Annotated in this window: 46 protein-coding genes; 22 read left to right on the top strand and 24 right to left on the bottom strand. The window is 71.9% G+C overall.

Going from position 1 to position 42602, the window contains the following annotated elements; all coding sequences use genetic code 11:
- The 3 genes from ACZ592_RS39715 to ACZ592_RS39705 form a co-directional block, all read right to left on the bottom strand.
- On the bottom strand, window positions 1-110 hold a 110-nt coding region (locus ACZ592_RS39715), incomplete at its 3' end, for an SDR family NAD(P)-dependent oxidoreductase (protein WP_471586645.1).
- Window positions 111-145: 35 nt separating this feature from the next.
- A complete protein-coding gene (locus ACZ592_RS39710) occupies window positions 146-415 on the bottom strand; it encodes an acyl carrier protein (RefSeq protein WP_471586644.1) in 270 nt (89 codons plus the stop codon).
- Window positions 416-706: 291 nt separating this feature from the next.
- Window positions 707-1333 (bottom strand): hemerythrin domain-containing protein, encoded by a 627-nt coding sequence (locus tag ACZ592_RS39705; RefSeq protein WP_471586643.1) that lies wholly within the window; start codon window positions 1331-1333, stop codon window positions 707-709.
- Between the two features lie 268 nt (window positions 1334-1601).
- Here ACZ592_RS39705 and sigJ point away from each other — a divergent pair, with 268 nt between their 5' ends.
- On the top strand, window positions 1602-2648 hold the full coding sequence (gene sigJ, locus ACZ592_RS39700) for an RNA polymerase sigma factor SigJ (RefSeq protein ID WP_471586642.1): 1047 nt from the start codon (window positions 1602-1604) through the stop codon (window positions 2646-2648).
- A 10-nt stretch (window positions 2649-2658) separates the two neighbouring features.
- Here the strand turns inward: sigJ and ACZ592_RS39695 are convergent, their stop codons facing one another.
- The 12 genes from ACZ592_RS39695 to ACZ592_RS39640 all read right to left on the bottom strand — a co-directional run bounded on the left by ACZ592_RS39695 (window position 2659) and on the right by ACZ592_RS39640 (window position 15436).
- Window positions 2659-4017, bottom strand: coding sequence for a cation:proton antiporter (locus ACZ592_RS39695; protein ID WP_471586641.1), 1359 nt, complete (start codon window positions 4015-4017; stop codon window positions 2659-2661).
- A gap of 93 nt (window positions 4018-4110) precedes the next feature.
- Complete coding sequence (locus ACZ592_RS39690; protein WP_471586640.1) at window positions 4111-4554, bottom strand: nitroreductase/quinone reductase family protein; 444 nt, start codon at window positions 4552-4554, stop codon at window positions 4111-4113.
- A 53-nt stretch (window positions 4555-4607) separates the two neighbouring features.
- A complete protein-coding gene (locus ACZ592_RS39685) occupies window positions 4608-5162 on the bottom strand; it encodes a flavin reductase family protein (RefSeq protein ID WP_471586639.1) in 555 nt (184 codons plus the stop codon).
- A 48-nt stretch (window positions 5163-5210) separates the two neighbouring features.
- Complete coding sequence (locus ACZ592_RS39680; RefSeq protein WP_471586638.1) at window positions 5211-6722, bottom strand: FAD-binding oxidoreductase; 1512 nt, start codon at window positions 6720-6722, stop codon at window positions 5211-5213.
- A gap of 141 nt (window positions 6723-6863) precedes the next feature.
- Entirely contained in the window at window positions 6864-8501 is a 1638-nt protein-coding gene (locus tag ACZ592_RS39675) for an MFS transporter (protein WP_471586637.1), read from the bottom strand.
- Window positions 8502-8680: 179 nt separating this feature from the next.
- Window positions 8681-9046: an antibiotic biosynthesis monooxygenase family protein gene (locus tag ACZ592_RS39670; protein ID WP_471586636.1), complete on the bottom strand. Its 366-nt coding sequence runs from the start codon at window positions 9044-9046 to the stop codon at window positions 8681-8683.
- Window positions 9047-9079: 33 nt separating this feature from the next.
- Window positions 9080-9616, bottom strand: coding sequence for a nitroreductase family deazaflavin-dependent oxidoreductase (locus ACZ592_RS39665; protein WP_471586635.1), 537 nt, complete (start codon window positions 9614-9616; stop codon window positions 9080-9082).
- A 54-nt stretch (window positions 9617-9670) separates the two neighbouring features.
- The gene (locus ACZ592_RS39660) at window positions 9671-11365 is read right to left on the bottom strand and encodes an NAD(P)/FAD-dependent oxidoreductase (RefSeq protein ID WP_471586634.1); all 1695 of its coding nucleotides are present in this window, start codon (window positions 11363-11365) and stop codon (window positions 9671-9673) included.
- A 59-nt stretch (window positions 11366-11424) separates the two neighbouring features.
- Window positions 11425-12639, bottom strand: coding sequence for a ketosynthase chain-length factor (locus ACZ592_RS39655; protein ID WP_471586633.1), 1215 nt, complete (start codon window positions 12637-12639; stop codon window positions 11425-11427).
- Entirely contained in the window at window positions 12636-13892 is a 1257-nt protein-coding gene (locus tag ACZ592_RS39650) for a beta-ketoacyl-[acyl-carrier-protein] synthase family protein (protein ID WP_471586632.1), read from the bottom strand. The genes ACZ592_RS39655 and ACZ592_RS39650 overlap by 4 nt, the downstream gene beginning before the upstream one ends.
- 32 nt (window positions 13893-13924) lie before the next feature.
- Window positions 13925-14254, bottom strand: coding sequence for a TcmI family type II polyketide cyclase (locus ACZ592_RS39645; RefSeq protein WP_471586631.1), 330 nt, complete (start codon window positions 14252-14254; stop codon window positions 13925-13927).
- Between the two features lie 285 nt (window positions 14255-14539).
- Window positions 14540-15436, bottom strand: a complete 897-nt coding sequence (locus ACZ592_RS39640; RefSeq protein ID WP_471586630.1) for a helix-turn-helix transcriptional regulator — start codon at window positions 15434-15436, stop codon at window positions 14540-14542.
- A 604-nt stretch (window positions 15437-16040) separates the two neighbouring features.
- Between ACZ592_RS39640 and ACZ592_RS39635 the strand changes: the two genes are divergently transcribed.
- Together ACZ592_RS39635 and ACZ592_RS39630 are read left to right on the top strand one after the other, a co-directional pair.
- Window positions 16041-17321, top strand: a complete 1281-nt coding sequence (locus tag ACZ592_RS39635; RefSeq protein WP_471586629.1) for a KR domain-containing protein — start codon at window positions 16041-16043, stop codon at window positions 17319-17321.
- Window positions 17322-17625: 304 nt separating this feature from the next.
- Window positions 17626-18459, top strand: coding sequence for a response regulator transcription factor (locus ACZ592_RS39630; RefSeq protein WP_471586628.1), 834 nt, complete (start codon window positions 17626-17628; stop codon window positions 18457-18459).
- A gap of 176 nt (window positions 18460-18635) precedes the next feature.
- Here the strand turns inward: ACZ592_RS39630 and ACZ592_RS39625 are convergent, their stop codons facing one another.
- Window positions 18636-19040 carry a hypothetical protein gene (locus ACZ592_RS39625; RefSeq protein ID WP_471586627.1) on the bottom strand — a complete coding sequence of 135 codons (405 nt, stop codon included), beginning with the start codon at window positions 19038-19040 and terminating at the stop codon, window positions 18636-18638.
- Window positions 19041-19581: 541 nt separating this feature from the next.
- Here ACZ592_RS39625 and ACZ592_RS39620 point away from each other — a divergent pair.
- Both ACZ592_RS39620 and ACZ592_RS39615 read left to right on the top strand, forming a co-directional pair.
- Entirely contained in the window at window positions 19582-20190 is a 609-nt protein-coding gene (locus ACZ592_RS39620; RefSeq protein WP_471586626.1) for a peptidase inhibitor family I36 protein, read from the top strand.
- Between the two features lie 514 nt (window positions 20191-20704).
- Window positions 20705-20851, top strand: a complete 147-nt coding sequence (locus tag ACZ592_RS39615; RefSeq protein ID WP_471586625.1) for a hypothetical protein — start codon at window positions 20705-20707, stop codon at window positions 20849-20851.
- Window positions 20852-20872: 21 nt separating this feature from the next.
- On the opposite strand, the gene ACZ592_RS39610 is transcribed toward ACZ592_RS39615, so the two are convergent.
- Window positions 20873-21913 carry a GlxA family transcriptional regulator gene (locus ACZ592_RS39610; protein ID WP_471586624.1) on the bottom strand — a complete coding sequence of 347 codons (1041 nt, stop codon included), beginning with the start codon at window positions 21911-21913 and terminating at the stop codon, window positions 20873-20875.
- Between the two features lie 122 nt (window positions 21914-22035).
- Between ACZ592_RS39610 and ACZ592_RS39605 the strand changes: the two genes are divergently transcribed.
- The 4 genes from ACZ592_RS39605 (at window position 22036) to ACZ592_RS39590 (ending at window position 25502) form a co-directional block, all read left to right on the top strand.
- The gene (locus ACZ592_RS39605; protein ID WP_471586623.1) at window positions 22036-22620 is read left to right on the top strand and encodes an isochorismatase family protein; all 585 of its coding nucleotides are present in this window, start codon (window positions 22036-22038) and stop codon (window positions 22618-22620) included.
- Entirely contained in the window at window positions 22620-23342 is a 723-nt protein-coding gene (locus tag ACZ592_RS39600; protein ID WP_471586622.1) for a cysteine hydrolase family protein, read from the top strand. Before ACZ592_RS39605 ends, ACZ592_RS39600 begins: the two co-directional genes overlap by 1 nt.
- 265 nt (window positions 23343-23607) lie before the next feature.
- Complete coding sequence (locus tag ACZ592_RS39595; protein WP_471586621.1) at window positions 23608-24741, top strand: hypothetical protein; 1134 nt, start codon at window positions 23608-23610, stop codon at window positions 24739-24741.
- Between the two features lie 116 nt (window positions 24742-24857).
- Complete coding sequence (locus ACZ592_RS39590) at window positions 24858-25502, top strand: YdcF family protein (RefSeq protein WP_471586620.1); 645 nt, start codon at window positions 24858-24860, stop codon at window positions 25500-25502.
- A gap of 290 nt (window positions 25503-25792) precedes the next feature.
- On the opposite strand, the gene ACZ592_RS39585 is transcribed toward ACZ592_RS39590, so the two are convergent.
- Window positions 25793-26554, bottom strand: a complete 762-nt coding sequence (locus ACZ592_RS39585) for a DeoR/GlpR family DNA-binding transcription regulator (protein WP_471586619.1) — start codon at window positions 26552-26554, stop codon at window positions 25793-25795.
- 270 nt (window positions 26555-26824) lie between these two features.
- On the opposite strand from ACZ592_RS39585, the gene ACZ592_RS39580 reads away from it, so the two are divergent.
- The 11 genes from ACZ592_RS39580 to ACZ592_RS39530 all read left to right on the top strand — a co-directional run bounded on the left by ACZ592_RS39580 (window position 26825) and on the right by ACZ592_RS39530 (window position 37449).
- The gene (locus ACZ592_RS39580) at window positions 26825-27643 is read left to right on the top strand and encodes an endo alpha-1,4 polygalactosaminidase (RefSeq protein WP_471586618.1); all 819 of its coding nucleotides are present in this window, start codon (window positions 26825-26827) and stop codon (window positions 27641-27643) included.
- A 129-nt stretch (window positions 27644-27772) separates the two neighbouring features.
- Window positions 27773-29101 carry an ABC transporter substrate-binding protein gene (locus ACZ592_RS39575; RefSeq protein ID WP_471586617.1) on the top strand — a complete coding sequence of 443 codons (1329 nt, stop codon included), beginning with the start codon at window positions 27773-27775 and terminating at the stop codon, window positions 29099-29101.
- A gap of 9 nt (window positions 29102-29110) precedes the next feature.
- The gene (locus tag ACZ592_RS39570; protein WP_471586616.1) at window positions 29111-30058 is read left to right on the top strand and encodes a carbohydrate ABC transporter permease; all 948 of its coding nucleotides are present in this window, start codon (window positions 29111-29113) and stop codon (window positions 30056-30058) included.
- On the top strand, window positions 30058-30945 hold the full coding sequence (locus ACZ592_RS39565) for a carbohydrate ABC transporter permease (RefSeq protein WP_471586615.1): 888 nt from the start codon (window positions 30058-30060) through the stop codon (window positions 30943-30945). Before ACZ592_RS39570 ends, ACZ592_RS39565 begins: the two co-directional genes overlap by 1 nt.
- A gap of 34 nt (window positions 30946-30979) precedes the next feature.
- Entirely contained in the window at window positions 30980-31933 is a 954-nt protein-coding gene (locus ACZ592_RS39560; RefSeq protein ID WP_471586614.1) for a carbohydrate kinase family protein, read from the top strand.
- Window positions 31930-33243: an alpha-galactosidase gene (melA, locus tag ACZ592_RS39555; RefSeq protein WP_471586613.1), complete on the top strand. Its 1314-nt coding sequence runs from the start codon at window positions 31930-31932 to the stop codon at window positions 33241-33243. The genes ACZ592_RS39560 and melA overlap by 4 nt, the downstream gene beginning before the upstream one ends.
- Window positions 33244-33307: 64 nt before the next feature.
- Window positions 33308-34186, top strand: a complete 879-nt coding sequence (locus tag ACZ592_RS39550) for an SIS domain-containing protein (RefSeq protein ID WP_471586612.1) — start codon at window positions 33308-33310, stop codon at window positions 34184-34186.
- 135 nt (window positions 34187-34321) lie between these two features.
- Window positions 34322-35167: a class II fructose-bisphosphate aldolase gene (locus tag ACZ592_RS39545; protein ID WP_471586611.1), complete on the top strand. Its 846-nt coding sequence runs from the start codon at window positions 34322-34324 to the stop codon at window positions 35165-35167.
- A gap of 329 nt (window positions 35168-35496) precedes the next feature.
- Window positions 35497-35790, top strand: coding sequence for a hypothetical protein (locus tag ACZ592_RS39540; protein ID WP_471586610.1), 294 nt, complete (start codon window positions 35497-35499; stop codon window positions 35788-35790).
- 52 nt (window positions 35791-35842) lie between these two features.
- On the top strand, window positions 35843-36421 hold the full coding sequence (locus ACZ592_RS39535) for a DUF6245 family protein (RefSeq protein ID WP_471586609.1): 579 nt from the start codon (window positions 35843-35845) through the stop codon (window positions 36419-36421).
- A gap of 233 nt (window positions 36422-36654) precedes the next feature.
- On the top strand, window positions 36655-37449 hold the full coding sequence (locus ACZ592_RS39530) for a VOC family protein (RefSeq protein ID WP_471586608.1): 795 nt from the start codon (window positions 36655-36657) through the stop codon (window positions 37447-37449).
- A 163-nt stretch (window positions 37450-37612) separates the two neighbouring features.
- Here the strand turns inward: ACZ592_RS39530 and ACZ592_RS39525 are convergent, their stop codons facing one another.
- From ACZ592_RS39525 to ACZ592_RS39505, 5 genes are all read right to left on the bottom strand, one after another.
- The gene (locus tag ACZ592_RS39525; RefSeq protein WP_471586607.1) at window positions 37613-37933 is read right to left on the bottom strand and encodes a hypothetical protein; all 321 of its coding nucleotides are present in this window, start codon (window positions 37931-37933) and stop codon (window positions 37613-37615) included.
- A gap of 202 nt (window positions 37934-38135) precedes the next feature.
- On the bottom strand, window positions 38136-38810 hold the full coding sequence (locus ACZ592_RS39520; RefSeq protein ID WP_471586606.1) for a DUF4232 domain-containing protein: 675 nt from the start codon (window positions 38808-38810) through the stop codon (window positions 38136-38138).
- A 455-nt stretch (window positions 38811-39265) separates the two neighbouring features.
- On the bottom strand, window positions 39266-39658 hold the full coding sequence (locus ACZ592_RS39515; protein WP_471586605.1) for a YciI family protein: 393 nt from the start codon (window positions 39656-39658) through the stop codon (window positions 39266-39268).
- A 373-nt stretch (window positions 39659-40031) separates the two neighbouring features.
- Window positions 40032-40280, bottom strand: a complete 249-nt coding sequence (locus tag ACZ592_RS39510; RefSeq protein WP_471586604.1) for a DUF6479 family protein — start codon at window positions 40278-40280, stop codon at window positions 40032-40034.
- A 196-nt stretch (window positions 40281-40476) separates the two neighbouring features.
- Entirely contained in the window at window positions 40477-40650 is a 174-nt protein-coding gene (locus tag ACZ592_RS39505; protein WP_471586603.1) for a CsbD family protein, read from the bottom strand.
- Between the two features lie 234 nt (window positions 40651-40884).
- On the opposite strand from ACZ592_RS39505, the gene ACZ592_RS39500 reads away from it, so the two are divergent.
- Window positions 40885-41055, top strand: coding sequence for a hydrophobic protein (locus tag ACZ592_RS39500; RefSeq protein WP_361189904.1), 171 nt, complete (start codon window positions 40885-40887; stop codon window positions 41053-41055).
- Window positions 41056-41368: 313 nt separating this feature from the next.
- Here the strand turns inward: ACZ592_RS39500 and ACZ592_RS39495 are convergent, their stop codons facing one another.
- Entirely contained in the window at window positions 41369-41746 is a 378-nt protein-coding gene (locus ACZ592_RS39495) for an STAS domain-containing protein (RefSeq protein WP_471586602.1), read from the bottom strand.
- Window positions 41747-41980: 234 nt separating this feature from the next.
- Here ACZ592_RS39495 and ACZ592_RS39490 point away from each other — a divergent pair, with 234 nt between their 5' ends.
- Window positions 41981-42388, top strand: coding sequence for an ATP-binding protein (locus ACZ592_RS39490; protein WP_471586601.1), 408 nt, complete (start codon window positions 41981-41983; stop codon window positions 42386-42388).
- Window positions 42389-42602: the final 214 nt, after the last annotated feature.

The raw sequence follows: 42602 nt of genomic DNA, 5'->3' as shown, positions 1-42602 counted from the left end.
CGGGCGCCGATGAACACCTGGTGGCCCTGGCCGGCCAGGAGGCGGGCGACGGCGAGGCCGATCCCGCTGGTGGCACCCGTGACGAGCGCCACGCGCGTGTCCTGTTGCATGATCAGTTCTCCCTGGGGGTCGCGGGGGCGCCGGGTCAGACCGCGGCGGAGGCGGACAGTCGGCCGTTGACGGCCGCGATCAGGTCGCGCGGGGTGCGGTTCTCGGAGAAGACGTCGTCGTCCAGGGCGATGCCGTACTCGCGCTCGATGCGGCTGCCGGTCTCCAGCAGGGCCAGCGACTCGTAGCCGAGGTCGTCGAAGTCCCGGTCGAGGATGTCGCCGTCCAGGTCGGCGCCGTCGTCGGCGCCGGCGCCCTCCAGGAGGATGCGCTTGAGGTCGGCCAGGGAGAACTGCGGGCTGCTCATGACAGGGGTCCCTTCGGTTGGGCGGATCGGTGTACTCGCGGACAGCACGAAGGCCGCACGGGGCGGGCCCGTACGGCCGTGAAAGCGCACCCCGGCAGGCCCCGCCCACAACGCCGACGCCCCTGCCGGCGGCGGGGGAATCACACCGGCAGGGGCGCGCTGTGGGGCGGGGCCCACCAGGGGCCGCTCGCGGACCGGCCGGTCAGGGCCGGCCGGTGGATCGGGATACGCGGATCGGGATGCGCGGATCGGGATGCGCGGGTCGGGGGAGCGGGCGGGGCGGAGGCCGGCTCAGACGGAGAACAGCCTGCGCTTTTGGTAACTCGACTCCCAGAAAAGCTTGTTGAGGACCTTCACCGGCGCGGGCATGCAGTCCAGGAACCGCTTGCGCTCGGCGACGTCCCGGCCGTCCATCACCCAGGGGATGTAGACGGCCGCGCCCTTGGGGCCCTGCTTCTTGGCCATGGCACTGCGGAAGGCGTCCCAGTCCTTGTGGGTGAGCACGTCCTGGATGAGCGGCAGCGCCGCGTCCTCCTCGTGCCGCATGTGGGAGCCCAGCGCCTGGGCCAGCCGGTCCACGCGCTCGCCCAGGTCCGCGGCGCCCTGGGACATGCCCGCGTCGACCGCGCCGAGCACCGCGTCCAACTGCCCGTGCTCCGCCTCCATCTCGGCCAGCAGCTTCTGGTCCTCGGGCCGCTCGGTGACCTGCTGGGCGATGCGCGGCCAGAGCACGGCGTCCTCCACGGTGTGGTGGACGTGCAGCTGGCGCTTGAAGTTCTCCCAGCCGGCCCGCACCTGGGGGGTGCCGGCCCGGCCGGCCGCCACGGCCGCCGCGAACTTCTCCAGGTCACGCCGGAACGCGTCGTGCGTCGCATACATGACGGCGAAGTTGATCGGGGCCTGCTGTGCAACTGCCATGGTGTGCCGTTCCTTTCGTCGGCGACCGGTCCCGGCCGGTCAACAGGTTCAGATGCTGCGCGGCCGCGGGCGGCGGGGCCGGATCGCTCCGGCGGGACCGGCCGCATCCCGCGGCCGGGATGCTCTCGCGAACGAGAGGGCGGCGCCCCGGTCGTCTGTGACACCGGACGCCCCTTCTGTGAGGTGAAACACATTCGCCGGAGGGGATGTCACACTCCAGATGGCTGCCCGCCTCTCCACTACGAGCGCGTCACACGGGAGGTGCACCATGTCCGACAGTGCGGAAGAGGACTTCACCGACGAAGACCTCACCGACGAAGACTTCAGCGGCCGGGACGTCACGGACGAAGCCGTCGTGACCCAGGGGCCCGCGGACCAGGGGTTCGCGGGCGATGTCGTCGAAGCCTCCACCGAGGTCTTCGTCGGCTATCGGGAGCTGCTCTTCTCCATCGTCTACAACCTCCTCGGCTCCGTCGCCGACACCGAGGACGTCCTGCAGGAGACCTGGCTGTCCTGGTCGGGCAAGAAGAGCCGCTCACCGCACCACGAGATCGAGAACCCGCGCGCCTACCTGGTGCGCATCGCGGTCAACCACGCCCTGGCCCGCAAGGACGCGATCACCCGCAGGCGCGAGACGTACGTGGGCCCCTGGCTGCCCGAGCCGCTGATCACCAAGGCGGCCGAGGAGCCCACCCCGGACGTCGCCGAACACGCCCTGCGCACCGAGTCGGTGTCGATGGCCATGATGGTGGTCCTGGAGACGCTGACCCCGCTGGAGCGGGCCGTGTTCGTGCTGCACGAGGTGTTCGGCTACGCGCACACCGAGATCGCCGGCATCCTGGACCGCAGCCCCTCGGCGGTGCGCCAGCTCGCGCACCGGGCCCGCGCCCACGTCCAGGCGCGCCGCCCCCGCTACGAGACCACCCCGCAGGTCCAGCAGGAGGTCACCGAACGCTTCGTCGCCGCGGCGCTCGGCGGCGACCTGGACGCGCTGATGGAGATGCTGGCACCCGAGGTGACCATGTGGACCGACGGCGGCGGCAAGGTGCGCACCGCGGGCCTGCGGCCCGTCGTGGGCCGCGACAAGGTCTGCCGCATGCTCGCCGGGTACGCGGAGCGCGCGCCCAAGGACATCGACGTGCACTACCGGCACGTCAACGGCGATGCCTCGGCGGTGGTGTTCTCCGAGGAGTCGCCCTACGCGGTCATCGTCATGGACCTCACGCCCGGCGGCGACCAGGTGCGTGGCATCTACGCCGTCACCAACCCCGACAAGCTGGCGCGGGTGCGCACCGGCTCCGACGGCGAGGAGTGAGCACAGCCGTTCAGGCCGGGCGCGGTCCTGGCCGGGGCTCGGCGCCCTCACCGGGCCCGCCCGCGGCCAGCGCCACCGGCGCCTCGCCGGCCGGCGTGCTCTCGGGCGCCGGCCGCTGCGGGCCCGGGGCGGCCGGCTGCGCTCCCATGCCGAGAAGCCGCAGCAGCGGCCCCGCCATGGCGGTGGTGACCAGCGCCATCACCACCATCATGGTGAACATCTGCGCCGAGATCAGGCCGAGTTCACGGCCGATGCCCAGGATGACCAGTTCGGTCAGGCCCCGGGTGTTCATCAGCGCCCCGAACGCGGTGGCCTCCCGCCAGCCCAGGCCCGCCACCTTGGCGGGCAGCGCCGCCCCGGCGAACTTGCCCACCACGGCGCACACCACGATCAGCGCCAGAGCCGGCAGGCCGTCCCAGCCGAGCGCGCCGACGTCCACGGAGAGCCCGGTGACCACGAAGAAGACCGGCAGGAGCAGCCCGGAGACCTTCTCGACGGGAGCCTCGACCTGGTGGTGCAGCTCGGGAGCGCGCCGGCGCGGCATGACGAGACCGAAGGCGAACGCGCCGAAGATGGCGTGGATCCCGATCCACGAGGTGAGGAACGAGGAGACGAAGACACCCGAGACGATCAGGACGAACAGGGTGCCCTTCTCCGTGCGGCCCGGCCCCCGCAGCAGCACGCGGGCCAGCAGCGGCCGCACGATGAGGGCCATGGCCGCCGCGTAGGCCACCGTCAGGGCGATCACGGTGAAGAACTCGCCGGTGCCGCCGGCTCCGGCCACGGCGACCACCAGGACCAGCACGCACCAGGCGACCACGTCACCGATCGCCGCGCAGGCCATGGCCAGGGTGCCGACCCGGGAGGTGGACAGGCCGCTGTCGCGGATGATGCGCGCCAGCACCGGGAAGGCGGTGATGGAGAACGCCGTGCCGACGTAGAAGACGAAGGTTCCCGAGCCGACCCCGTCGGTGCTCTGCGAGGAGTACAGCAGGGCCGCCGCGCCCGCGCCGAGCGCGAAGGGCACCGCCATGGCCAGGGCGGCCATCGAGCCGACCGAGCGCCCCCGGCCGCGCAGCCGGGTCAGGTCGAGTTCCCAGCCGGCCAGGAACATGAACAGCACCAGGCCCACCTGGGAGATGGCGCCCAGCAGCGGCCGGGCGTCGTCCGGGAAGATCCGGGCGGGCAGGTCGCCCGGCAGCAGGCCCAGCAGGCTGGGGCCCAGCAGGATGCCCACGGCGATCTCCGCGATGACGGGCGGTTGGTGCAGCCTGCGCGCGAAGCGGGCCATGGCGGCCCCCGCGAGCAGGACGATCGCAACATCGATCAGGACTATCGCTTCCAGTGGCAGGGCCTCGCCCGTCGCCATCTCGCCTCCACACACAGCAAAGGCGGTGCACGCCCGGCCCGTTCACGGCCGTACGGTCACCGCCGGCCCCCGGCAGGGGCTCTCGGACAACGGTCAGGCGCGCTCGCGCTCCGCGGGCCGCTCCCCGCGGGCGTCCAGGGGGCGCAGTTCGATGAAGTCGAAGGCCTTGAAGCGGCGCAGCAGGGGCCGCAGCGGGGCCGGGACGACGGCCTGGGTGCGGTCCACGAACACCCGGGGCCCGGTCAGGTGCACGCGCCGGCCCAGGGTGCGCAGCTCGCAGCCGTTATGGGCCAGGGTGTTGCGCACCCAGTCCGACTGCGGTCCGTACGGGAGGGACATCACGTAGTACGGGCCGTCGCGGAACACTTTGACGGGGGTGCGGTAGGTGCGGCCCGACCTGCGGCCGCGGTGCACGACGGCGCCGAAGCCCGGCATGCGGGTGAGGACCGGGCCGACGAAACGGTTGGCGAACCTGCGGTTGAAGCGGGCCAGGCGCCTTTGCACAGATGCACCGGAGGCTTTGGTGGTGCCGGACATCCACGACTCCCTTGGCTGGTCGGGGCGTTGGGCGGGGCAGGGGCGTCAGGCCCCTAGCTGTCGAACATGGGGTGCGGGCCGTGCGGCTCGTCCTCGAGGGAGCCCATCGAGCCGCGGAAGAAGATCAGCGGTTCGGTGTCGGCGCGCGGCACACCCAGCTCGGCTACCTCGCCGACGAAGATGGTGTGGTCGCCGCCCTCGAAGGCGTTGACCAGGCGGCAGGACAAGAACGCCATGGCCTGGCTGAGCACCGGCACGCCGACGCTCGAGTAGCGGTGCTCCACGTCCTGCAGCGCCGCGGTGTGCCGGCCCGCGAACGCCCAGGCCAGAGGCTCCTGCCGGCCGGCCAGGAAGTTCACGGTGAAGGCCCCGGACTCCTCCACCAGCGTGCGCAGCCGGGAGGCCTGGTGCAGGCAGAACAGCACCAGGGGCGGGTCGAGGGAGACGGAGGTGAAGGAGTTGACGGTGGTGCCGGCCGCCTGTGCGCCGCTGCCGCTGGTGATCACGGTCACGCCGGTCACGAACAGGCCGCACACGCTGCGCAGCGTCTTGCCGTCGATGGGGCCGGCCTGCTGCTGTCGTTGGGTGTCTGTCGGCGTCGCGGTCATGCGCGCCTCCTGAGGGGGCGGGTCGGGAGCCGGTGGCTCGGCGGATGCTCAGCGGATGCTCTGCGCGAAGGTGAAGACCCGGTGCGGGTCGTAGGCCTTCTTCACGGCCACCAGGCGCGGGTGGTTCTCCGCGTAGTAGGCGCGCTGGAAGTCGTGCAGGGCCGGGTCGATGAAGTTCTGGTACGTCTCGCCCGAGGAGTGCGGGTCGAGGGCGGCGAAGCCCCGGTCCACCCAGGCCTGTCCGGCGGCCTTGTCGGCGTCGGTGGGGGAGGCCGACCCCGGTATCGCGACCAGGTAGTTGGCGGTGAAGACGCTGTCGCGGTGCACGTAGGCGGTCGCGGTGCGGCTCAGGTCGGCCGCGGCCCCGCCCACGGGCAGCACCTGCATCTGGTGCATCTGGCCCGCCCGGCGGTCGGCGTCGAAGACGGCTAGCGCGCCGGCCCAGCCGGTGCGGGACATGGGGGAGGTGAACATGCGGCTGCGTTCCAGGCTGAACGCGGGCCGGGACAGCTGGCCCTCGGCGGTGGCCTCGGCGCGGTGGCACTGGGCGACGGTCTTGGTGGCGCAGCCGTAGACGCCCATCATCACGTCGCGGTAGGGCAGGGTGGCGCCGCTGCGGTTGACGGGCTGGCCGGTGAGCGAGAGCAGCCGGGCCGTCTCGTCGTCGAGCTGGGCCTGGGTGCCGGTGGACACCAGGCGGATCGCGGGCACCGGGGTGGTGCCGGGCGCCGCGTCGGGCAGCGTGATCACGCAGGCGCCGCCGATGGCGCGCGGGGCGTCAAGCAGCCAGCGGGCGTAGCCGTCGACCATGTCCAGTGCCTTGTCCCAGGCGAAGACGAGGGTCGCGGTGGCCACGTCGCTGACCGCGGCGGGCTTGAGCGTGTAGGAGGTGACGACACCGAAGTTGCCGCCGCCCCCGCCGCGCAGCGCCCAGAACAGGTCGGGGTGGCTGGTGGCCGAGGCGGTCACGTACCGGCCGTCGGCCAGCACCACCCGGGCGGAGGTCAGCGCGTCGCACGCCACCCCCAGCGGCCGGGTCAGGAAGCCGACGCCGCCGCCCTGGATGAACCCGCCGGCCGCGACGGTGGCGCAGGCGCCGCCGGTCACCGCGAGGCCCGCGGGCGCCAGCCCGTTCAGGACGTCCACGTTCTGGGCGCCGGCGCCCAGGGTGGCCCGGCCACCGGAGAGGGCCACCGAGTTCAGCCGCGAGACGTCGACGACCAGGCCGGTGGTGGTGGAGTAGCCGCCCAGGCTGTGGCCGCCGCTGCGCACGGACAGGGCCAGGGCGTGGTCCTGTGCGAAGGCCAGGCACAGCGCGACGTCGCCGGGGCTCTCGCAGTAGGCGACGGCCTTGGGGCTGATGGTGTCGTACTGGCGGGAGTCCAGCTGCTTGGCCACCGCGTAGGCGCTGTCGCCGGGCAGCACCAGGTCGCCGCGCAGATGACCGCGCAGCTGGTCCCAGGGGAGCTTGCCGCCCAGCGCGTGCCCGGTGAGGGGCCGCGCGGCGACCAGGCCCAGGGCGGCGCCGGAGGCGCCCAGGAGTGTTCTTCGACTGATCATTGGGATGTCCAACCACGAGCGCCCCCGGCCCTGTTGGGGGCCGGGGGCGGTTTCGGTCCGGGAATGTGCCGTGGTGCGCTACGAGTGGATCGGGCGGATCAGGTGGATCGGGTGGATCGGGTGACGCGGGGCCGGTGCCGGTCAGCCGGCGACCGGGGCGTCCTCGTCCGAGGGGGTGCTCTTGGGGCCGGCGTGCGCCTGGTGGCCCATGCCGGAGGGCGTGGGCCCGCCCTTGAGGGCCAGGCAGAGCGCGGCGCCGGCGAACATCGTCAGGGCGGGCACCAGCATGGTGGGCTGGAGCGCGTCCACGAAGCCGTGCGAGAAGACCTTCCCGGCCAGCTCCTGGACGGTGTCGGCGACATCGCCCGGCAGGTTGCCGGGAGCCGATCCGCCGCCCTGCTCGGTGCCCACACCCACGGTCTTGGCGCCCTCGGCGAAGGAGGACGTGAAGCCCTCGCGGTACTGCTCGGGCAGCTGCCGGGCGCTGGTGGCGGCCTCCTCGCGCAGCGCGGAGACCAGCTGGGCCTGCAGGACCGCACCGATGACGGCACCGGCCATCACCGAACCGACCTGCCGCAGCGCGTTGTTGACGCCGGAGGCGGCGCCGGTCAGGTGCGGCGGCACGTTGCGCATGACCTCCGAGCCCATCGGGGCGAAGGTGCAGCCCGCGCCGAGACCGGCGACGAACAGCGGGCCGATGAACGTGGTCCAGCTGCTGTCGGTGTCGGCGACCAGCAGGATCCAGGTGATGCCGATGCCGAACATCGACAGGCCGGCCGTCAGGATGTACTTGCCGCCGAACTTCTCCGAGAGGATGCCGGCGGGACCGGCGGTGAACAGCGAGCCCAGGGCCAGCGGCACCAGCACCAGGCCCGTCTTCATGGCGCTGAAGCCCAGCACCGACTGCAGATAGATCGTCGTCGGCAGCAGGATGCCCAGCACACCGAAGGAGACCGCGATGCCGACGAGGTTGACCACGGAGAAGTTGCGGTCCTTGAACAGGGAGAACGGCAGCAGCGGTTCGTTGTCCTGCTGGCCGCGTTCGTAGAGCAGGAACAGCCCGATCAGGGCGACCGAGGCGCCGATCAGCGTCCAGATCCAGCTGTTCCACTCATAGCGCTCGCCCTCGGTCAGGCCGAAGGCCAGGCAGAACAGCGCGGCCGAGGCGAGCAGGACGCCCGGCAGGTCGTAGCGGTGCTTGATGACCCGGGTGTGCTTGGGCATCACCCGCAGGCCCAGGATCAGCACCAGGGCGCCGATGGGGATGTTGATGAAGAACACCCAGCGCCAGTCCATGTGCGTGACCAGCAGGCCGCCGAGCGTCGGGCCGATGGCCCCCGAGACACCGGCGACCGCGCCCCAGACGCCGTAGGCCGCGCCGCGCTTCTCCGGCGGGAACACGTCGGTGATGATCGACAGCGTCTGCGGGATCAGCATCGCGGCACCCACGCCCTGCACCGCGCGGAACGCGATGAGCTGGGTGGGATCCTGCGCCAGCCCGCAGGCCAGGCTGGAGAGGGTGAACAGCGCCACGCCGGACAGGAACAGATTGCCCTTGCCGTGGATGTCACCCAGCCGTCCGGCGGTGATGATCAGGGTGGCCAGTACGAGGGTGTATGCGTTGACGACCCACAGCACCTGGTCGAGCGAGGCGCCCAGGTCGTCGGTCATGTCCGGGATGGCGATGTTCACGATCGTCAGGTCCACCAGGGTCATCACGAACCCCAGGCACAAGACGCTCAGAACCGCCCACGGATTTGTCTGCCGTACTTGAGTCATGTTCCTCTCCTAGCGGGCGTCCATGCCGCGCACTGCGTGTGGTGGTGCAACCAAGAGGGCCGGGCACGCGCGCGGTGTGACATGCGGGCCGCCGGTGAGACGCACGCCACACCCCGGCCGGGCGCCGGCGACCCGACTCCTCCTGGAACGCCGCTCTTTGACCGACCGTCAGTGCCGGTTCAGGCGACGCAGATCCCCTCCACGGCGACCTTCTCGTACGCGTGCGGATAGGCGGTGATCCCCTCCGGATACTTGGCCGCCGCCTGCTGGAACTCCGGCGTGCCGAACGCCGCGAACAGCGCCTGGGTGGACTCCCACACCGCGATGTTGATCACCAGGCGGCTGCCGGCCGTGCCCTTGTGCAGCTGGGTCTTGATGCAGCCGGGGCTGCCCTTCATGTAAGCGGCGTCCTGCTGCCAGACGGCCAGGAACTCCTCGTAGTGCTCCGGCGGCACGTCGAAGACGTTGACCAGGGTGATCGGCCCGGTGCTCTCCTGGAACTGCTTCATCAGCGGGGTGTCCGGGTCCAGCGATTCGATCTTCATGTGCTTCCTCTCCGGGAGAAACGGGGCGCGGTTTCAGAGGTGCTGCGGGTCCAGGTCGTCGGGGGTCAGCACGACGATGGGCAGCAGCCGGTCGGTCTTGTCCTGGAACTTCACGAAGGTGGGGAAGACGTCCGTCAGCTTCTTCCAGAGCCGGTCCCGCTCGGCCCCGCTCTCCTGCGTCGCGGCCGTGCACGCGATCGTCTCCGCGCCGATCTCGACCCGCACCGTCGCCCGCGCGCGCAGGTTGTGGTACCAGGCCGGATGCACCGCGTTGCCGCCGTAGGCCGCCAGGATCACGAAGCGCCCGTTGTCGTAGAGGTAGCCGACCGGGTTGGTGCGGCGCTTGCCGCTCTTGCGGCCCTGAGTGGTCAGCAGCAGCGCGTCCAGGCTGCCGAACCTGCCCAGCACCCGGCCCCTGCTCCTGCGGTAGATCCAGACGTTGGCCGCCACGATGGCCTTGTTGATGCGGATGACCACCCGAGGCGGCCGCTTCGCGCGGGCGGGAGGCGCCGGCCGCACGGGCCGCACGGGCCGGTGCTCGGCCGGTGATGATGCCGCTGTCTCCGGCATGGGGTGTCCTTTCTCGGTGGCGTGCCCGGCACCGGCCGGGTCACGCCGCGCGTCCTAGAGCGGCTTCTTGCCCTTGAGGGCCGAGCGCACGGAACTGGTCAGCAGCGAGCGGGCCATGTCGCGCAGTTCGCCGGCCGGTGCCTTGCGCAGCGACCAGTGCATGAACTTCGCGACCGCCGCCGTGCTCGGGTACACGAACCGCCGCGACTCCTCGTCCTTCCACCCGAACACCGGGTTGAGGCCCTCGCAGTCGCGCAGCGCCGCGAAGATGATGTCCGCGGCCGTGTCCCCGTCGACCTCGCCGACCTCGTACTTCTCGCAGGTCTCCGCGGTCAGTTCGAGGATGTGCCGGAAGTCGTCGTGCGGCCACCACAGGCCCGGGTAGGCGCTGTTCTCCAGCTCCTTGAGGTGGCGCTCGTCGCCGTCCAACTCGTACTGGACCCGGGCGCGGTGCAGCCGCATCACCCCGGGCGTCAGGAAACCGCCCCACACCCGGAACACCGCGTTCCACAGCCGGAAGTGGGAGAAGGCGATGTAGGAGCTGTTGACGAGGTCGTCGTTGTACCGCAGCAGCCCGCGCTCGACCTGCTCGACGTACTCGAAGCGCTCCACCGACCAGTCGTCGTCCTCGATCGACTCCAGGATGCGGGTGCACAGCGAGTACACCACCTCGAAGGTGTTGGACAGGCCGCGCGAGTACAGCGGGTCCAGGAACCCGGCGGCGTGCGACATCAGGCACCAGCGGTGCCCGATCGACTTGTTCGAGGAGTACTGCAGCCGGTCCGTGGAGATCCACTCGCGGACCCGTTTGGCACCCACGAACTGCCGCTTGACGGCCGGGTACTTGTCCAGGAAGGAACGGAACTCCTCCTCGGGGGTCATGTCCCGAGGCTTGGGGTAGGTGCGCTCGTCCATGGTCAGGCCGACGCTGACCATCGGGTTCCTGGAGCCCTTGACGTTGTCGAACGGGATGATCCAGAACCAGCCGCGCTCGATGAGGTGGTGCAGGGTGCCGCCGTGCCACTTGGCGGGCGGGCGCTGGCTGACCGGGTGGTGCGAGACGTCGTCGAAGGGCTTCACGCCGATGTAGTGGGTGAACAGGGAACGGGCGTGGTGCTTGAAGCGGGCCGGGCTCTCGCGCAGCGCGAACTTCTCGGCCAGCGGCGAGCGGAAACCGCTCGCGTCGATGAGGTACTTGGCCCGGAAGACCTCACCGTTCCTGCCGCTGACGCTCACCCCGTCCTCGTCGAAGTCGAGGTCGGTGGCGAACCAGTTCTGCCGGGTCACGCACCCGTACTTCGCCGCGACGTTGAAGTAGTACTGGTCGCTGTCCTGCCGGAAGAGATGACTGGCGTCGGTCAGGGCCTTGGGGATGACGAACATCGTCGCCTCCTCGGGATCGGGCTCCCGGCCGGCCTCGTGCTTGATGAACCCGAAGGACTGCTTCTTGCCGTGGTGGGGGCCCAGGTGGTCGGCGACCGCCTTGACGTTCAGCAGATGGCCGATCTCGGGCACGTCGAAGCGCGACTTGAGAATGTGCAGCCACTCGATCAGCTGCGGCGTCATCGACTCGCCGACCGCGAACCGCGGGTGCTGGCCCGCGTCCACGAGCACCACCCGGGCGCCCTGGCGGGCCAGCACCGCCCCGGCGATCGAGCCCGCGAGCCCGGACCCCAGGATGAACACGTCACAGTGCTGGACCTTGTCGGACTTCTTGGCCTGCCCGCTGGCCATGACCTTGCTGGGCATACGCGCCACCCTCTCTCGGGACGGATTGCTTGCTGTGCCTGTCGGGGCGTGGCCGGCGTTCACGAGGCGGTGCGCGAGACGACCAGCGCGGAGTTGAAACCGCCGTACCCCCGGGCGATCACCAGCGCGGTGTCCAGGCGGGCCCGGCGCGCCTGACCGGTGACCAGGTCGAGCTGGTGCGCGGGATCGGGCGTGACATGGACGGTGGGCGGCACGAGACCGTCGCGCAGCGCGAGCAGCGCGGCGGCCACGTCCAGCGACGCGGCCCCCGAAAGCAGCCGCCCCACCATCGTCTTGGGCGCGGTCACCGCCACCCCACGCGGCCCGAAGACCGCGGCCAGGGCCTCGGCCTCGACACGGTCGAGCGCGGGCACCGCGGCGGCGTCCGCGAAGACCACGTCCACCTCCCGCGCGCTCACCCCCGCGTCCGCCAGGGCCAGTTCGATGGCCCGGCGCAGCCCCGGCGGCCGCCCGCTGCCCGGCCGGGGATCGAACGTGGCGGCGTACCCGCGCAGCTCCCCGTAGACCCGCGCGCCGCGCTCGCGCGCCGCGCCGGCCTCCTCCAGGACCAGCAGCGCCCCGCCCTCGCCGGGCACGTGCCCGCAGGCCGCCGCGTCGAAGGGCAGATACGCGCGCTCCGGGTCCCGGCTGGTACTCATCCGCCCGCCCGCCCACTGGGCGACGTGCCCCCAGGGGCAGATCGAGCCGTCGACCCCGCCGGACACGATCAGCCGGCTGCCCTTGCGGATCTGCCGGCGGGCCTGCGCCAGCGCGTCCAGGCCGCCTGCCTGGTCGGAGACGATGACCCCGCTGGGGCCGCGCATCCCGTTGCGGATGGAGATCTGGCCGGTGTTCACGGCGTAGAACCAGGCGAAGGACTGGTACGCCGAGACGTAACTGCCGCCCTTGGACCACAGGTTCTGCAGTTCGCGCTGGCCGAACTCGAAGCCGCCCGCCGACGCAGCGGTGACCACACCCATGTCGAAGGGCTCCCAGGCCGCCGGATCCACGCCGGCGTCCGCCAGCGCCCAGTCGGCGGCCACCAGCGCCAGCCGCGTCATGTGGTCGGTCTGCGCGATCAGCCGGCCCGGCAGATGGTCCTGGGCGACGAAGTCGGGCACCTCGCCGGCCAGGCCCGCCGGATAACCGGCGGCGTCGAAACGCTTGATGTCCTCGATGGCGCTCTTGCCGGCGAGCGTGGCGTCCCAGTAGGCCTGCAGGCCCATCCCGTTGGGGGCGGTCACGCCGATCCCGGTGACGACAGTGGCCTTCATGCCGCCCTCCGCAACACCATCGCGCTCTGGAACCCGCCGAAGCCGCTGCCCACGCTCAGCACCGTGTCGGTGCGCTGCTCGCGGGCCACCAGCGGCACGTAGTCCAGGTCGCACTCCGGATCGGCCTCGTGCAGGTTCGCCGTCGGCGGCACCACGTTGTGTTCGATGGCCAGCACCGAGGCGGCGATCTCCAGGGATCCGATCGCACCCAGTGAGTGCCCCACCATCGACTTGATGGAGCTGACCGGGGTGCGGTAGGCGTGTGCGCCCAGGCTGTGCTTGAACGCCGCGGTCTCGTGCCGGTCGTTCTGCTTGGTGCCCGAGCCGTGCGCGTTGATGTAGTCGACCTGTTCCGCGTTGATGCGGGCCTCGGCCAGCGCCAGCCGGATCGCCTCGGCCATCTCCCGCCCGTCCGGCCGCAGCCCCGTCATGTGGAAGGCGTTGCAGCGCGTGGCGAAACCGGAGATCTCCGCATAGATGTGGGCCCCGCGCCGCTGGGCCCGCTCCCGCTCCTCCAGCACGAACGTGGCCGAACCCTCGCCCAGCACGAACCCGTTGCGGGTCCGGTCGAAGGGCCGCGAGGCACGCCCGGGCTCCTCGTCGCGCGGCGTGGTCGCCTTGATGGCATCGAAGCAGGCCACCGTGATCGGGGAGATGGGGGCCGCCGCCGCCCCGGCGAGCATCACGTCCGCGCTGCCCTCCCGAATCAGCTCGGTCGCATACCCCACCGAGTCCAGGCCCGAGGTGCAGCCGGTGGACACCACCGCGGCCGGCCCCTCGGCGCCCACGCGCCAGGCGACCTCCGAGGCGAAGGAACTGGGCACGAAGTAGTCGTACAGGTGCGGCACCGCATAGCGGTGGTCGACCAGGTCCAGCCGGCCGCCGTCACTGACGATGTTGTACTCGCGGTCCAGGGCCATCGTCGCGCCCACCCCGCTGCCGATGGTGACGCCGGTGCGGTGCGGCTCGATCGTCTGCGGCGTCAGACCGCTGTCGGCCATCGCCTCCGCGGTGGTGACCACCGCGAACTGCGCGGCCCGGTCCATGCGCCGGATCTCCTGCGGCGTCAGCCCGTGCTGCTCGGCGTCGAAGTCGACCTCGGCGGCCACCCGCGAGCGGAACGGCGCCGGGTCGAAGAGGGTGATGCGCCGGGTGGCGGTCCTGCCGTTGCTCAGCAGGTTCCAGAACTCCTTGGCACCCACCCCACCGGGCGCCACCACCCCGATGCCTGTAATCACTACGTCGCGTCCCATGCGGACGGTGCTCCCTTCCCGGGGGAAAAGCGTCACGAAGACCGGGTCCAGTGGTAGAAACGCTCGGCCATCGCATCCGCGGGCGAGCGCCAGGTCGCCGGGTCGAAGGCCCCGATGTGCGGCTTGAGGTCCTCGCTGACCCGCACGAACAGCGGATGCGTCTTGGCCTCCTCGATGGCCCGGCCGCCCTGGTCGGAGTCGAAGTCCTGCAGGTGGAAGTAGAGGCCGCGGTAGGAGAAGAGCTGGCGGCGCCGGGTCCCCATCAGGCCGGGCATCTCGGTGGCGTCGAACTCCTTGAAGATCCGCGCCACGTCACCGCCGGCGCCCGGGTCCATCCGCGCCACGATCAAAGTGCTGTGCATCGGCTGTCTCCCGTTGGTGGAAGGGTCTGCGCACCGCCGGGCACCGCCCGCACCGCGGCAGGGCGGCACGGGCGGCGCGGGCGGTGGAGGCGAGTGCGCGGCGGGCCCGTCAACGGCCCGCCGCGGAAGAAGAACGTCACGGCGGCCGGCGGCCCACCGCATACGAAGAGGCCCGGGAACAGTTCACCGGACTCTGCTCCATACCTTCTTCGGTCGGCGCCCCGATTTCAATGGCAAGAAATGCAGGACCGCGTCATGAATTCTTCAGAGAATGTCAGATCCGGCTCACCCGCCCTGCCGCGGCGCCGGAACGCCTCCCCCCGGCACCGGGACGCCGCCCGTCCCAGCCGAGCCGCGGCGACGCGCGAAACACGCGTGCACGTCGGACTCCGCGTACGCGGTGCGCCCGGCCCGGCTGCGCCGCCGCCAGTGCTGCTCGCTGGCCAGCCGGTAGACCGTGCCGGTACTCACCGACCACAGCCGCGCCACGTCCCCGGCCGACAGCCACCGCTCACCCTGCCCGCGCAGGGCACGGCGCAGCTCGGTCCACCGCTCGCCCGGCCAGGCGTGCTCCGCATCCGCCTCGCAGCGGATCGCCGTGCACGAACCGGCGCCCGCCCCGCGGAAGTCGGCGACCAGCGTCCCCGCGCAGCCCTGCGCCACACACGGGCCGACCCGCACCCGGCGCGGCGGCCGCTCCCGGCCCACCCGGCGCGCGGCCGCCGTCAGCCGGGCGATCTCGCCGGCCGCGTCGCCCGCCGCCGGATGCGCGGCCAGCCAGTGGCCGTGCCCGAGCAGGAACACGGTGAGCGGCCCGACACCGCGCTCGGGCGCGGGCACCCGGCGCTGCGCGCTGACCAGGCCCGCCCACGAGCCGAGCGTGGTCACGATCGCCGCGCGCACATCGGCGGCCGCCTCGTTGAACGGCATCCCCGGCATTCCCGGGCCGCCGCTGACCCGCTCGCGCACACCCGTGCCGCCGCCCCCGCCGAGCAGGTGCGCCAACTCCTCGTACAGGGCGGGCAGTTCCCGCAGCTGCCGGGCCAGCAGCCGCAGGCAGCCCGGGCACAGGCGCAGCCCCGGGACTGCTTCGGCGCGCGCCTCCTGCCCGGCGCAGTCCGCCCCCCGGCACCCGGCGCGGGTGGTCGTGGACACGTGCTCACGCTGATTCAGCTGGTTCATCTGTATTCCCCCGTAAACGCCGTACACGCAAACGACATACGCAAAGGCCCGTGCGCACCACATCGGCCGGAACAGCCCACGGGCCGGAAAGAGAAGCCGACAGAAGAGAAGTCAAGACAAGCCAAGACAAGCCAAGAGATGGGAAGAGGTGCGAAGAGAGGCAACACCGGAGGGCACCGAATTCCGCCCGGCAAAACCCGGCCCCCGAAATCTCAGCCCCCCGTACGGCATCCCGCCCCACCCGGCCCCCACCCCACCCCGCACCGTGCGGGTGCTGTCCCGCGAAGCAACCACCTGCCGGGGGGCGGGATTTCGGCCACCGTAAGGAATCCCGTGCCAGCGCCATGTCAGAACCGTGCCAAGAGAGCCACCGAACTGCCCGCGCCCGCCACCGCTCCCGCCCGGCACGCCGCCCCCCGACTGCCCGCGGCCCGCACAGTGTTGCCGCGCAGGTGCCCCCCGGCTGGCCTGGCCCTGCCACTGCGCTGGCCCGCCCTCACCCATGCTTTGGGAACCGCTCCGGGCCCACCGGAAGCCGGTCCGGGCCCGGGACAGGGCCCCTCGGGTGAGGGCCTACGGAAACACAGACGACGGGGTGGAAGCGATGAACGTCAGTACCGCAGCAGTCGGCAGACCGTCGCCCGGACCGGCCACCGGCACCCGGCCCGGCGGCACGCCCCGCCGCACCCCCGGGTGGGCCCCCGCGGCCGCCCACCCGCGCCGGCCCTCCGCCATCGCGCCGGACCGGAGCGTGCTCGTCGTCGACGGCCGGGACACCGGCCGCGCCTGGGCACCCCTGGGCGTGCGCACCGCCCGGGTGGGCCGCGACGTCCTGGGCAGCGCCTCGTCCTGGACGACGTACCTGACCGGCCTGCGCGAGGCCGGACACGACCCGCGCGCCCTCGTCTTCGACCTGCCCGCCGCCACCACGACCCCCGAACGGGCCGCCGAGCTGACCCTGCCGGTGCTGCGCGCCCTGTGCTCCTCCACCAGCCGCGCCGCCCCGCTGCACCTGGCCTTCCTCGTCACCGGCCGCGCCCGCCCCGAACTGGCCGCGGCCCTCGGCGCGGTGGCCCAGACTGCCGGTGTCGAGGACGGCCGCCTGCACGCCCTCTCGCTCGGCGTGCAGATCCTGCCGCCCTGGGCCCTAGACCCCTTCCACCTCGCCCTCACCGAACTCGCCCTGCCCCGCCCCGGACTGGCCCAGGTCCGCTACACCGAGGCAGGACGCGAGGTCCGCGTCCTGCGCACCGCCCCCGGCCCCCGCCCCGGCACGCCCGGCGCCCGGCTGCGGACCGGCGGCCGCTACCTGGTCACCGACGCGGGCGGCGGCAGCGGCATCCGCCTGGCCCTGGCACTGGCCCGCAGCCACCGGGCACGGATCGTGCTGCTGGGAGCGGCCGACCAGCCGCTGCCCGCCGGCACCTCCCTCGTCCGCGCCCCCGGCAGGCTCTCCTCCTACGACGACACGCGCGCCGCCGTGCGCACGGCCCAGCACCACTTCGGCGGCCTGGACGGCGTCGTGCACTGCGCCGACCACGGCGAGGGCCGCCCGCTGTCCAGACTCTCCGCCGCCACCGCCCGCCAGGTCCTGGCCGACGCGGTCACCGGCGCCGCACACCTGGACCGCGCCACGGCCGCGCTGGCGCTGGACTTCTTCGCGCTGACCACCTCGACGCCCGCCTACCGGCCGGCCATCGGCGCCGCGCTGCCGGCCGCGGTGGGCCGCGCCCTGGGCGCGCTCGCCACCGACCGCACGCGCCGCGCCGCCCAGGGCCTGCGCCACGGCGTCTCGGTCGCGGCCTGCGGGAGCGCCGCCGACCGGCCGGGCGCCCTGGCCCAGGCGCTCGCCCACGGCCACGGCGAAAGCGAAGGGCCGGCGTGAACATCGGGGCCGCGCGCGGAGCCTGAGCCCCGCGCGCACCCGAGCGGCGCCCGGAGCCCCGGTGACGGGGGAGCCGGGGCCCGCGCGACTGCCAGTCGTATGACAAGGTCTGCTCCTTGCACCGCCTGCCCCGTGACAGGTCGCCCTGCCGCCGGCACCCGCCATGACAGGACGCGGGCAGGAATCCCCGCTTCCCGCCCCCGGCTCGACACCCGGGGCCCGGACACGTTGACGCTGTGCGCGCCGCCTGGCGAGGCTCACTCCGTTCCCACCCACGGACTCCTCGGGAAGGCGTGCGAGATTGATGAACGTACTGATCGTCGAGGACGACGACGGCATGACCGAGGCACTCCAGCAGATGCTGGGCCTGCACGGCTACGCCACCCGCCATGCCCGCACCGGAGCCGACGCCCTTGCCCAACTGGCCCGCGCCGACCTGATCCTGCTCGACCTGGTCCTGCCCGACCTGGCCGGACACGAGGTGTGCCGGCGCGTCCGGGAGCAGTCCTGCGTACCGATCATCGTGCTCAGTGGGAGCCACCACGAACTGGACCAGGTCCTGGCCCTGCACTCCGGCGCCGACGACTTCGTGCCCAAGCCCTTCGGCCGCTACGAACTCCTGGCCCGCATCGGGGCGGTGCTGCGCCGTGGCGCGGGCTGCCTGCGCCACGGCGAGGCCCCGGCGGACGGCTCCGCGCCCACACCCCTCCTGCCCGCGCAGCGGCGTCCGCAGCAGCCGTGGCAGTCCCCGCCCGGGCCCGCCGCCGAGCCGCAGCCCGGCGCCGCTCTCGCACCGGCCAGGGCCGAGGAGTGCCACCTGCGGGCCGGGCCGCTCCGGCTCGACGCGCGCACCCGCAAGGTCCATCTGCACGACGCCGAAGTGGGCGTCACCCGCAAGGAGTTCGACCTCCTCGCGATGCTGCTGGAGGAGCCAGGAACGGTACTGCGGCGCGAGGAGATCATGGCGCGCGTGTGGGACGAGAACTGGTTCGGCTCGACCCGCACCCTGGACGTGCACGTCGGCTCCCTGCGCGGCAAGCTCGGCTCGCCCCACTGGATCGAGACGGTACGGGGGGTGGGCTACCGCCTCACGGTCCCGGCCGACACCACCGCACTGTGCCCCGCCGCGAACGGCTGACTCGCGCCCCGGCCGCGGGCGGGGGAGCGGCATCGGGCCTACGGGCAGCCGGGCAGCCGGGCCGTCGGTACAAGGGGTGCGTCCTCGGAGGTCACAGACAGGTCCGCGGTGCGAGACGCGTCCTGCGGCCTCGTTCCCGGACGGCCAGGGGACGCCCCGCCGCCGCGGCCTTCCCCCTACTCCGTGACGGTGGTCCAGGGGCGGCAGGTGACCTTGTCGCCGTTGTCCCAGGCGCAGGCCTTGAACTTGGCCTTCTCACCCTTGTGGAAGCCGGGGATGCGGATGTTGTCGGAGCCGCCGCCGGAGGCGCGGACGGTGTCCTTGAAGGAGCCGTGGACGACCTTCATGCTCACCGAGTAGCCGGCCGGGATGAGGTCGTCATTCAGGTAGAGGCGGTCCGAGTCCCCGCTGGAGTTCGAGTCCTGCCACACGACCTCGCCGTAGGCGTTGCCGGTGCCGATGTACCAGTGCGCCCCGTCGGGAGTGCCGCTGCGCTGGTCGGCGGAGGCGGGAGCGGACACGGCGCCCAGGGCCAGGGCGGTCGCCGAGACGGCCAGCAGGGCGTGCATGCGGTTGTTCATGGTGGTTCCCCCGTATCTGTGTGTGGTGTCTCTGCGAGGCCCGCAGGGCGCCCGGAGCGTGGACAAGAAGTTTCGGCCGGCTCCGAAAGTCCGCGGAACCGGCACGCCGTCAGCCCGCCGCACGGGGCCGGCCGCCGTACTCCGGCCGTCACACACGCGCGTGCGCAAGAGCCCTTCCCGGAACTGAAGTTGACAGGTCGCTACTGAAGTTGATGGGCCGCTAGAGGATCTCCCCGTCGAGTTCGGTCCCGTCGGCCACACCGTGGCCGCGGCCGGTCAGCGCTCCTCCTGCGCGCCTGCGCGCCTGCGCGCCTGCGCGCCTGCGCGGTTGGCGGGACTGCGGGCGCTGGAGTCGGCACGCGTCGAGGACGTGCGGTCGCTCCTGAACGAAACCACCGTCATCCGTAGCGCTTACCGCGAAGGTTTACCCCGGCTCAGCTCCTCGGTGGACGAAGTGATGTACCCCTGGTGGGAATCTCCTGAGGGCGCCGCGAAGGGCGGCGGCTTCAGCGGGGAACCGCGAGGAAACAGGGGGAAAGACATGGCAGTCACGAAGGGGCGCGTCGCCGTCGCGGCGGCAGGCGGAGTGCTCATGCTCGTCGCGGGCGTGGGCACGGCCGAGGCGGGAGCGGGGCCGGCCGGGCCGGCCGCGCGCTTCGCCGGGCAGGCCGAGTCCGCGCACCTGACCAGTGCGCAGACCACGGCGCTGCAGGCGGAGGTGGACGGCTACCTGAAGAAGATGGGCGGGACCCAGGTCGCGCTCAACAAGATCGACCTCCAGGGCAAGGGCGAGGTCCTGGTCGCTCTGCCGGGCGAGGCCCGCCCGCGCGACTTCGCATCGGGTGACGGGACGCGGATCGCCGCCGACCCGTGCCTGGACGTTCCGGGGGTGTCCGGGAACTTCTGTGCCTACCAGAAGGACAGCTTCCAGGGCTCGATCATCAAGATGTGGCAGTGCAACACGAAGTACTACGTGTCCACCTGGGGCAGGGGCGGTTCCTGGGTCAACGACCAGACCCGCAACACGGAGAGCCGCCGGGCCCGGATGTACAACCCCAGCGGCAGCATGATCTACAAGACGCCGCGTGCGTACAGCTCGGACGCGCACGGCGACTGGATGCCCGTCCGCTACGTCATCCCCTGCGGCTGACAGCCCCTGCGCACAGCGGCGCCCCCGGTCCGGCCTGGGACCGGGGGCGCCGTGCGCCCTCGAGCACCTGAAGCGGATCTGACCGGTCGGCAGCGTCGACTCAAGCGGCTGGGGGGGGCATGGGACGGCCGACGAGGCGGCTCCCCGCCCCCTGCCCCCGGCCGTCGACGCGGCTTCCCGCCCCCGCCCCGGCCGTCGACGCGGGGCGCTCACCCTGGGCGGTAGTACCCCAGGAACATGTCCACGCCGCGGTCCACCAGGCGTTCGGCGAGGCCGGGGAGAGGCGCTCGCCGTACGCGCCCAGGGGCCCGCCTCCAGCGGAAGCGTCGGCAGCGCACGCGGCCTGTCGGCCCTCTACGCCACGGCGATCTCGGAGGTCCGGGGCCGCGCCCCGCTCCTTGCCCCGGACACCCTCACGCAGTTCACCACCCCGCACACCCCCGGCACCGACCTCGTCACGGGGGAGTGGGACCACTTCCTGCTGGGCTTCGAGGCCCAGGGGGCGCGCTACCCGGTGCTGGGCGCACGGGCGCTCGGGCACAGCGCGGCGGTGGGCGCGGACGCGTTCGCCGACCCCGACAGCGGCATCGCCTACCGCTACACCCGCCGCCCCCTGCGGCAGGCGCAGGTGAGGCGCCGCGGCCCCGCCCGGCGGCGGTGACCGGGCGGCGGGGGAGGGGAGTCAGGGCAGCTGCGGCACCCGGAACCTGCGCCGGTACTCCCCGGGCGTCGTGTTCAGGCGGCGCCGGAACGCCCGTACCAGCGTGTCCACCGTGCCGAAACCGCAGGCAGACGCGACCCGTTCGAGCGTGGCGTCCGAGGACTCCAGATCGTGGCGTGCCTTCTCCACCCGCACCGACTCGATGTACGCGTGCGGGGTGACGCCCAGTTCGGTCTTGAACAGCCGCGTCAGGTGCCGGTCGCTGACATGTGCGTACTCGGCGAGTTCGGTGACGGTCAGCGGTTCGGCGATGCGGCGCAGGATGTGATGGCGCAGGTCCTCGATGCGCCGTGTCGTGGAGACCTGGGACAGCGGCACACTGAACTGGCTCTGCCCGCTGGGGCGTTTGAGGTACATCACCAGCTGGCGGGCCACCCGCAGCGCGACGGCCTCGCCGAGGTCGTCGGCGATCAGGGCCAGGGAGAGATCGAGGCAGGCGCTGATGCCGGCCCCGGTCCACACGTTGTCCTCACGGATGAAGATCGGGTCGGCGTCGACCTCCACCGCCGGGTGGTCGGCCGCCAGTTGCTGCGCGGTCGACCAGTGCGTGGTCGCCCGCTTGCCGTCCAGCAACCCCGCGGCGGCCAGCAGGTGCGCGCCCACGCACACGGAGGTGATCCGGTGCGAGCGGCCGGCGAGCAGCTTCACCCAGCCGACGAGATCGGGGTCCACGAGCGGGTGCACGCGGCGCTCCTCGTCCACCTCCACGGCGCCGGGCACCAGCAGGGTGTCGATGCTGCGGCGCGCGGCCTCCTCGAAGGTGAGGTCGGGCAGGATGCGTACGCCCGCCCCCGTGGTGACCGGGTCCATGCTCGCCGCGGCGAGCACGACCTGGTAGCCCGCCGCCTCGTCCGTCTCGCGCAGGGCGAGGGAGAATACCTCGGGGGGCCCGGTGACATCGAGCAGGTCGACACCCCCGAAGAGCACGATGACGATGAGCCGTCGGGCGGCGGTGTCCGGCACGGATCTCTCCCCGGTCAGATGGGTGACGCTGGCGGGCATGTCTGGATCTGCAGATTACATGTCATTGCCGACGTCCCGGTCCGGTCCTAGCGTTAGGGACGCAGCTCGGCGGAACACCGCGGACTGCACCTCTCCCACGCATCACCGAAGGCGGTACACCCATGTCCAGAACGACGTTGCGCGAGCTCAACGGCTTTGACCAGGAGCCCGCGAAGCTGGCCGGCTCGACGCTGATCCTGATCGACTTCCAGAACACCTACACCCAGGGCGTCATGGAACTCGACGGCTGGGAGAAGTCCCTGGACGCCGCCGCGCAGCTGCTGGCACGGGCCCGCGAGGCCAGCACCAACATCGTGCACGTCATCAACGACGGCGGCGAGGGCACCCCGTACGACATCCGCGCCGAGATCGGCAGCATCCACCCCAAGGTCGCCCCCCTGGAGGGCGAACCGGTCGTCGTCAAGCAGGCCCCCAACGCCTTCGTGGGCACCGACCTGGCCACCCATCTCACCGAGGGCCAGGACGTCGTCATCGCGGGCTGGATGACCCACATGTGCGTGGCGTTCACCGCACAGGGCGCCTTCCTCAACGGCAACCGCCCCACCGTCGTCGCCGAGGCCACCGCGACCCGCTCGCTGCCGGTCGCGGGCACCGACGTCGACGCCTGCCAGGTGCACTACAGCGCGCTGGCCACCATCGCCGACCTGTACGGGGTCGTGGTTCCCACCCACAAGGAGATCGTCTGATGAAGACCACGCTGCTCCGTTCGGCTGCCGCCCTGGGCGCCGCCGCCGTACTCGCCGCCACCCTGACCGCCTGCGGCGGAAGCTCCGAGGCCGCCACGCGCACCGACAGCCGCGACCAGCGCCACGAGAAGAACCACGCCAAGGACACCACGACGCTGCGCCAGCTGATGAAGCTGGACGAGACGCCCGCGAAGCTGTCCGACGCGACGCTGGTCCTGGTCGACTACCAGAACGTCTACACCGGCGGCGCGATGGAGCTCACCGGCTGGCGCGACGCGGTCAAGAACACCAAGACCCTCCTGGAGCGGGCCCGCAAGGCACACACGCCCGTCATCCACATCGTGGAGAAGGGCTACGACCTCAAGTCGAAGGCCGGCCAGATCATCCCGGAACTCAAGCCGGCCATGGGGGAGACCGTCGTCGAGAAGGCCGTCCCCAACGGCTTCCACGACACCGACCTCGACGCCGAACTCAAGAAGACCGGCCGCAAGAACGTCATCATCTCCGGCTTCATGACCCACATGTGCACCCTGTTCACCGCCGAGGGCGCCGTCTACAACGGCTACAACCCGACCGTGATCGGCGACGCCTCGGCGACCCGCCCGCTCCCGGTCAACGGCAACCCCCGCGGCATCCCCGCCCAGCAGGTCCACGAGTCCGCCCTCGCCACGATCCAGGACCGCTTCGGCGTCGTGGTCCCCAAGCAGCGCGACCTCAAGTAGCGCTCGCGGGGCTCACGTCACGCCCGCAGGACTCACGCAGTGCCCGCGTGCCCTCGTAGCGCTCGCGGGCCCCACCTGGCGCAACGGACCTCACGCGGCGCCCGCGCACTTCGGCAGGGAAGCGGCCGGCCCCGGCTCTTCCCTGCCCTGCTGCGCGCCCCCATCTCACCCCCACCCCATCCCCCCAACAGGGAGATCCCCCCATGCACGCAATCCCCCCCAAGCACCAGAGACCGATCTCGACAGCACTACGGAGAAAACGAAGATGGCCACGCGTAGAAGATTCATAGGCAGTGCCACCGGCGTCAGCACCGCCGCCCTGCTCGGCTACTCGGCGACCCCGAGCGCCGCCGACACCCTCACCGCGGACGGCGTGAGCGCCGCCGCGGTCACCCAGGAGCAGGCACGCGAGTCGATGTTCGCCGTGAACGCGGGCATGCGCGCCAACTATGCCACTCTCAAAGCCGAGTTGATCAAGCACCTGGCCCCGGTGGTCGTCGTGCAGAACGACGCCAAGGGCGGCCGGTTCACCCTCGTCACCAGCAGCGGGCAGGTGTCCGTCAACCCCGTCTCCCAGACGTTCGAGCTGGCGAAGTCCATCGCCCACACCCCGCTCGGCATCTTCTCCGTGATCGCCTCCTACCTCTCGGACAAGATCCCGAACCTGCCGAACGCGGACCGCATGGACCCGCACGACCTGGTGATGGTCGCCTACAACGACGACACCTCCACCGCCTGGATCGAGCCCCTGAAGGCCTACGCCGCCAAGCTCACCACCGCCCGCCAGAACCTGGCCGCCGCCGGGCTGCCGGCCACGCTGCAGACGTCCTGCGCCACGATCCTCGACGGCGCCCTGACGTTCATCAAGACCTCCGTCGCCGCCAAGCACTTCGACATGGCGTCCTTCGAGCAGTTCTCCGGCAGCGTCTACCCGGCCATCCGCACCAACATGGAACATGCCTCGCAGGCCCAGATCAAGGGCGTGCAGGACATCATGAAGACCTGGCGCGCCAAGGTCGGCGAGACGGCGTGGAGCGACCTCTACTGCGTGGTCATCTCCCAGTGGACCACCAGCGTGCTCAACCAGAACACCATCATCATCAAGGACTGCATGAACGCGGCGAAGGTCGCCACCCACCTGATCGACCTGCCCGGCCTCGAACCGCCGGCCGACCCGGTCTTCACCGCCCTGGACAACCTCGCGCGCATCGTGCAGGACAACATCGCCGCGGAGATGGTCTTCCCCAAGGCCGCCGTGGTCGCCGACGCCCTCAAGGGCCAGCAGGACCTGCTCTCCGACGAGATCCTCCACCAGCTCGGCAGCACCACGGTGACACCGCAGGCCGCCCCCCTGTACAACACGGTCGCCGCCCCGGGAGCGTGCCCGGTCCGCAAGTAGCCGCACGTCGTGGTGGCTCACCGAAAACGGGGGAGGGGAGCCACCACGACGGACCCCCTGAGGCGGCGCGCGCCGCACGGCTTGAACCGAGCAGGGCCGCGGACGAGAGTCGCCGCATGCGACGAAGCACAGGACTGGTGATGACCGGGGCCGCGATTCTGGCTTGGGGCGAGTGGGTGAACTGGCGCTGGTCCCGGTCCCTCGTGGGAACCGGAGCAGGGGCGCCGGGAGCCGGAGTCGAATCCGTGGTCGTGCTGGGCTACCGGAACCCGCGGCCGACGGCGAACTTCATCAACCGCTGGCGCGTCCGCGCCGGAATCCGCTCCGCCGCCGACGGCGCACCGGACACTCGCCTGATCTTCAGCGGCGGCGCGACCGGCGAGGGACTGACCGAGGCCCAGGTGATGGCCGACTACGCGAAGTCGGTGCTCCGGTACGACGGCACGGTCCTGCTCGAGGACCAGAGTGCGACGACGTGGCAGAACATCGCGAACGTGATCCCGCTGCTGGAGGACGCCGACCGCATCAAGATCGCCTCCCAGCCGGCGCACGCTCTCAAGGCCCGCGCGTACTTGCACCGGCAGCGCCCCGACCTCGCGGAGCGGCTCGTGCGGGCGGACGACTACCGCCCCGGCGAGTGGATGGCGGGCAAGCCGCTGCTGGCCCTGTACGGGCTGTGGACGCTGCGCGTCCTCGACGCGGGGGAACGCAGGGTCTCGCTGCAGAAGCGTGTGCGACCAAGGGCACGGCAGGCTCACTGACCGGCCCGAACATCTGGAGCGCAGGCCACGCCGCCGGGACGCCGGCGCAACGGAGTGCTCTGGACCGCCGTTTCCTGCCCACGCCGTGGTCCCGCCGACGGCCGCGAACAACGATCTGACGGGAGGGTCCCGGGCCATGCCGGTGTCGGGGATGCCTGCGCGCCGGCGGTCCACAGGAGGGAACCGCGCCCGGACAAGGGCTGCTCCGGACGCGTTCACGTCGAGGAGCCCGCCGGCTTCGCCGGGCCGGAAGAGCTGACACCACGGCCCGCGCCGTGGCCGGCCGCGCCTCAGCCGACCACGGTGACCCGTACCCCGAGGTCTCCCATGGCCGACAACTCACCTGCGGGCGCCTGGGAGTCGGTGATCAGCGTGTGCACGTCGCCCGTCGGGCAGATCTTGGCGAAGGTGGTCCTGCCGATCTTGGAGTGGTCGGCGACCACGACGGTCCGGCTGCCGTGGAAGGCGAACGCGCGGTCGGTGGCCGCCTCCAGCTGGTCGTGCGTGGTGCAGCCGTGGGCGGCGCTGATGCCGTCCACGCCGAGGAAGGCGATGTCCGTGTGGTGGTCGGCGAGGGTCTTCTCGGCGATGGGGCCCACCAGTTCGTAGCTCTGGCTGCGGGCGGTGCCGCCGATCACGATGAGGGTGACGGTGGGGCGGAGCACCAGGTTCGCCGCGATGTTGACGGCGTTGGTGACGATCGTGACCGGACCCCGGTCGGCGAGGATGCGGGCCACTTCCGTGGTGGTGGTGCCGCCGGTCAGCCCGACCACGGCTCCCTCGGGCACGAGAGCGGCCGCCGCTCTGGCGATGGCCCGTTTCTGCGGGGAGCGCTGGTCCGCGCGGTGCTGGAGCGGCACTTCGATGCTCAGCCCGCCGGCGAGCGCACCGCCGTGCGTACGGTCCAGCAGCCGTTGCTCGCTCAGGTGCCGCAGATCGCGCCGCACGGTGGCCTGGGAGACACCGAGCAGCCGCGCGAGCTGTGTCACGTCGGCGCTGCCGTGCACGGCGACGTGGTCGAGTATCCGCGCGTGGCGGTCGCTTCTGAGCACGCGGTGAGCATAGCCCTGACGAGCACGTTCGCTCACGGTCGCGCACACAATCAGCGCGGTGATGCGCGGATCGACGGAAGTTCAGTCAAAACCGATCTCTTGACATGGCTGAACACGCTCGATTTACTCCCTGGCAACGCCGGTGTCGAGCACTCGGCGCAGAGGTACGCCCAGCCGGTAGTTGGCCCCCGCCACAAGCCCGGACTGAGTCGCCAGGACCCTTCACGGGTTCCGAGGCGGGGACGTGCCCTCCACAGCTGGAGCTCACCGATGAGCCTCAATCATGTTGTGCGCAGGTGTATGACGGCGGCCGCGGTCCTCTCGGCCACCGCGGCGGCCTGCCTGCTCGCCCCCTCCACCGCCTCGGCAGGACCGCCCGCCGCCGAACTGCCGTCGCCGCACGCCGGGTTCGACTACCAGATAGGCGGCGCCTACACCCCGCCCGCCGGAGTGCGGACCGTCAGCCGTGACCGCGCCGCCACCCCCGCCCGCGGCCTGTACAACCTCTGCTACGTCAACGCCTTCCAGGCGCAGCCGGGCGCGGAGAAGGAGTGGGACTCCGACCTGCTGCTGCGGGACGCGAACGGTGACGTCGTGTACGACGGCGACTGGGGCGAGGCCGTCCTCGACATCCGTACCGCGGGCAAGCGCGAGCGGATCGCCGCCAAGGTCAACGGATGGATCGACTCCTGCGCCGACAAGGGCTTCCAGGCCGTCGAGCCCGACAACTACGACACCTACACCCGCTTCCCCGACCAGCTGAAGGCGAGCCAGGCCAAGGCCTTCGTCTCGCTCCTGTCCGCGCACGCCCACGACAAGGGGCTGGCCATCGCGCAGAAGAACACGCCGGAGCTGGCCGCCGACCGCAAGGAGACCGGACTGGACTTCGCCGTCGCCGAGGAGTGCGGACAGTGGGACGAGTGCGGGAAGTACACGGCGGCGTTCGGCGACCGTGTCCTGGTCGTCGAGTACTCGGCGGACGGCCTGCGCAAGGCCTGTGCCGGCTGGGGCGACCGGCTGAGCATCGTCCGGCGTGACGTCGGGGTCTCGCCCGCCGGCAGCAGCGGATACCTCCGCCGGACCTGCTGAGCGGGACGCCGGGTTCCGCACGCCCGGAACCCGGCGCTCCACGCCCGCGACCCCTCATCCCGCTCCCGCCCGACCTCACCCGTTTTCCGCCGCGGGCCCGACGCAGCGCGCCCCACCCTGGAGGTAGTGATGACAGCAGTCCCCCGAGCGCCGGGCCCACCGTCGCGGCGCGGTGTGCTGCGCGCCGGTGGTGCCGGTGCCCTCGCGGTGGCCGGTGGCACCCTGACCGGCTGCGGTACGGGCACCGCCGGCGGGGCCGGCTCCGACGGCCGCGTCACGATCCAGATGTGGCACGGCCAGAACGACACCGCCGCGAAGGTCATCAAGAGCCTGGCCGCCGAGTTCGAGCGCACCCACCCAGACATCCGCGTGGACATGGGCGGCGGCGTGCTCTCCGACGCCATGCTGCAGAAGGTCACCGCCGCGCTCGCCTCCGGCGCCTACCCCGACATCGCCTACATCTTCGGCTCCGACCTCGCCAGTGTGGCCCGCAGCCCGCAGGTGGTCGACCTGACCGAGCACGTGCGACAGGGCCCGACGCCGTGGCGCAACTACCACGCGCCGGCCCGCGAGGCCGTCACCGTCAACGGCCGGGTCCGCGCGATGCCCGCCCTCCTGGACGCCCTCGCCGTGGTCTGCAACAAGAAGGTGTTCGCCGAGGCCGGGGTCGACCTGCCCGAGCCCGGCTGGACCTGGCGGGAGTTCACCGACACCGCGCGCCGCCTCACCGACCCGGCCGAGGGACGGTTCGGCACCGGCTGGCCCGGCACCGGCGACGAGGACACCGTGTGGCGGCTGTGGCCGCTGATCTGGGACCTGGGCGGCGACGTCATCGCCGCGGACGGGCGCAGCATCGGCTTCGAGAAGCAGGGCGTGCGCGCCCTGGAGGTCGTCCAGGACCTGGTGCACGACAAGAGCGTCTACATCGACCCCAAGCCGGGCAGCGAGCAGATGTACCAGGTCTTCCTCTCCGGCCGGATGGGCATGGTGGCGACCGCCCCCTGGCAGCTCCCGGACATCAGACAGGCGAAGGTCGACTACCACGTCGTGCCCCTGCCGAGCTTCAGCCGCCGGCCCATCACCATCTCAGGCCCCGACACCTGGACGCTGTTCGACAACGGCGAGGCCCGCGTACGGGCCGCGCGCACCTTCGTCACGTGGCTGGCCCAGCCCGCCCAGGACAGCAGGTGGGACGTGGAGGCGGGCAGCCTGCCGCTCAGCCGCCGCAGCGAGGACCGCCCGGCCTGGCGCCGGCACGCCACCCGTACCCGCGGCCTGTCCGTGTTCACCGAGGCGGTCACCTCCGCGCGCGTACGCCCCGTGCACCCGGCCTACCCCCGCGTCTCGCGCGCCCTGGGACAAGCCATCGTCGCCGTGCTGCTCGGCCGCAAGAGCCCCGCCGACGCGGTGCGCTCCTGTGCCGAGGAGTCCAACGCCGCCCTGCTGATACCGCGTTGAGGACCTGACATGCCCCGACTTCCCACCCCGCTGACCCTGCCGCAGAACCCGCCGGAGCCGCGCGCCCTGCGCCGCCGGCGCCGCAGGGAGGCAGCCACCGCCTGGGCGTTCGTCTCGCCCGCCGTACTCGTCATCCTCGGCCTGAGCGTGCTGCCGGTGATCTGGTCGCTGCTGCTGTCCTTCCAGGCCAACGACCTCGTCACACCCAGCCGTTGGGTGGGACTCGACAACTACCACGCGCTGCGCCAGGACCCGAACTTCCACCAGGCCGTGCGCAACACCGTCCTCTACACGGCCCTGTACGTGCCGTTGAGCATCGCCATCGGGCTCGCCCTGGCCCTCGTGCTCAACCGGCGCATCCGCTTCGTCGGGCTCTACCGGACGCTGTTCTTCATCCCCTTCGTCATCTCCGCCACCGCGCAGGGCGTGCTGTTCTCCTTCATCCTCGACCCGGAGTTCGGCGCGGCCAACTCCCTCCTGCACCGCCTGGGCATCTCGCCGCAGGGATTCCTCACCGACCCCTCGCAGGCCCTGGGCGTCCTGATCGTCATCACCCTGTGGAGCGGCACGGGGCTGTGCACCGTCATCTACCTCGCGGCACTGCAGGACGTCGACCACTCCCTGGTGGAGGCGGCGCGCCTGGACGGCGCGGGCCGGACACAGATCCTGCGCCACGTGACGCTGCCCGCGCTCACACCGGTCAGCGTGTTCCTGCTGCTCTGGCAGACCATCCAGTCCCTGCAGGTCTTCGACCTCGTCTACGTGACCACCAAGGGCGGGCCCCTCGGCTCGACCACCGTGATCGTCTACTTCATCTGGGAGCAGGCCTTCAAGGAGTTCACCGCCGGGTACGGAGCGGCCGCCGCCTACGTCCTCGCCCTGGCGCTGATGGTCGTGGCCGTGCTGCTGCGCGTGGTCCGCCGCGAGCGCACCCCTCGTACGAAAGCAGCCGCCTGATGACCACGACCACGACCGAGCCGCCCCGGGTCACCTCCCGTGCGACGGCGGTGCCGGCCGCCCGGCGCCACGTCCGGCTCCCGTTCAGCGCCTGGCACCTGCTGCTGGCGCCGCTGGCCGCGCTGTTCGCGGTGCCACTGGCGTGGCTGGTGCTCAGCTCGCTGATGAGCAACGCCGAGATCAACCGCTTCCCGCCGGCGCTCTGGCCCTCCAGGATCGACCTCGGCGGGTACGGCTACGTCCTGGGCAACGCCATGTTCCCCCGCTGGCTGCTGAACTCGGTGATCGTCTCCGCGGTCGCCGTCACCTCCAACCTGGTGTTCGGCGTGCTCGGCGGCTACGCGTTCGCCCGGATGCGGTTCGCCGGGTCGCGGCTGCTGCTCGTGCTGATGCTGGCGACGATGGCGATCCCGTTCCAGCTCACGATGATCCCGACCTTCCTGGTCATGAAGAAGCTCGGCCTCATCGACACACTCGGCGCGCTCATCGTGCCCGCGCTCGTCACGCCGTTCGCGGTGTTCCTGCTGCGGCAGTTCTTCCTGTCCCTGCCCAGGGAACTGGAGGAGGCCGCCTGGATCGACGGCTGCTCCCGGCTGCGGGTCATCGTCTCCGTCATCCTGCCCCTCGCACGGCCCGCGCTCGCCACGGTCGCCGTGCTGACCTTCCTGACCACGTGGAACGACCTGACCTGGCCGCTGATCGCCATCAACCACGACACCCAGTACACGCTGCAACTCGGCCTGACCACCTTCCAGGGCCAGCACCACACCCGCTGGTCCGCGGTGATGGCGGGCAACGTCCTCACCGTCCTTCCGGTGCTTGTCGCGTTCCTCTTCGCCCAGAAGGCCTTCATCCGCTCCGTCACCTCCAGCGGCCTCAAGGGCTGACCACCCGCCGCCCGCACCCGTTCAAAGGACCGCGATGCCCACCGCGTACGACCTGCTCGTCATCGGGGACGCCAACCCCGATGTCGTCCTCGGCCCGCTCACCGAACCCCTCGCCTTCGGCCAGCGCGAACAGCTCACCGAATCCGGCACCCTCGTCATCGGCGGCTCCGCCGCCATCATGGCCTGCGGCGCCGCGCGCCTGGGCCTGCGCGTGGCCTTCGCCGGACGCGTCGGCGACGACGACGCCGGCCGCTACATACGCGACGCCCTCACCGCCCACGGCGTCGACACCCGCGCCCTGTCCCTCGACCCCGACCGCGCGACGCCGCTGACCGTCGTCCTGACCCGGGGCGAGGACCGGGCCATCCTCACCGCGCCCGGCACCCTCACCACGACCTGCGGACGTGACGTCCCCGCCGACCTGCTGGCCACCAGCCGGCACGTCCACGCGGCCTCGTACTTCCTGCAGCCCAGGCTCGCCGAGGACCTGCCGCAACTGCTGCGCACCGCCCGCGCGCACGGCGCCACGACCTCCCTGGACACCCAGGACGACCCGTCGGGACGCTGGGAGGGGGCCGCCCTCGACGCGGTCCTCGCGCAGAGCGACATCCTGCTTCCCAACGCCCAGGAAGCGATGCACCTCGCCGGGTGCGACTCCCCAGAGGCGGCCGCCGCGCGCCTCGCCGAACGCGTCCCCCTCGTGGTCGTCAAGAACGGCGCCCAGGGCGCCCTGTGCCACGACGGCCGCACGCCGACGAGCACGGACAGCATCGCGGTGACGCCCCTCGACACGGTCGGCGCCGGGGACAGCTTCGACGCCGGATTCATCGCCGCCACGCTCCGGCACCAACCCCCGCACCAGGCACTGCGGTTCGCGGCCGTGTGCGGAGCCCTGTCCACGCGGGCCCACGGAGGCACCGCCGCCCAGCCCACCTGGGACGAAGCCCTCACCTACACCCTCTCTCGCACCGGAGCGCACGCATCATGACCCAGCCCAAGATCGTCTTCATCGGCGCCGGAAGCGTCGTCTTCACCCAGGGGCTGCTCGCCGACCTCTTCGCCTTCCCCGAGCTGAAGAACGCGCACATCGCCCTGCACGACATCGACGCCGAGCGGCTGGCCACCGCCGAGGCCGCGGCCCGCTACATCGCGCGCGAGCGGGGCGCCGACGCGCGCATCACCGCCCACGCCGACCGCCGCGCATCCCTGGCGGGCGCCGACTTCGTCATCAACATCGTGCAGATCGGCATGGGCGAAGCCACCCGTACCGACTTCGACGTCCCGGCCCGCCACGGGCTGCGCCAGACCATCGGCGACACCCTCGGCATCGGCGGCATCTTCCGCGCCCTGCGCACCTTCCCGTTCCTCAAGCGGCTCGGCGAGGACATCACGGAACTCTGCCCCGACGCCTGGCTGCTCAACTACACCAACCCGATGGCCATGAACGTCCAGTACCTCACCGAGGCCACCGGCCTGACCAAGGTGGTCGGCCTGTGCCACTCGGTGTACTGGACCATGCAGGACCTGGCCAAGCTCGTGGGCGTCCCCTACGAGGAGATCACCTACCGGGCCGCCGGAGTCAACCACCAGGCCTGGGTACTGCGCTTCGAGCACCGGGGCACCGACCTCTACCCCCGCCTCGACGAACTCATCGCACGCGACGAGCAGTTGCGGCGCCGGGTACGGGTGGACATGTACCGGCGGCTCGGCTTCTACCCGACCGAGACCAGCGAGCACTCCTCGGAGTACGTGCCCTGGTACCTGCACCACGACAGCGAGATCGACCGGCTGCGCCTCCCGGTCGGCGCCTACCTCGGCATCGTCGACGACAACGTCGCCGAGTACCGCCACACCCGCGACGCCCTCGCCGCCGAAGAACCGCTCACCGTCGAGGGCACCATGGAGTACGCCCCGCAGATCATCCACAGCATGGTCACCGGCACCCCGCGCACGGTCTACGGCAACGTCCCCAACCGCGGCCTGATCGACAACCTCCCGGCCCACGGCGTGGTCGAGGTGCCCTGCCTGGTCGACGCGGCGGGCGTCCAGCCCACCCGCGCCGGAGCCCTGCCGCCGCAGCTGGCGGCCCTCAACCGCACGTACCTGAGCATGAACGACCTCGTCGTACGCGCCGCCGTCGACGACGAGCCGCGGCACATCCGGCACGCGGCCATGACCGACCCGGCCACCGCCGCCGCCCTGACCGTGGATCAGATCTGGCGCCTGTGCGACGACATGGTCCGCGCCCACGCCGACCTCCTGCAGCCGTCGCTGCGCACCGCGCTCGCCGACGGCTGATCCTCCGATCCCTCCCCGGGCACCCGCCGCACCGCACCCAGACCGAGAACAGGAACCCACGCACATGTCCCTCACCAGCCAAGAGATCGCAACGCAGCCGCAGTGCTGGGAGAGCGTCCTCGGCCTGCTCCCCGACGTCGGCGCGGCGCTGCCCGCGAAGGGCGAACACGTCGCCGTGATCGGCTGCGGCACCTCGCTCTTCATGGCCCAGGCCTACGCCCACCTGCGCGAGGAGACCGGGCACGGGCCCACCGACGCCTTCCCCGCGTCGGCGGCCCGGCTGCACCGCCGCTACGACCGGATCATCGCCCTGACCCGCTCCGGCACCACCACCGAGATCCTCACCGCGCTGGCCGCCGCCGACCCGGCCGCCCGCGTCACCACCATCACCGCGGTGCCCGGCTCTCCGGCCGCCCGCGCCGCCCACGACGTGATCGCGCTGGCGCAGGCCGACGAGCGTTCCGTCGTCCAGACCCGCTACCCGACCACGCAACTGATCCTGCTCCTGGCCCACTTGGGCCACTCCGTCGAGCGGGCACGGACCGACGTCGTCACCGCGCTCGAAGCCCCGCTCGATCCGGGAATACTCGCCGCCGAGCAGATCACGTTCCTCGGCGAGGGCTGGCACGCGGGCCTCGCGCACGAGGCCGCCCTCAAGGTGCGCGAGGCCGCCGCCCACTGGACGGAGTCCTACCCGGTCCCGGAGTACCGGCACGGGCCCATCGCCGTGGCAGGCCCCGGGCGGGCCGTGTGGAGCCTCTCCCCGCTGCCCGAGGAGCTGGCCGGGCGGATCGAGGCCACGGGCGCCCATCTGCGCCGGCCGAGCCTCGACCCGCTCGTGGAACTCGTGCTCGCCCAGCGCGTGGCCGTGCGGCTCGCCCAGGACGCGGGGCGCGACCCCGACAGCCCCGCCCACCTGACCCGGTCCGTCGTCCTCGCCTGAGGCGGACCCCTCGACGGGCGGGGACCGCCCTCTCTCCCCCGACTCGGCGGTCCCCGCCCCTTCCCCGTCCCGGCCCCGCCCTCCGCCCCGGCCGACCCATCCGCCCGGCCGGCCACCGATCCTGGAACTCACGCCATGCCTCTGGTCACCCCGTACGACATGCTCCACACCACCTCCGCGGCGGTGGGCGCCTTCAACGTCGCCCTCATCGAGCAGCTGGAGGCCATCCTCATCGGAGCCGAGCGCGCGCGGCTTCCGGTGATCGTGCAGATCAGCGAGAACGCCGTCGCCCACCACGGCTCCCTGGCCCCTCTCGCGGCAGCGGCCCGTACCGCTCTGGCGGCCTCGTGCGTCCCCGCCGCCCTCCACCTGGACCACGCCACCCGCCCCGAGCTGATCGAGGAGGCGGTCGCCCTCGGCTTCACGTCCGTGATGTACGACGGCGCCGCCCTGCCCTGGCAGGAGAACGTCGCCCACACCCGCCGGATCGCGGGGCACTGCCGGGAGCACGGCGTGTTCCTGGAGGCGGAGCTCGGCGAGATCGGCGGCAAGGACGGCGCGCACGCGCCCGGGGTGCGCACGGACCCCGCCGAGGCCGCCCGGTTCGTGACGGACACCGGCGTGGACGCCCTCGCGGTGGCGGTCGGCACCTCGCACCACATGACGCGACGCACCGCCCGCCTCGACCTCGAACTCGTCAGGGAGCTGCGTGCCGCGGTGCCGGTGCCGCTCGTCCTGCACGGTTCGTCGGGCGCCGACGACGCGAGCCTGGCCGCGGCGGCGGCCACCGGCATCCGCAAGATCAACATCTCGACGCATCTCAACGCGGTCTTCACCCAGGCCGTGCGCGGCGTCCTCGACGCCGGTCCCGTCGTCGACCCCCGGCGCTATGTGAGCCGGGGCCGCGACGCGATGGCCGCCGAGGTCGCCCGGCTGCTGGCGCTCTTCGCCTCCGCGGTCCCGGCGGCCGTGCCGTCCTAGCCGGGCTCGTGGTGCCGTGCGCAGGACGGCGAACCACTTCCGCAACGGCTGCGGTCATCGCCCGCCTTGACGGCCCGGGTCCAGGACGGCGTTCAAAAGGAGGACCACCGTCAAAAGGAGGACCACCGGCACCCGGCCGCTCGCCCCAGCGTGACCGAATGCCGCACCTGCGTTCGGTCCTGCCCGACTCGGCGTCCACCGCACGGGTGGCACTACGCGTGTACGCGACGGACGAGGGCAGCGGGGCATCACAGCAGGAGGCACCACAGCCTCGCGGCGACGTCGCTCGGTGCCTCGGACATCGCGCCGGTGCAGGAAGGGAAACGCGCATGCCTCTGGAAGATCAGTACCGACCGTCGGCCGCGCTGGAAGCCATGACGCTGTTGCGCGGCGCCCTGCACAACGGATACGCCCCCGCCTCCGATGCCCAACTCGGCCAGGCCGTCCACCGCCTGGGACGACAGCTCGGCGATGACACCGCGGCCCACGGTGCGTTGCTGTGGGCCATGACGCATACCGCGGAACTGAGCGTGGGCGTAGCGGCGAAGGCCTACGACCTCAACCCCGGGGCGGTGCTGGACCACTTGACCCTCGGGCTGCAGCGTGTCGACCGCATGGAATAAAGGCGAGGGCAGGGGACGTGCCAATGGCCGCAGGCCGGGTACGTTCCTGATCATGCCAGCCCCGAACCAGCCCCACTCCGCGCCCGGCCCGGCCGAGATAGCCGCAGCCATGACCGCCCTCGGCCTCCACGCCCCGCCGCCGACCCCCGAGGAACTCGAGGAACAGGCCCGCGCCGTCGGCGGTGACCACGTCCTTGCCGCGGTCCTCGCCAACGCCCTGTACGGCGCCTGCATCGGCACCGGGATGGTGGCCGAGGGGAACATGCTCGCAGCGGGCGCGGGGCCGCAGGAGATGGCGCTGGCCCGCGAGCAGGTGTTCAAGGCGCCGGGGGCCGACTGGACCGGCGTGATGGGCCTGCTGCACTGGCAGACCGGACACGTCTGGAACTTCCTGAAGAACGTGGACGAGCAGGAGCACGGCCCGCTCGGCACAGCCGGCACCCACACCTCCAACGCCCTGCTGAACCTGCTGTCCTGCATGTCGGTGACAGGCCCCGACGACCCGCGCGCCGCAGACGTCCCCGCCGACCTCGAACGCGTGCGCGCGGACCTCATCGCCGCGGTGCAGGCCCTGGACACCCTCCCCGCGACTCCCGCGCCGACGCCCCCCGACCCGGCACCGGCCGGGTGAGAGCCGACGGGTCCCGGCGGAACCCGGGCCGGGCGGCTGCCCGGCCGCCAGGATGTTCCTCAGCCGCCGACGGCCGCCTGTCACGGCGGCCACCTGCCACGGCGGCCACCGTGGCCACCGTGGCACCGAACGGATGAACTCCGGCGGAGCCCGGGCAGCCGCCCGCCGTCGTGCGCGCGAACGGCGGGCAGGGTGGCAGGCGACCGCGCCGCCCGCCACCACCGGAGGACCCCATGCTCGGCACCGAATTCCACACCGGATCACCCAACTGGCTCGACCTCGGAAGCCCGGACACCGCCGCGGCCGCCGCCTTCTACGAGAGGGTCTTCGGCTGGGAGTTCGTCTCCGCCGGACCCGAGGCCGGCGGGTACGGCTTCTTCCGGCTCGGCGGCAAGACCGTGGCCGCGCTCGGCCCCCTCACCGAGGAGGGCGCACGCTCGGCATGGATGGTGCACTTCCAGAGCCCCGACACGCAGGCCACCGCCGACGCCGTGCGGGCCGGGGGCGGAACCGTGCGGACGGCGCCCATGGACGTCATGGGCGAGGGCCGGCTCGCACAGTTCACCGACCCGCAGGGCGCACAGTTCGCCTCCTGGCAGCCCGCCAGGACCGGCGGCCTGGAACTGGCCTCCGCGGAGAACTCCCTGGTGTGGGTGGAGCTCCACGTCCCCGACCCGGTCGCCGCGATCGGCTTCTACACCGGGGTGTTCGGCTGGCGCTCCGCCCAGATGCAGGCACCGGGGATGACCTACCGCGTGCTGAGCATCGGCGAGGGGGACCAGGAGGACGGCTCGTTCGGCGGGGCGGCGGCGCAGGGCGGGGCAGCGGGCGACGGGCCGTCGACGGGGCCGTGCTGGGTGCCGTACTTCCACGTGAGGGACGTCGACGCCACCGTCTCCACCGTCGAGGGCAACGGCGGCACGGCCTTGATGCCGTCCGCGGACGTCCCCTCCGTCGGCCGCATCGCCTGGGTCTGCGACCCGGCCGGGGCAGTCTTCGCCCTGCTCAAGCCGGACCCCCGGATGTAACCACCGGCCGGCGGCCATGCGCCCAGCAGCGGTCCGCCGCCGTGCGACGAGCTCGGATGGCGACGCCCCCCTTCTTCCGTCGGCTGCCCGCCCAGGCGCGTCAGCGGACGCGGTAGATGCCGCTGCCGGCGGGCTTCTCGATGGAGAGTGCCTTCAACGCGGTTCACGAACCCGGCGGGCCGCCCGCCTTCTTGAAGAAGGAGCTCAGCCCGTCCACCGCCTTGTTGCGCCGCCTCGCGCGCGCCGCCCGGTCCACGGGCACCAGGCGTTCGGCGGCCTGTACGGCATAGGCGTCCGGGTCGCCGAAAGCGGTCCGGGGATCCGTTGCGGCCTCCTCGCAGTGCACCGTGACCTCTTCGACCGCCTGGAGCACCACGTCCCGGTCCACGCCCGGCTGCATGGCCAGGCGTACCTGAAAACGCGCCATCCACTTCTCGCGGTCCTTCTCCCGCGCCGCGTCCGTGGTGTCGGCCTTCTTCGCCACGTGCTCTCCCTGCTGATCAATTACGGTCTGCCATAAAGCGGGACGCCGGGACACTGAGGCAAGTGGCGCACGGTGCTGCTCACCTGCCTGCTGCCCACTGGCCCTCCTGCCCCGGCCCACCGTCATGGACACCCCGCCGGACCACGCGTCGCCCGCAGCACGCCGTGCCGCGCCCGCCCTGGTGTCAGGGTGGCGTGGTTGGTCAGGCGATCACGGGGACGGTCTCGGAGCGGTTGGTCGACCAGTTGGTGACGATGGGCTTGTCGACGTCGGCGGGCTCGGGGAGCTTGAGTTCGGCGGGGTTGGGGTCGTCGTCGGTGAGACCCAGGATGACGCTCTCGAACTGGGTGCCGCCGTCGGTGTTGGTGGTCTTGGGGCTGATGCCGGTGTAGGCGACGGCGGAGCCGGTGAGCTTGATGGGGTCTTCGCCACCCTGGCCGACGGGGGAGGCGGCGCCGTCGGCGCCGGAGCCGAAGGACACGCTGGGCGTGTTGACGTCGAGGTAGCAGCTGATGCCGGACTTGGCCTTGGCGGCGACGAGGTAGTAGCCGCCGGCCTGGGACTCCGAAGTGAGCGTGAACGTCAGATCGTTGGTGCCGCAGGCCTGCCCGTAGCCGTCCTTCTTGCCGTCGTCGGTCCCCGAGCCCGAGTTCGTCTTGCCGGTGGAGTCACCGGAGTTGGAGCCGGCGCCGGAGCCGCTGGAAGATCCGTCCTTGGCGGAGCCCTCGCTCTTGCCGTTGTCAGCCGTGGAGGGCGAGGAGGTGTCGGCGCTGGTGGTGTCCTCGGGACCGCACGCGGTCGCGGTGGCGGCGAGGGCCGTTACCGCCACCGCGGCCAGGACGAGGCGGGTGGGACGGGCGGCACGACGCGAGCGCATGAGGATCTCCAGGGTGGTCGGTAGCGGTGTGTCCTGCTGACACCTCCGACACTAGGGCCGTCATGATCTCCGAGTGATCCTGGGAATGTCCGCGTTCTGTCTCAGCGACCACGCTTCCGCGAAGCGGCGTTCGGTGCCCGACCTCAGCCGCCGAAGCCCCGCACGCGCGGTCGGGGCCCGGCATGCCGGCGCCGGGAGACGGCTCGGTGCTTCCCGCTGCGCCTGGAAGCGACGCCTTGCGCGGACCGGTCCGGCTGCCGCGGCTGCCGCGAGGAGTGACGGCCGTAGCCGCGAGCGCTGAGCCCTGCCCTGCCCTGCCTTGCCTCGCCGCGCCGTGCAAGGCGCCGACCGTCCCCAGGGTCAGGAGGAGTTGGGCCCGGCCCACTCGGCAGCCGCACGCCGGCTGCCCCGGCCAAGGCCGCGGGGCGTACGCGGTGGGCTCAGCCGGTGCCGGTTCAGGCCTGGGTCGGGTGCTCGGGGATCGGGTGTACTTCGACCGGGTCGTTGCTGGGCTTCCCGCCGGCTCCCGGGCACGCCGATGCCCGTGCGGCGATCTCCAGGGCGCGGTCCTCGCTCGTGACGTCGACCACCCAGTACCCGGCCAGGATGGAGCCCGCATGGGCCGGCCCCTCGGTCACCTGAGGTGGCCCGTCGTTTCCGGCCCGCACGGTTTTTACCAGGGAGGGGCCGCCGAGGCCCTGCCCCTCCACCCACTCCCCGGCAGCGCTGAGGTCTTCGTTGAGAGCGTTCATGTGGGCGAACATGGCCTCCATGTCGTCCTGGGAATACCCCGACATGACCGCGTCCCACTGATCGGCGGGCACGTTCATCTGGATCATGTACTTCATTTTCCTCACCCTTCCCGGGCGGCTGATGGGGTCTTGGGCCTGTACTGGGTCAGACACCTGTACTGGGTCAGACAGCCGCACGCCGCGGAAATCATCGGCGTGCCGACACCGCGTTGCCGCCGGCCGGAGTGCGCGCCCGAGAGCCTGCGGCGCAGCCCGGCCGCACTGCGCCCGGCCCTGCGGACCGCGTACGCGAAAGTCCCAGGTGTTCCAGGGCGCTTCCCGGAGCCGACGGGGCCGGGCTGAGCCAGAACCGGTGCACGCGGCCCGGGGCTCAGGTGCATCAGGGCGTCGAGGAGTTCACGGATGCCGTCGAGGCGGGTGGTGAGGGCCGCACGCTCCAGTGGCCGGCCCGGTGACGAATGCGAGCAGGTCAGCGATGGGGGTGCCCGTGCTCCGGGTCATCGTCGGGGGTCTGCCATCCCACGCCGTGCTGGGCCTGCTCGCCGCCCTGGCCGGGAGTGGGCGGGGGAGTGCTGGAGGCCGCGTGCCGGGCTGAGCGTCGCCGGCCGGCGACGAACATCGCGAGAAGGCCGAGTACTACCGCGACGCCGATGATGATGAGCAGCAGCGAGGTGGTGCTCGAGGCGGCCAGGACGACCATGGTGCTGTGAGTCTGCATGCCGGTTCCAGTACCCCCTGACGGCCAGGCCATCGGTACCGCCCAAGGAACATCACCCGAGCGCTACGTGAAGCACCGCGCGTTCCCGGACGCGCGGTGCCGCTGCGGTGTCCCTTCGCCGGCCGGCGGCGTAGGCACACGTGAAGGGGCGGCCCCACCAGGTGGGGCCGCCCCTTCACACGCCGCGTTGTGCGCGTCAGTGTTTGCCGATGTCCTTGGTCTTTTCCTTGGCCTGGCGGGCGTCGCCCTGCATCTGCTGGGCGCGGCCTTCGGCGGTGAGGCGTTCGTTGCCCACGGTGCGTCCGGCGGCTTCCTTGGTGGCGCCGACAGTCTGCTCGGTCTTGGCCTTGGCCTTCTCGCTGGCGGTCATGTCCGCTCACGCTCCCTTGGCATCGACATCATGTGCTCACCCTCCGCATGACCGCCGTGAAAGGCGGTAAACACGATCAGGCCGTGCAGATCACGGCGCCCTCAGCTGCATGAACGGGGCGGACGGGGGCACTCCGGGGTGCGGTCGAATGCCCTGCACTTAGCGAAAGAAACGCGCCTTTTGTTTGTTTGTAGGCGTGGGTTAAGAGCACATGGTGGCCAGGAGGTAATAACGATGGTTCCCCTGCTGGTAGTTCTTCTTCTCGCTCTGCTTCTCTTCGGCGCGGGCTTCGCCCTCAAGGCGCTGTGGTGGATCGCGGTCATTGTGCTGGTGGTGTGGCTGCTCGGCTTCGTGATCCGGCCCGCTGCGAGTGGCGGCCGCAAGGGCCGCTGGTACCGATGGTGATCGCCACCTGACCACCGTCTGACCGCCCAACCCAACGGGCGAAACGCGCAGCCGCCGTCGAGAGCGGCTGCGGCACAAGGGGTGGGCCCGGCCTGGGACGGCCGGGCCCACCCCTTTTTCTGCCCGCGTGCGGTACGTACGGCGCATGACGCTGTACGAGTGGGGCGTAGGGGACGCCGTGTCGGGTAGGCACGGGGTACCGGCCCCCGCGGGCCACTGCAGTGGGAAACCTGCGCCTCCACCCCGCGGGGGCCGCTTCGCGTTGCCCGGCCGCCGCCCCGCCGCGCAGTCCCCCCGCCGCCACGGACCGTGATCAGCTCAGGGAGGCGCGGAGCGTGTGGATACGCCGGACGGCGTCCTGGTGGGTGTCGGCCAGGTCCAGGACGCCGGTGACGCCGGTGACCTCGAGGAGCCGTGAAATGCCGCTCTGGTAGGGGCCGGAGAGGACGAAGGGCCGCGAGGCGTCCTGGTGCTCCGCGTGGGCGCGCAGGATCACGTTGAGCAGGGTGCTGTCGGCGAAGGTGAGGCCGGCCAGGTCGAGCAGTGTTCCGGCGGTGTCGGGGTCCGTGCGGGCACGGGACAGCGCGAGCGTTGCCTCGGGCGTGTCCTCGAGGTCGAGCTCGTTGCGGAAGGAGACGACGGTCACCTGCTCGTGCCGGGTGACGCCGATGCTCTGTCTGTCGGAAATCATGCCCTGACCCTCCCACACACCTCTGCGGGCCTGTGACCGGAGGATCTGCCGGCCCTCCGGGGCAAGGCCGGTGGTGGCGCGGCCAGTTCGGGGAGGAGGGCGAGGCCCGGTGCGGGGCCGGGCAGGGCCGGTACATCCGGGAGGGTGTGGGGCGGGCCGTGGCGGGCAGGTGGGAAGGTGCCGCGACGACACGGGAGCGGTGTCCGGGTGAATGCGGAAAGGACCAACGCTACGATGCGCGTTGCCGAGGCAGTGGAAACAGTGAAGCCAGTGGGCACGGAGGACATCAGCTGTGCGGACGTTCGGTCCGCGGTCCGCGAGGTGCTGGCGGAGCTGTCCTGCGGTCTGCCGCTGTCTTCGGCACAGCGCCTGCGTGACGACGCGCTGCTCGTGGTCAGCGAGCTGGCGGCGAACGCGCTCCTGCACGCGGGAGGCGTCACCCACTTCAGCGCGCGCCTGAACGGCGAAGAGATCGAGCTGCGTGTGAGTGATGCCAGCACCGATGTGCCGCGGCGCCAGCCGACGGGTCGGGGCATGCCGGGCGGGCACGGCTGGATGGTGGTCCAGCGCCTGTGCTCGCGCCTGGACGTCGCGGTGGAGCCGGACGGCAAGACGATCACCGCGGTCCTGACGATTGCCTGATCAGCGGTGTGATCGAGCAAGTCTGCCGGGCCGGTGAGAACATCTCACGCCATCATGCATATGCCCTCGGTCCAGGGGTACCAGCAGGCACGCAGGCAGGACAGTGACCTGGAACGAACAGATAGGGGCGGGACATCATGCGTACCGTGGCAGTCGATGAGCAGACGCACACCACGACCCGGGCGGTTGAGGAGTCTCTGATCGAGCGTGCCTA

The sequence above is a fragment of the Streptomyces sp. NPDC040622 genome (assembly GCF_055593965.1).
This window is presented reverse-complemented; position numbering and strand designations above follow the sequence as displayed.

Bases quoted from the DNA above. Each gene is read 5' to 3' on its own strand.
- ACZ592_RS39595 (WP_471586621.1), top strand. From the start codon at position 23,608: ATGGCCACGCGTAGAAGATTCATAGGCAGTGCCACCGGCGTCAGCACC.
- ACZ592_RS39680 (WP_471586638.1), bottom strand. From the start codon at position 6,722: ATGATCAGTCGAAGAACACTCCTGGGCGCCTCCGGCGCCGCCCTGGGC.
- ACZ592_RS39605 (WP_471586623.1), top strand. From the start codon at position 22,036: ATGTCCAGAACGACGTTGCGCGAGCTCAACGGCTTTGACCAGGAGCCC.
- ACZ592_RS39570 (WP_471586616.1), top strand. From the start codon at position 29,111: ATGCCCCGACTTCCCACCCCGCTGACCCTGCCGCAGAACCCGCCGGAG.
- ACZ592_RS39620 (WP_471586626.1), top strand. From the start codon at position 19,582: ATGGCAGTCACGAAGGGGCGCGTCGCCGTCGCGGCGGCAGGCGGAGTG.
- ACZ592_RS39645 (WP_471586631.1), bottom strand. From the start codon at position 14,254: ATGCACAGCACTTTGATCGTGGCGCGGATGGACCCGGGCGCCGGCGGT.
- ACZ592_RS39510 (WP_471586604.1), bottom strand. From the start codon at position 40,280: ATGCAGACTCACAGCACCATGGTCGTCCTGGCCGCCTCGAGCACCACC.
- melA (WP_471586613.1), top strand. From the start codon at position 31,930: ATGACCCAGCCCAAGATCGTCTTCATCGGCGCCGGAAGCGTCGTCTTC.
- ACZ592_RS39550 (WP_471586612.1), top strand. From the start codon at position 33,308: ATGTCCCTCACCAGCCAAGAGATCGCAACGCAGCCGCAGTGCTGGGAG.
- ACZ592_RS39590 (WP_471586620.1), top strand. From the start codon at position 24,858: ATGCGACGAAGCACAGGACTGGTGATGACCGGGGCCGCGATTCTGGCT.
- ACZ592_RS39545 (WP_471586611.1), top strand. From the start codon at position 34,322: ATGCCTCTGGTCACCCCGTACGACATGCTCCACACCACCTCCGCGGCG.
- ACZ592_RS39665 (WP_471586635.1), bottom strand. From the start codon at position 9,616: ATGCCGGAGACAGCGGCATCATCACCGGCCGAGCACCGGCCCGTGCGG.
- ACZ592_RS39640 (WP_471586630.1), bottom strand. From the start codon at position 15,436: ATGAACCAGCTGAATCAGCGTGAGCACGTGTCCACGACCACCCGCGCC.
- ACZ592_RS39530 (WP_471586608.1), top strand. From the start codon at position 36,655: ATGCTCGGCACCGAATTCCACACCGGATCACCCAACTGGCTCGACCTC.
- ACZ592_RS39490 (WP_471586601.1), top strand. From the start codon at position 41,981: ATGCGCGTTGCCGAGGCAGTGGAAACAGTGAAGCCAGTGGGCACGGAG.
- ACZ592_RS39540 (WP_471586610.1), top strand. From the start codon at position 35,497: ATGCCTCTGGAAGATCAGTACCGACCGTCGGCCGCGCTGGAAGCCATG.
- ACZ592_RS39675 (WP_471586637.1), bottom strand. From the start codon at position 8,501: ATGACTCAAGTACGGCAGACAAATCCGTGGGCGGTTCTGAGCGTCTTG.
- ACZ592_RS39600 (WP_471586622.1), top strand. From the start codon at position 22,620: ATGAAGACCACGCTGCTCCGTTCGGCTGCCGCCCTGGGCGCCGCCGCC.
- ACZ592_RS39580 (WP_471586618.1), top strand. From the start codon at position 26,825: ATGAGCCTCAATCATGTTGTGCGCAGGTGTATGACGGCGGCCGCGGTC.
- ACZ592_RS39655 (WP_471586633.1), bottom strand. From the start codon at position 12,639: ATGAAGGCCACTGTCGTCACCGGGATCGGCGTGACCGCCCCCAACGGG.
- ACZ592_RS39500 (WP_361189904.1), top strand. From the start codon at position 40,885: ATGGTTCCCCTGCTGGTAGTTCTTCTTCTCGCTCTGCTTCTCTTCGGC.
- ACZ592_RS39630 (WP_471586628.1), top strand. From the start codon at position 17,626: ATGAACGTACTGATCGTCGAGGACGACGACGGCATGACCGAGGCACTC.
- ACZ592_RS39520 (WP_471586606.1), bottom strand. From the start codon at position 38,810: ATGCGCTCGCGTCGTGCCGCCCGTCCCACCCGCCTCGTCCTGGCCGCG.
- ACZ592_RS39535 (WP_471586609.1), top strand. From the start codon at position 35,843: ATGCCAGCCCCGAACCAGCCCCACTCCGCGCCCGGCCCGGCCGAGATA.
- ACZ592_RS39690 (WP_471586640.1), bottom strand. From the start codon at position 4,554: ATGTCCGGCACCACCAAAGCCTCCGGTGCATCTGTGCAAAGGCGCCTG.
- ACZ592_RS39635 (WP_471586629.1), top strand. From the start codon at position 16,041: ATGAACGTCAGTACCGCAGCAGTCGGCAGACCGTCGCCCGGACCGGCC.
- ACZ592_RS39650 (WP_471586632.1), bottom strand. From the start codon at position 13,892: ATGGGACGCGACGTAGTGATTACAGGCATCGGGGTGGTGGCGCCCGGT.
- ACZ592_RS39610 (WP_471586624.1), bottom strand. From the start codon at position 21,913: ATGCCCGCCAGCGTCACCCATCTGACCGGGGAGAGATCCGTGCCGGAC.
- ACZ592_RS39505 (WP_471586603.1), bottom strand. From the start codon at position 40,650: ATGACCGCCAGCGAGAAGGCCAAGGCCAAGACCGAGCAGACTGTCGGC.
- ACZ592_RS39515 (WP_471586605.1), bottom strand. From the start codon at position 39,658: ATGAAGTACATGATCCAGATGAACGTGCCCGCCGATCAGTGGGACGCG.
- ACZ592_RS39695 (WP_471586641.1), bottom strand. From the start codon at position 4,017: ATGGCGACGGGCGAGGCCCTGCCACTGGAAGCGATAGTCCTGATCGAT.
- ACZ592_RS39495 (WP_471586602.1), bottom strand. From the start codon at position 41,746: ATGATTTCCGACAGACAGAGCATCGGCGTCACCCGGCACGAGCAGGTG.
- ACZ592_RS39705 (WP_471586643.1), bottom strand. From the start codon at position 1,333: ATGGCAGTTGCACAGCAGGCCCCGATCAACTTCGCCGTCATGTATGCG.
- ACZ592_RS39625 (WP_471586627.1), bottom strand. From the start codon at position 19,040: ATGAACAACCGCATGCACGCCCTGCTGGCCGTCTCGGCGACCGCCCTG.
- ACZ592_RS39560 (WP_471586614.1), top strand. From the start codon at position 30,980: ATGCCCACCGCGTACGACCTGCTCGTCATCGGGGACGCCAACCCCGAT.
- ACZ592_RS39565 (WP_471586615.1), top strand. From the start codon at position 30,058: ATGACCACGACCACGACCGAGCCGCCCCGGGTCACCTCCCGTGCGACG.
- ACZ592_RS39685 (WP_471586639.1), bottom strand. From the start codon at position 5,162: ATGACCGCGACGCCGACAGACACCCAACGACAGCAGCAGGCCGGCCCC.
- ACZ592_RS39660 (WP_471586634.1), bottom strand. From the start codon at position 11,365: ATGCCCAGCAAGGTCATGGCCAGCGGGCAGGCCAAGAAGTCCGACAAG.
- sigJ (WP_471586642.1), top strand. From the start codon at position 1,602: ATGTCCGACAGTGCGGAAGAGGACTTCACCGACGAAGACCTCACCGAC.
- ACZ592_RS39575 (WP_471586617.1), top strand. From the start codon at position 27,773: ATGACAGCAGTCCCCCGAGCGCCGGGCCCACCGTCGCGGCGCGGTGTG.
- ACZ592_RS39670 (WP_471586636.1), bottom strand. From the start codon at position 9,046: ATGAAGATCGAATCGCTGGACCCGGACACCCCGCTGATGAAGCAGTTC.
- ACZ592_RS39710 (WP_471586644.1), bottom strand. From the start codon at position 415: ATGAGCAGCCCGCAGTTCTCCCTGGCCGACCTCAAGCGCATCCTCCTG.